Here is a 57,671-nt window from a genome sequence, read left to right as displayed (position 1 = left end):
CATGGGCAGCCAGCACGTCAGCGCCTACCAGTCCTTCGCCTGGTTCTACGCGGTCAACAGCGGCCAGATCTCCATCCGCAACGGGATGAAGGGCCCCAGCGGGGTGGTGGTCAGTGACCAGGCGGGCGGGCTGGACGCCCTGGCCCAGGCGCGCAGGCAGATCCGCAAGGGCACCCCGCTCATCCTCTCCGGCAGCATCGATGCCCCGATCTGCCCGTGGGGGTGGGTGGCGCAGCTCGCGGGCGGCAGGCTCAGCACCGTCGAGGACCCGGAGCGCGCGTTCGTGCCGTTCGACCCCGACGCCGCCGGGCACGTGCCCGGTGAGGGCGGGGCGATCCTGGTGATGGAGGACGCCGAGCGGGCCGTCGAGCGCGGCGCCCGCGCCTACGGCGAGCTGGCGGGCTACGGGGCCACCTTCGACCCCGCGCCCGGCTCCGGCCGGGAACCGGGGCTGCGCCGCGCGGCGGAGCTGGCCATGGCCGACGCGGGGGTGGCCGCCGACGAGGTGGACGTGGTGTTCGCCGACGCGGCCGGGGTCCCCGAGCTGGACCGGGTGGAGGCGGAGGTCATCACCGGCCTGTTCGGACCGCGCGGGGTGCCGGTCACCGCGCCCAAGACCATGATCGGCAGGCTCTGCTCCGGGGCGGCCCCGCTCGACGTGGCCACCGCGCTGCTGGCCATCGAGGAGGGCCTGATCCCGCCCACCACCAACACCTCGCCCGACCCGGGGCTGGGGCTCGACCTGGTGCTGCACCAGCCCCGGCCCGCGTCGGTGCGCACCGCCCTGGTGCTGGCCAGGGGCCACGGCGGGTTCAACTCGGCCGTGGTCGTGCGCGGCACCGACTGACGCGTCCCGCACCGAACCGCGCGGTGGCACCGCCACGCGCAGGCAAGTCCACACCGGACGAACACACACCTTTCGACACCCGAGGAGCACAGCCATGCCCGAGCAGAGGTTCACCGTGGACGACCTGACCCGCATCCTCACCGAAGGGGCGGGAGCGGACGAGACCGTCGACCTCAGCGGCGACATCCTCGACACCGACTTCGAGGAGCTGGGCTACGAGTCGCTGGCGCTGCTGGAGACCTGCGGCCTGATCGAGCGGGAGTACGGCATCACCCTCGACGACGACACCGTCACCGAGCACCGCACGCCGCGCGCCATGGTCGAGGCGGTCAACGCCCGGCTGTCGGCCACCGTCTGACGACGACCGCGAGACACGAGCAGGAGGACGGGGACATGACGCAGGACAAGCCGGTCGCGCTGGTCACCGGCGCCACCAGTGGCATCGGGCTGGCCGTCGCGCGGCTGCTGGGCAGCACCGGGCACGCGGTCTTCATCGGCGCCCGCAGCGCCGACTCGGTGGCGGCCACCGCCGCCGAGCTGCGCGCCGAGGGGTTCGAGGTGGACGGGACCACGGTGGACGTCCGCTCCGGCGCGGAGGTCAAGGCCTTCGTCCGGGCCGCTGTCGACCGCTACGGACCGGTCGGCGTGCTGGTCAACAACGCGGGCCGCAGCGGGGGCGGGGTCACCGCCGAGATCGCCGACGAGCTGTGGGAGGACGTGATCGAGACCAACCTCGGCAGCGTCTTCCGGATGACCAGGGAGGTGCTGACCGCGGGCGGGATGCGGCAGAGGGAGCGCGGCCGCATCATCAACATCGCCTCCACCGCGGGCAAGCAGGGCGTGGTGCTGGGCGCGCCGTACTCGGCGTCCAAGCACGGCGTCGTCGGCTTCACCAAGGCGCTGGGCAACGAGCTGGCGCCCACCGGGATCACCGTCAACGCCGTGTGCCCCGGGTACGTGGAGACCCCGATGGCGGCCAGGGTGCGCTCCGGCTACGCCGAGGCCTACGGCACCAGCGAGGACGCCATCCTCAAGAAGTTCCAGGCCAAGATCCCGCTGGGCCGCTACTCCACCCCCGAGGAGGTGGCGGGCCTGGTCGGCTACCTGGTGTCGGGCACCGCCGCCTCCATCACCGCGCAGGCGATGAACGTCTGCGGCGGCCTGGGCAACTTCTGACCGACCCGACGACAGGAGGGCACCGCATGTCCACCCAGACCGAGCCGCCCGGCCTCACCGAGGTCGAGCACGAGATCACCGTCGCCGCCCCCGCCGAGGAGGTCTACCGGCTGCTGGCCGACGTGGAGAACTGGCCGAGGCTGTTCCCGCCGACGATCTTCGTCGAGCGCGAGGACCTGGGCTCGCAGGCCGAGCTCATCCGGATCTGGGCCACCGCCAACGGCGAGCCCAAGCACTGGACCTCGCGGCGGGCCCTGGACCGGGCGGGCCTGCGCATCGAGTTCCGCCAGCAGGTCTCCACCCCGCCGGTGGCGCAGATGGGCGGCACCTGGATCGTCGAGGAGCACCCCGAGGGCGCCAGGGTCCGGCTGCGCCACGATTACCGCGCGGTCGACGACGACCCGGCGGGCCTGGCCTGGATCGACGAGGCAGTCGACCGCAACTCGCGCACCGAGCTGGCAGCGTTGAAGTCCACCGTGGAGTCGCTGTACGCGGCCAGGGAGTGGACGTTCTCGTTCGAGGACAGCGTCGAGGTGCGCGGTTCGGCCCGCGACGTCTACGACTTCATCGACCGGGCCGACCTGTGGGCGCAGCGGCTGCCGCACGTGGCCGAGGTGCGGTTGCGGGAACCCGCTCCGGGCTTGCAGAACCTGCGGATGGACACCCGCGCCAAGGACGGGTCGACGCACACCACCGAGTCCTACCGGGTGTGCCTGCCGCACCACCGGATCGCCTACAAGCAGGTGACCCTGCCCGCGCTGATGGACCTGCACACGGGGGTGTGGACGTTCACCGAGCGCGACGGGACCACCACCGCCACCTCCCAGCACACCGTGGTGCTGCGCACGGAGAACATCGCGGCGGTGCTCGGCCCGGACGCCACCGTGGAACAGGCGAAGGAGTACGTGACCACGGCGCTGAGCACCAACAGCCTGGCCACCCTCGGCCACGCCAAGGCCCACGCCGAGCAGTCGCGGGGGTGAGCGCCGTGACGACGACCGGGAGGACCGACACGCAGGTGGTCGTCGTCGGCGCGGGTCCGGTCGGGCTGCTGCTGGCCGGTGAGCTGCGCCTGGGCGGGGCCGAGGTGGTCGTGCTGGAGCGGCTGCCCGAGCCGACCACCGAGTCCCGCGCCTCCACGCTGCACGCCAGGACCATGGACGTGCTCGACAGCCGGGGGCTGGTGGCGGCGCTGGGGAACCCGCCGAACGAGCCGAGGGGCCACTTCGGCGGGATTCCGCTCGACCTCACCCTGCCCGGCGCGCACCCCGGCCAGTGGAAGGTGCCGCAGACCACCACCGAGCGGGTGCTGCGGGACTGGGCGGTCGGCCTCGGCGCCGACCTGCGCCGGGGGCACGCGGTGCGCGGGCTGTCGGTCGGCGCCGACCACGTGGAGGTCACCGCCGACGGCCCGCGCGGACCGGTCCGGCTGCGGGCGCTGTGCGTGGTCGGCTGCGACGGGCAGGACAGCACCGTGCGCGAGCTGGCCGGCATCCCCTTCCCCGGCACCGGGGCGGCGCGGGAGCTGGTGCGCGCGGACGTCGCGGGCATCGACATCCCCAACCGGCGGTTCCAGCGGCTGGAGAAGGGGTTCGCCGTCGCCGCCCGGCGCGGCGACGGCGTCACCCGGGTCATGGCGCACGAGTTCGGCCGCGCGCCCGGCCCCGACCGGGGCGAGCCGACCTTCGCCGAGGTGGTCGACACCTGGCGGCGGGTCACCGGCGAGGACATCGGGCACGGCGAACCGCTGTGGCTCAACCGGTTCGACGACACCAACCGCCAGGCCGCGCGCTACCGCGACGGCCGGGTGCTGCTCGCGGGCGACGCCGCCCACCGGCAGCTCCCGGTGGGCGGGCAGGCGCTCAACCTGGGGCTGCAGGACGCGGTGAACCTGGGCTGGAAGCTGGCCGCCCAGGTCCGCGGCCTCGCCGGGCCCGGGCTGCTCGACAGCTACCACGCCGAGCGGCACGCGGTGGGCGCGCGCACCCTGGCCGACATCGCCGCGCAGGCGCTGCTGCTGTTCGGCGGCCCCGAGGTCGAACCGGTGCGCGACGTCGTCGCCGAGCTGATGGCGTACCCGGGAACGCGCGAGCACCTGGCCGGTGCGATCAGCGGCCTCGGCACCCGCTACGACGTCGGCCCCGGCGAGCACCCGCTGCTCGGCGCCCCGGTGCCGCCGCTGCGGCTCGCGGTCGCCGGTCAGCCCGGTGAGCGCCCGGTCGCCGAACTGCTGCGCGGCGGGCGGGGCCTGCTGCTGGTCACCGACACCGGGGCCGCCGAGCGGCTGCGCGCCGCCGCGGACCCCTGGGCCGACCGGGTCACCACCGCGGTCGGGTCCACTCGGGACGCCCTGGCCCCGGCACTGCTGGTGCGCCCGGACGGGCACGTGGTGTGGGCGGGCGAGGGCGACCCGGTGCCCGCGCTCGACCGCTGGTTCGGCGTGCCCACCGCGCGGCGCGGCGGACCCGGGACCGAATGGCCCGGCACCACGGGTCCGAGCACCCACCCGAGCACCACCCACCCCAGCACCACCCGCAACGGTCGCGCGACCCCCGACGGCGCGCGCCACACCGACGACAGGGAGCGGCAGACGATGGGCAGGTTCACCGGCAAGACGGCACTGGTCACCGGCTCCAGCCGGGGCATGGGGCGGGCGACCGCCCTGCGGCTGGCCAGGGAGGGCGCGCTGGTCGCCGTCCACTACACCAGCGACGACGTGGCCGCCAAGGACACCGTGGAGACCGTGGAGCGCGAGGGCGGCCGGGCCTTCGCGGTGCGGGCGGAGCTGGGCGTGCCCGGCGACGTGCACGAGCTGTTCCTCGGCGTCGAACGCGGGCTCAAGGAGCGCACCGGGGCCGCCGTGCTCGACATCCTGGTCAACAACGCGGGCACCATGGGCGGGGTGGAGCCGGAGGCCACCACCCCCGACCAGTTCGACCGGATCTTCGCCGTCAACGCCAAGGCGCCGTTCTTCACCATCCAGCGCGCGCTGCGGATCATGCCCGACGGCGGCCGGATCGTGAACATCTCCTCCGGCCTGACCAGGGTCGCCAATCCGCAGGAGATCGCCTACGCGATGAGCAAGGGCGCGGTCGAGCAACTGGCCAGGCACTTCGCCAAGCACCTGGGCCCGCGCGGCATCACGGTGAACTCGGTGGCCCCGGGCATCACCCGCAACGGCAACCCGGTGTTCGACATGCCGCAGGTGGTCGAGCAGATGGCGCGACTGTCGGCGCTGGGTCGGGTCGGCGAACCGGAGGACGTCGCCGACGTGGTGGCGTTCCTGGTGTCCGAGGAGGCCCGCTGGATCACCGGGGCCTTCGTCGACGCCTCCGGCGGCAGCCTGCTCGGCTGACCGGCCACACCGACCAGGGGAGGGGACACCGTGACCGCACCGGACCGGACCGGCAGGCGACCGGGTGCGCCGCCCGCGGCGGGCTGGGGGCTGCTGCTCGTGCTGGCGGCCAACATGCTCATCGACGCGGTCGAGGTCTCGGCGCTGGTGGTGGCCGCGCCCACGGCCGCGGCGGGGGTGGGCCTGGCCCCCGCCGCGGCGCACTGGCCGGTCACCGGCTTCGCCCTCGGCTTCGGCGGCCTGCTGCTGGCCGGTGGGCGGGCGGTGGCGCTGCTGGGCAGGCGCCGGGTCTACCTGGGCGCCCTGGTCGTGTTCGCCGCCGCCTCGGTGGTGGCCGGGCTGGCGGGCGACCCGGTGACCCTGGTCGCGGCCAGGGTGGTCAAGGGGGCCTGCGCCGCGCTCACCGCCCCCACCGGCCTGGCCATCATCGGAGCGGCCTTCCCCGCCGGACCCGCCCGCGACCGGGCGGTCTCGGTGTACGCGCTCTGCGGCGGCGCGGGCTTCGCCACCGGGCTGCTGCTCTCCGGCGCTCTGTCCACCGTGGACTGGCGGTGGGCGCTCGCCGCCCCGGCCCCGGTGGTGCTGGTGCTGGCCGCCGCGGGCGCCCGGCTGATCCCGGCGGACGAACCCTCCCACGGCCGGTTCGACCCGCCGGGGGCGCTGCTGCTCGCCGGTGCGCTGACCGCGCTCGCGGTGGGCGCCGGATCAGCGGCTCCCGCGCCCTGGCTCCTCGCCGCGGCGGTGCTCGCCGCCGGGTTCGCCGTCGTCGAGCACCGCGCGTCCTCCCCGCTCGTCCCGCCCGCCGTGCTGCGCGACCGCGCCCTGGCCGGGTCGGCGGTGACCGCGGCGGCGATGAACGGCGTCAACGTCGGCCTCCTGCTGCTGCTGTCGCTGCGCTGGCAGGGCGCGGGCTGGTCGCCGCTGACCACCGCACTGGCCCTGCTGCCCGCCAGCCTGCCGCTCGCGGTCGCCGCGCCGTTCTCCGGCGACCTGGTCCGCCGCGTCGGCGCCCGGCGGCTGATCGCGGCGGGCGCGCTCGCACCCGCGGCGGGCTGCGCCCTGCTGCTGCGCCCCGGCGCGCTGTCGGACTACCCGCTCGGCGTGCTGCCCGCGCTGCTGCTGGTGGCGGCGGGCTTCGTGCTCGCCTTCGCCGCCCTCAACGCCACCGCCCTGTCCGGGGCCGGGGCCGTCGAGCGGGCCGCGACCGGCGGCGCCTACCAGACCGCCGTGCAGGCCGGGGCGGTCGCCGTCCCCGCCCTGGTCGTCTCCACCGGGGGCGCCGCGGTCGCCGTGCTCACCGCCGTCGCCGCGGTGGGAGCCGCCGCCGGTCTGGCGGGCCTGCCCTCCCGGGGCCACGAGTCCCCGCACCCGACTTCCCAGTGAAGGAGCACACCGTGTTGCACCAGATCGAGGAGTTGACCGCGCTCAAGGCCGAGGTCCGTCGCGGTCCGAGTGAGCGCGCCACCGCCGCCCAGCACGCCAAGGGCAAGCTCACCGCCAGGGAACGGATCGACCTGCTGCTCGACGAGGGCTCGTTCACCGAGGTCGAACCGCTGCGCAGGCACCGCGCGGTCGGGTTCGGCATGGAGGACCGGCGACCGCACACCGACGGGGTGATCACCGGGTGGGGCGAGGTCGAGGGGCGCACCGTGTTCGTCTACGCCCACGACTTCCGCGTCTTCGGCGGCGCGCTCGGCGAGGCGCACGCGCAGAAGATCCACAAGGTGATGGACCTGGCCGAGGCCGCGGGCGCCCCGCTGGTCTCGCTCAACGACGGGGCGGGCGCGCGCATCCAGGAGGGCGTGCAGGCGCTCGCGGGCTACGGCGGCATCTTCCAGCGCAACACCCGCGCCTCCGGGGTCATCCCGCAGATCAGCGTCATGCTCGGCCCGTGCGCGGGCGGGGCGGCCTACTCGCCCGCGCTGACCGACTTCGTCTTCATGGTGCGCGGCACCTCGCAGATGTTCATCACCGGCCCGGACGTGGTCCGCGCGGTCACCGGCGAGGAGATCACCCAGGACGGCCTCGGCGGGGCCGACGTGCACGCCACCGGCTCCGGGGTGGCGCACTTCACCTACGACGACGAGCGCGAGTGCCTCGCCGACGTGCGCCACCTGCTGTCCATGCTGCCCGCCAACAACCGCGAGCTGCCCCCGGTGCTGCGCGGCGACGACCCGCCCGACCGCCCCACCGACGTGCTCGCCGAGATCGTGCCCGCCGACCAGGGCCGCGCCTACGACGTGCGCCGGGTCATCGAGGAGGTCGTCGACGACGGCGACTTCCTGGAGGTGCACCCCGGCTGGGCGGGCAACCTGGTGTGCGCGCTGGCCCGCCTCGACGGCGGCCTGGTCGGCGTGGTCGCCAACAACCCGGCCGTGCTCGCGGGCGCGCTGGACATCGAGGCCTCGGAGAAGGGCGCGCGGTTCGTGCAGTGGTGCGACGCGTTCAACGTCCCGCTGGTCACCCTGGTCGACGTGCCCGGCTTCCTGCCCGGGGTGTCCCAGGAGCACAGCGGCATCATCCGCCGGGGCGCGAAGCTGCTCTACGCCTACTGCAACGCCACCGTCCCGCGCGTCTCGCTGGTGCTGCGCAAGGCCTACGGCGGCGCCTACATCGTGATGGACTCCCGGTCCATCGGCGCCGACCTGGCGCTGGCCTGGCCGGGCAACGAGATCGCGGTGATGGGCGCGGAGGGCGCGGCCAACGTGGTGTTCCGCCGCGAGATCGCCGAGGCAGACGACCCGGCCGCGGTGCGCGCCCAGCGGATCAAGGAGTACCGGGCCGAGCTGATGCACCCCTACCACGCCGCCGAGCGCGGCCTGGTCGACGACGTCATCGCCCCCGGGGAGACCCGCTCGGTGCTGGTCCGCGCGCTGGCCATGCTGCGCGCCAAGCACGCCGCCCTGCCCGAGCGCAAGCACGGCAACCCGCCCCAGTGACGACCAGCGGGCAGTGACCCCCGGCCCGCAGCGATCCGGCACCACCACCCCCGCACCAGGAGAGGCAGAACCGTGTCCGACCAGCCCACCGTCCTGATCACCGCCGCCACCGGCAACGTCGGCCCGCACGCCGCGGCCGAGCTGCTGGCCAGGGGCGCGCGGGTGCGCGCGCTCGTGCTGCCCGACGACCCGAACGCCGGGCGGCTGCCCGCCGGGGTGGAGGTGTTCCACGGCGACCTCGGGGACCCCGACAGCGTCGACGCCGCGCTCGACGGCGCCGACGGGGTGTTCCTGATGTGGCCGTTCTTCACCCTGGACACCACCACCGCCCCGGCCGTGGTGGCCAAGATCACCTCGGTGCCCCGGCGGGTGGCGCTGGTGTCCTCCGTCGGTGTCCACATCGGACTCGAACCGGTGGACAACAACTGCCACGCCTACCTGGAGTCGCTGCTGGAGCCCACCGGCGCGGAGTGGACCTTCCTGCGCACCACCGGGTTCTTCGCCAACGCGGTGGGCTTCGCCGGGCAGGTGCGCGGCGGGGACGTGGTCCGGTTCCCCTACGGCGCGGCCACCCGCACCTCCGTGCACGAGCGCGACCTGGCCGCGGTGGGGGCCGAGGCGCTGGTCACCGGCGGTCTCGGCGGGCGCGCGCTGCTGGTGTCGGGCCCCGAGGAGCTGTCGCAGGCCCGCCAGGTGGAGATCATCGGCGAGGTCCTCGGCAGGCCCATCGGCTGGGTCGACGTCGAGCACGACGACGCCCGCCGTGCCATGGTCGACACGGGGTGGCCGCCCTCCTACGCCGACGGCGCGCTGGACTACTTCGCCGCGCTGACCAAGGAACCGGAGGTCGGCTCCGACGTCGTGGCCGAGGTCACCGGCCGCCCCGCCGCCACCTTCCGGGAGTGGGTCCACGAGCGCGTGGACGCCTTCCGCTGACCGCCGAGGAGGACTCCGCACCGATGGCACCGCACAGCTCAGGCGAGCACACCACCTTCGGCATCCTGCGCACCGACGGCAGGGCCACCGCCGACCGACTGGCCCGCACCTGGACCGAGGAGGTCGGCGCGCACCTGCGGCACGCGCCCGGCTTCCGCTCCGCCACCCTGCACCTCGCCGACGACGGCACCACCCTGGTCGACCAGGGGGAGTGGGCGGGCGAGGAGGAGTACACCCGGTCCTTCCTGGACAACCCCGACTGCGAGCGGCTGCGCGGCATCGGGGACTGGCCCGGGGTCGACGTCGGCACCGTGTTCGCCGGGCGCGCCGAACCCGGCATCGAGGGCCCCGCCGCGGGGGCCGACCCCGAGGTGGTGGTCGTGGCGATCCGCCACCTCGCCGAGGGGGCGGCGGACCGGGTGCTCGACCTGCTGCGGGAGAGCGCCGGGTGGAAGAAGTCATTCCCCGGCTTCATCTCGGCCACGCCGTTCCTCAGCCGGGATGGCACACTGTTCGTGAACCACCCGAAGTGGGACAGCGACACCGCCTACGCCGCCTGGATGCGCGATCCGCGGATCGCCGAGGGGCAGGAGGAACTAGCCCTCCTGGAAACCGCGCCACCGGAATACCTGCGCTGCACCGTGATCGCGGAGATCACCGCGAGCCCGATCGGCTAGCGGCGCGTCGGACGCGGTCGCGCCCCCGGGCGGCACCGATCCCGAAAGGTCCGACGACATGCCAGAGACGACGACGGTGCCGGTCGACTTCACCCTCGACCTCACCTGCGTCCACTCCTACCTCGGCTTCACCAGGTTCGAGCGGGCGGCGGCCACCCTGCGCGAGCGCGGGGTGGCCGTGCAGGTGCGGTTCCACCCGTTCCAGGTCAGCCCGGACGCCCCGGTGGAGGGCGAGCCGCTGCGCGACGTGCACGAGCGGTTCTTCGGCAGCCGCTGGAAGGTCGCCGAGGCCACCGGTTCCATGGCCGAGGTGGGCGCCAAGGACGGGCTGGAGTTCAACTTCGACCGGGCCGTGCACGTCAACACCTTCCGCGCCCACCGCCTCGCCGCCGCGGCGGCGGAGCAGGGCGCGGGCGAGGCCGCCGTGGAGCGGCTGTTCCGCGCCTACCTCACCGACGGCGCCAACATCGGCGACCCGGACGTGCTCGCCGCGATCGCCGCCGAGGTCGGCGTCACCCCGCCGGTGGGCGGCGACGACGACCTGCGCGCGGAGTTGGCGCGGGTCCGCGCCGGGGGCGTGCACGCCGTGCCGCAGGTCCGCGTCGCGGGCGGGCCGCCGATGGTCGGCGCGCAGACCGAGCAGGACTACGCCGAAGCACTGGAGCAGCAGGTCACCGCCCGGCGGTGACCCGAGCCGGACGGGAGACACCGTGGCGCACACCGGTATCCGACCCACCACCGGGGAGGTCGAGCTGGACGCGGGCGGTGTCCCCGTCTCGGCGCTGCTGGCCGAGCCCGCGGACCGCCCGCCGCGCGGGGTGGTGCTCGCCCTGCACGGCGGCGGGATGCGGGCCGGGTACTTCGCGGGCGTCGGCGACGGGGCCGACGCCCTGACGACCCTGGGCCCCGCCCTGGGCTGGACGGTGCTGGCCGTGGACCGCCCCGGCTACGGGCGCTCCGCGGAGGTGTTCCCGGCGGGCCTGGGCCTCGACGGGCAGGCCGCCGTCCTCCGCCGCGCCCTCGCCGACTTCGCCGCCCGCCACGACACCGGCGGCGGGGTCGGCGTCGTGGCCCACTCCTACGGCGGCAAGCTCGCCCTGGTGCTGGCCGCCGACGGCCTCGACCTGACCGACCTGAACCTGATCGGCCTGGACATCTCCGGCTGCGGGCACCGCTACGCCGTGGAGCCGGAGGTCGGGGCCACCGAGCGCGGCGGCGGCTGGCGGCTCAACTGGGGCCTGCTGGGCCTGTACCCGCCGGACACCCTGCGCCGCAGCGCCGCCCTGGTCGCGCCGTTCCCGGCCGAGGAGTGGGCCGAGGCGCACCGCTGGCCGGAGCGCTTCGGTGAGGTGGCGGCCCGGGTGCGGGTGCCGGTCCGGCTGACCTTCGCCGAGCACGAGCACTGGTGGCGCCACGACGACAGCTCCCTGGCCGACCTGGCCGCCCGGTTGGGTTCGACCAGGGTGGTGGTGGACCGGTTGGCCGGGGCGGGGCACAACGCGGGCCTGGGGTGGGCGGCGCGCGCCTACCACCTGCGGGCGCTGGCGTTCCTGGAGGAGTGCCTGGTGGGCACTCAGGCCCGGTAGAGGCGCAGGAAGGTGCGCACGCCCGAGCGGACCAGGTGGTCGAGGTCGGCGGCGGGCAGCGGGATGGCGTGGTGGAACGACTGCTCCAGCGCCTCGGTGTTGACCAGCAGCACGAAGTGGCGCACGGTCTCGTCGAGGTCGTCGGTGACCAGCAGGCCCCGGTCGACCAGGTCGCCGATGGACTTGGTCAGGCCCGCGGTGACCGGGCGCGGACCCGCCTCCAGCCAGCCCCGCAGGACCGCCTCCGGCAGCCTGGCCGCCTCGGCGATGATCACCCGGACGAGGGCGAAGTGGTCCTCGAAGTCCGGCAGCGGCACCGCCCAGGCGCGGCCGAAGGCGGTCAGGTCCTCCTCCAGGTCGGTGATGTCGCGCAGCCCGTGCTCGATCAGGTCCAGGTGCGCGGTGGCCACGGCCACGGCGCTCTCCTGGATCGTGAGCAGGAACAGCTCCTCCTTGTCCCGGTAGTGGTTGTAGATCGTGCGCTTGGAGACGCCCGCCTCGGCGGCGATGGCGTCGACGCTGGCCCGGGTGTAGCCCTCCCTGGCGAACACCGCGCGCGCCGCCGCGGCGATGGCCTTGCGCTTCTCGGGCAGGCCCCCGCGCTGTCTCGACGTGCCGGACGGCTCCGTTGACATGGTTGTTCCCTTCGACTTGCACTCACCGGTTTACCTTTTGCACTACCCCGTGTAGTGTACCTACTGGGCGGGGGAGAGCGGGCCCGGCGGCGGAGCCGCGGGCCGTCCCACCCGATCGCCTGGTGCGCAAGCACCCATCTTCCCCTGTCGAGAGGACGCATGATGTTCGGGAACCTGACCGTGACGGTCATCGACTGCGAAGACGTCGCGGCGATGACGGAGTTCTACCGGGACCGCCTGGGCCTGAAGGTGATGGACCAGGGCGAGAACCACACCGTGTTCGACACCGGGAACGGCGGCGAGCTGGTCGTGGAGTCGAACGGCTACAAGGCGCCGCTGAGCGTGGCCTTCACCGACGTCGACATCCCGGCCGCGCACACCGCCCTGGCCGACCTGGCGCCCACGGAACTGGCCGCGCACAAGGGCGGCGAGCGCTTCGAGGTCCTCGACCCCGAGGGCAACCGGATCATCTTCGTCAACGCCTGAGCCGCGTCCCGCCGCCCCGCGCGGGGCGGGCCACCCCCTCCCGCCCCGCGCGGCCCCGCTGGGCGAAGCCACCGGCGCAAAGCAACCAGCGCAAAGGAAACCACCGTGTCCGACACCTTCGCGGCGCGCCACGCGGGAACCCCGCGGGCGAACCTGTCGCGCTACGTCACCTACCTGCTGGGATGCCTCGTCTTCTCGGCGGGGGCGACCCTGTTCATCCACTCCGAACTCGGCGTCGACCCGCTCGACGTGCTCTCCCTCGGCCTGCTGGAGCACCTGCCCATCACCGTCGGCATCGCGCAGGCCTCGGTCGCGGTGGTGTGCATCGCGATCTGGGCGCTGTGGAACCGGCGCAGGCCGGTGCTCGCGCCGTTCGTCACCTTCTTCCTGTGCGGCAGCCTCATCGACCTGCTGCGCCTGCTCGACCTGTCCGCGCTGCCCGGCGTGGTGTCGCTGGCCCTGGGCGTGCTGCTGTGCGCCTACGGCTCGTCGCTGATCATCATGAGCGGCACCGGCATCCGGGCGATGGACCTCATCGTGATCAGCATGACCCAGCGCTGGCGGTGGCCGTTCTGGGCGGCCAAGGTCTCGGTCGAGGCCGTGCTGCTCACCGCGGGCTGGCTGCTCGGCGGCCCGGTCGGCATCGGCACCCTGGCCTTCCTGCTGTTCGTCGACGGGCTGATCCAGCCGTTCATGGCCGCCAACGGCAAGGTCCTGCACATCCCCAACCGCGGCATCGAGGCGCCCGCGGCCCGCGTCCCGGCGACCACGGGGGTGGCCGCGTGAGCGCCACCACGACCGACACCGCGGGCGGGGACACCCGGCCAGGCACCGGCGCGGGCGCCCTGTGGGTGCTGCTGCTGGCCTCCACGCTGACCGTCATGGCGGGCTCGATCATCACCCCGGTGCTGGAGGTGATCCGGGGCGACCTGGGCGTCACCGGCACCGCGGCCGGGCTCATCATCACCGCCCACGGGCTGGCCATCGCGCTGTCGAGCCCGGTCATCGGCTGGATGATCGACCGCTGGGGCGTGCGCGTCCCGCTCGGCGCGGGCCTGGTCCTCTACGGCCTGGCAGGCGGGCTGGGGCTGGTCCTCGACAGCTACCCCGCGCTGATCGCCAGCCGGTTCGTCTTCGGCATCGGCGCCGCCGCGGTGTTCAGCGGCACGACCGTGGCCATGTTCGTGCTCTACCGCCAGGGCGACGAGCGCGACCGGGTCATGGGCTTGCGGGGCACCGCGACCAGCCTCGGCGGGGTCGTCTGGCCGCTGGTCGGCGGCGTGCTGGGCGGGCTGTCCTGGCACGGCCCGTTCGGCATCTACCTGCTCGGCGTCCCCCTCGGCATCGCCACCCTGCTGCTCCTGCCGCGCACCGGTGGCGTGGACGCCACCCCCGGCCGCCCGCGCAAGGGCATGTTCCGCCTGGTCCGGGACTACCCGGCCCTGCTGGGCTACTACGGGTTGCAGGCCCTCGGCGCGATCCTCATGTACGCCCTGGTCGTGTTCCTGCCGCAGCGGCTGGGCCAGCTCGGGGTGGAGCGCCCGATCCTGGTCTCGCTCTACACCGTCGTCATGGCCGCCACGATGAGCCTGGTCGGGGTGTTCTACGCCCGCATCCGCCGCGGCAGCACCTACCAGCGGCTCCTGGTCGTCGCGCTGAGCTGCTGGGCGGCCTGCTTCGTCCTGCTCGCCGTGGTCTCCCAGCCGATCGTGCTGCTGCTGGCCCCCGTGCTGCTGGGCCTCGGGCAGGGCATCGCGCTGCCCGCGCTGACGGTCCTGGTGGGGGAAGGCGCGCCCGCCGACCTGCGCGGGCAGGCCACGTCGCTGTCGGGCACCACCACGTTCCTGGGCCAGTTCCTGTCCCCGCTGCTGCTGGGCCCGCTGATCGGGGCCACCTCGATCCCGATCGGCTTCGCGATCTCCGCGGGCCTGGCCGCCGTGGCCCTGCTGGCGCTGCTGTCGTTCCCGCTGTCGGTGGACCGGGTCGGCGCCCCCGGCGCGGGGAAGACCTGACGCGATTTGACACAGGTCTGCACGTCGGAGTCTTGAATACCCGGTCGGGATCGAACAGGTTGGAGGTGGGAAACCCGGTGGCACAACGGTTCCACGAGCACGTCGCAGATCCGTCCACTCCGGAGCGACCCACCCGTTCCCCCGACCACGGCAAGGAGAGGCACATGGACGCCGCAGTGATCGTCGCGGGCGCAGGCCCGGCGGGCCTGGTGCTGGCCGCCGAGCTCCGGCTCGCAGGCGCCGACGTCATCGTCCTGGAGAAGTTGCGGGCCAGGACGGGCGAATCCCGCGGGCTCGGCTTCACCGCCCGCACCATGGAGGTGTTCGACCAGCGCGGGCTGCTGCCCCGCTTCGGCGACATCACCCTCAGCGACCAGGGCCACTTCGGCGGCCTGCCGGTGGACTTCGGCGTGCTCGACGGCGCCCACCAGGCCGCCAAGACCGTCCCGCAGTCGGTCACCGAGGCGGTGCTGGAGCAGTGGGCGGTGGAACTGGGCGTGGACCTGCGCCGCGGCCACGCGCTCACCACCGTCACCGACCACGGCGACCACGTGGAGGTCCGCGTCGACGGCGGTGCGGGGGAGGAGGTGCTCACCTGCTCGTGGCTCGTCGGCTGCGACGGCGGGCGCAGCCTGGTCCGCAAGGCCGCCGGGTTCGACTTCCCCGGCACCGCGGCCACCCTGGAGATGTTCCTGGCCGACGTGCGCGGCCTCGACCTGGCCCCGCGCATGATCGGCGAGACCTTCCCCGGCGGCATGGTCATGGTCGGCCCGCTCGGCGACGGGATCACCCGGCTCATCCTGTGCGAGCGCGGTGTCCCGCCGAGGAAGCGCACCGCCCCGCCGGAGTTCGCCGAGATCGCCGCGGGGTGGGAGCGGGTCACCGGTGAGGACATCGGGCACGCCGAACCGGTGTGGCTCAGCTCGTTCGGCGACGCCACCCGCCAGGTCACCGAGTACCGCAGGGGCCGGGTCCTGCTGGCGGGCGACGCCGCCCACATCCACCTGCCCGCGGGCGGGCAGGGCATGAACACCAGCATCCAGGACGCGGTGAACCTCGGCTGGAAGCTGGGCGCGGTGGTCACCGGCCGCGCCCCCGCCGCGCTGCTGGACACCTACCACGACGAGCGCCACCCGGTCGGGCAGCGGCTGCTGATGAACACCAGGGCCCAGGGCCTGCTGTTCCTCAGCGGCGCGGAGGTGCAGCCGCTGCGCGACGTGCTCACCGAGCTGATCGCCTACGACGACGTCGCCAGGCACCTGGCGGGCATGGTCAGCGGCCTGGAGATCCGCTACCGCCTCGACCCCGGGTCGCACCCGCTGCTCGGCCTGCGGGTGCCGCCGCTGGAACTGGTCGGCGAGCACCGCAAGACCACGGTCGCCGAACTGCTGCACCCGGCCAGGGGGCTGCTGCTCGACCTGACCGACAACGCGGTCCTGCGCTCGCGGGCGGCCGGGTGGACCGACCGGGTCGACGTGGTCACCGCCGAACCGCACGCGCTCGCCGCCGACAGCCCGCTCGCGGGCACCTCGGCCCTGCTGGTCCGCCCCGACGGGCACGTGGCCTGGGCCGCCCCCGGCAGCCACGCCGACCTGCCCATGGCGCTCACCCGCTGGTTCGGGCCGAGCCGGTGAGCGCGCCGACGACCCCGACCGGCGCCCCGCTGCTGCGGGTCGTGCGCGGTCACCCCGACCCCGAGGAGCTGGCGGCGCTCACCGCCGTCCTGGTCGCCGCCGCGGCGGCGACCACCCCCGAACCCCCGCCGCCCGCACCCGCCCCGCGCTGGGCCCGACCGGGCCGGGCCACCGGCTTCCGCGGTCCCCGGTCGTGGCGGACCGGCCCGGCGGGCGACCACCCGCCGGGCTGAACCCGGCGGGGTGGCCACCGCCGGGGCCGGTCCCACCGGCCGCCCCCGGCGCGCACCACCACCAGAAGAAGAACCCGCCAACCCGAAGCAGAGGAAAAGGGCACATCATGTCGAACACCCCCCTGAAGCTGGCCGTGATCATCGGCAGCGTCCGGACCGGCCGCTTCGGCCCCACCGTGGCGTCCTGGTTCGCCGCGCAGGCCGCCGCCCACGGCGGCGTCGAGGTCGACGTCATCGACCTGGCCGACTACCCGCTGCCGGTGCAGTTGCCCGCCTTCGGCCAGCCCGCCGAGCCCGAGGTCGAGGCGATCCGCACCGCCCTGGGCAAGCGGATCGACGAGGCCGAGGCCTACGCGGTGGTCACCCCCGAGTACAACCACACCTTCCCGGCGTCGCTGAAGAACGCCATCGACTGGTTCCTCAACGAGTGGAAGGGCAAGCCGGTCGGCCTGATCTCCTACGGCGGCATGGGCGGCGGCCTGCGCGCGGCCGGGCACCTGCGCCAGGTGTTCGCCGAGGTGCACGCCACCACCGTGCGCAACATGATCAGCTTCCACAACGCCTGGGGCGACTTCGACGGCGACGGCACCGCGGTCAGCCCCGCGGGCAGCGACCAGGCCGCCAAGGACCTCATCGACCAGATCGTCTGGTGGGGCGAGGCGCTGCGCGAGGCGCGGACGAAGAACCCGTACCCGTTCTGACCGGGAGGCACGAGCGATGTCCACAGCGCACACCCCCCCGGCGGAGCAGACCGGAACCGAACTGCTGACGAGCATGTGGGAGCGCAACTACCTCCCGCTCACCGGGGAGATCATCTCCGGTTTCTCCCTGGCCGACGACGCGCGCTGCCTCGACCTGGGCGCGGGCGGCGGCGGCATGTCCCACTGGCTGGCCGAGCGCGTCCCGCGCGGGTCGGTCACCGCCCTCGACACCGACGTGTCGCAGATCGACCCCACCCGCTCGCCCAACCTGACCGTCGTGCGCGGCGACCTCACCGAGGCCGACTTCGCACCGGGCTCGTTCGACCTGGTGCTGGCCAGGGCGGTGCTGGCGTCGGTGCCCGACCCGGACGCCGCGGTCGCCGCCGCGGCCCGCTGGCTGGCCCCGGGCGGCACGCTGCTGGTCGAGGACTTCTACTTCCTGCCCGCCGAGGACGCCCCGTCGGAGGCCGCCAGGTCGGTCGTGCGGGCGTACCTGGAGGGGTTCCGGACCGGCGGGGTCGACGTGCGGTGGGCGCGTCGGCTGCCCGCCACCCTGGCCAGGGTCGGGTTGGCTGACATCGGTGCCCGGGTCACGCCGCTCGGCCCTGGCCAGTCCCCGCAGGAGAGCGAACTCATCGCCACCCGCCTGCGGTTGCAGGGCAGGCCGCTGGTCGACAGCGGCCTGGCCACCGAAGACGACATCGCCGAGTTCACCGCCGGTCTCGACCGACCGGAGGACCGCGACGTCACCACACTGCTGTTCTCGACATGGGGGAAGAGGAGAGGATGAAGACCACGAACACGACGGTCCGGCTGCTGGTCGGCCTGACCGCCACGGCCGCGGCGGCCCTGGGCGCCGCGCCCGCCACCGCCGCACCCGCGGCGTCCGCACCCGCCGCGGCGCACACCGCGCCCGCCGGGGCGGCATCCGCCGCGTCCGCTGCGGCGCCCGCCGTGCCTGTTGGGACGGCGTCCGCCGCGTCCGCTGGGCCTAGTGGGACGGCGTCCGCTGGGCCTGGTGGGGCGGCGTCCGCCGCGTCCGCTGGGGCGGGCACCGCGGTGGACGGCACCCGGGGCCGCACCGTGCCCGTCACCGCGGTCCCGGGCGACCTGCTCGTGCAGCCGTCGGTGGGCGCGGGGGCGGTCACGTTCCAGGTGTCCACCACCGACAGCAAGTCCGGCTGGGTCGGCCTGGTCAAGCTGCACCAGGGGGTCACCTGGGAGTCGTTCCGCGACACCTACCGCAAACTGGCCTCCACCGACCCCGCCGCCATCCTCGACGGCAGCACCCGGGTCCAGGCCGACGCGACCCTGCTCGGCGGGGTGCAGACCAAGGTGGGCCAACCCGGCACGTTCGTCCAGGTGCTCGCCCCGGGCCAGTACACCCTGTTCGACCACATGGACTTCCGCTACGGCGTGGCCCAGCCCCGGCACGAGGTCCTGACGGTCTCGGGAACCCCGTCCGGCACCACCCCCACCGCCTCGGGCACCCTGACCGCCAAGGACGTCCCCGGCGAAGGCCCCCGCTTCGTCGTCACCGGCACCCCGACGGCGGGGCAGCCGCTGCGGTTCGTCAACGCCATGCCCGGCCAGGCCAACGAGGCCATCCTGTTCCCCCTGCTCCCGGACGTCACCGACGCCGACCTCGCCGCCTGGGTCGCCAAGTTCACCGACCACGGCGTCTGGCCCACCGACCCGCCCCCGTTCGCCGAGCCGGAACCCGCGGGCCTGCTCCCCATCTCCCCGGGCCAATCGGTCACCGCCACACCCCCACTGCACCCGGGCCGCTACATCGCCATCTGCTGGATGAAGGACGCCGACGACGCGATCATGCTGCTGAAGAAGGGCATGTACGAGGTCTTCGAGGTCCACTGACCACCACCGCCCCACACCGAGGCCCCGCCCCCGTCCCGGGAGCGGGGCCTCGGCCGTCGTGGCTCGCCCCGGCCACCGTGGAGCGCGCTTGTCGGGCAGGGCTTCCGCCTGCCTTCGGTGTGGCGGATCGTCGGAGCAGGCAGGAAAGCTTCATCACGCGTCCGCCAGTTCGTCCGCGTCGTCCCGAATCGTCCTCAGTGGACCTGGGTGGAGGAACAGGGCGCCGCTGCAGATGATGGCGGCGGCCACGACCAGACCGGGCAGGGTGCCGAACAGGGTGCCGACCAGACCGCCGGTGACGCCACCCGCGGTTCCCGTGCCCCACACCACCGACAGGGCGGTGCCGTTGACCCTGCCCAGCACTTCCGGCGGGGTGATCTGCTGTACCAGGCTGAGCACGTGGATGTTGAGCACCGAATCGGCGAACCCGACGAGGAACTGGCTCACGATCAGCATCACCAGTGCCAGGTCGCGTCCGCCCGCGGGCAGCAGCAGGAACGCCAGACCGGTCACCAGCACAGCCGCGACCAGGGTTCGGCCCAGGGTGAGCTTGCGGGCGATCGCCCCGGCGGTCACCGCGCCCAGGATCGACCCCACCGTGCCCACGGCGAACGCGACACCGACGACGCCGGGACTCAACCCGCCGTGGTTGTAGGCGAACACCAGGACGAGCGTGCCTGCCATGGCCACGCCCAGGTTGGTCACCGCGATCGCGAGCACAAGACCGCGCAGCCGGAGGTCGGACATCAGCACCGCCAGGCCCGCGCGGGCCTCCCGCAGGGGCGACGGCCGCTCAGCGGTCCTGTCCACCGGCGGTTCCCGGTGTTCCACCAACAGCAGCGACACCAAGGACGCCAGGAACGACAGCGCGTCGGCCAGGATCGCCAAGGCGTTGCCGAGGAACTGCATCAGCCCACCGGCCGCGGCCGCGCCACCCACCTCGGAGACTGCCCGGGACGTCTGCAGCCGTTCGTTGCCCGCGACGATCCTCCCCTCGCCTGCCAGGACCGGCAGGTAGGACTGGGCGGCAACCTCGAAGAAGACTGTCAGCACGCCCACGACGCCCGCCACGACGTACAACTGGGCCATGGTGAGGCTGTCGAACAGGAACGCCACGGGCACCGATGCCATCGCCAGCAGCCTGCCGATGTCGGCCACGATCATCGTCGTGCGGCGGGACGCGCGGTCGACCCACACGCCTGCCACGGACCCCAACAGCACGAACGGGATGAACCGCAGTGCGGCGAGCACCCCGACGTCCCACGCCGTCCCGCTGAGGCTGAGCAGGGCGACGGTCGGCAGCGCGATCCGGGAGACCTTGTCCCCGAACGCGCTGATGGTCTGGCCGACCCACAGTTTGGTGAAGTCACCAGGATGGGCGAACCGAGCGGACATGTGCCTCCAATCGCAGGAAGGGAAGATCGGGTCAGATTAGGGGCGGGTGGCCGACAGGGCGGTGTCGGCTTTTGTCACCGAGAGGAGAGAAATGACCGGCAAGCGCCTGGTCGGTTCCGGCGGGGTGGCGGGCATGGCGCAACTGCACCAAGCCATCCCGCTGGTCGAACGACAACACGCCATCATCGAGTTGCTGCGGGTTCGTGCCCCCCGCCCGGTGTCGGGCGTGCTCCTGGCCCAGGAAACCAGGGTGAGCGTGCGCACAGTCGAACGGGACGTCGCCCGCCTGCGCGAGGCGGGCGTGCCCATCGCCATCCACCGAGGACCTGGCGGCGGGTACCGCATCGATGCCCGGTCTGAGCTGGCCCCGGTGGTGTTCACGCCGGGGGAGGCGTCCGCGCTGGTCGCCTCCCTGGTCGCCGTCGGCCCGTACGTCTCCGCCGCCGCCCGGACTGCGCTGGCCAAGGTCCTCGCCGCCCTCACCGAGGACTGAGCGCCGCCGCTGGGCGTGATCGGTGAGTCGCGGCGTGCGCACCTCGTTCGTCGTGCGAGTCGAGTGCCGGGGCGGGGGTTCCACGATCGCGTCCAGCGGTCTCGATCAGGCCGTCGGCGCCATCGCGATTCGGCGGGCGTTGTCCGTGCACCCGCGCGAGGCGTTGCACCCCTCAGAGTGGGTCGCGCACCGGCTCGGTTGATCCGGCGCCGGGGCGCTCGGTGGGGAATCCTGGAGGGGATGATCTTCGCCGAAGCGACCGTGGGGGTTGACCGTGGACGACGGGGACAGATTGCGGCAGGCGTTGTGGTCCGCCCGCGGCCTGATGTTCATCCAGGGCCTGCTGGCGACCGCGACCGCCGTCGTCGAAGTGGTCGAAGCGGTCGGGCACGCGCGCGACGGCTCGGCGGAGACCTCGGGTTCGTGGTTCTCCGTCGGGGGCAGCGTGGTCGTCGCCGCGGGGCTGGTGGTTTCGGCGGTGCTGCTGTTCCGCCGCGCGTGGGCGCGGGTGCTCGCGCTCGTCATTGAGGCCGTCGGCGTGGTGCTCGCGGTGGTGACCCTCGTCGGGGGTGACGTCCTGTCGGGCTTGAGTCGACTCGCGTTGGCCGCCCTGGTCATCCTCGGGATCGTCCAGTACGAGCTGGGGAGCAGGCGCGGCACCGCGTCCCCGCCCGGGGAGCCGCGACCCGGGCGGGGGTGAGCTCAGCGCGACGGCTGGGCGGTGGGCCGTTCGCGGAGCAGCAGTTCGACCACGACCAGGTTGGGGACCCAGGCCAGGAACGGCACGATCCGGTACGCGGAGGGGAAGTCGCCGGTCAGCGGCACCAGCGCGACCAGCCAGAGCCGCAGGGTCACCGCGGCGTAGGTGAGTGCGAACGCCCGCAGCATCCACCGCCGGTGCGTGGTGACCGCGCCGCGGCGGATCGCCCGCAACCCCAGGGCGGCGAAGGTCAGCCACAGCAGGGCCAGCAGCCCGAACCCGGCCGTGCCGACCGGGCCCGCGAGGTTGTGGGGCGCGAGTACGAGCCCGGTGAGGGCGCCGACCGCGATGGCCACCAGCACCGCCCGCCCGGCCGACCGGTGCAGGCGCGGGGTGCGGGCCCGGATTCGGGTGGAGAGCTGGATCGGTGAGAGCAGCAGCGCGAGCCCACCACCGGTCATGTGGGCGTAGAGGCACAACCGCAGCCACGCGGGCCGGTCGGCGTAGTTGGCGGCGAGTTCGTTGTCGGCCGCGGCGAGGTCGCCCAGCGACTGCGCGGTGTAGGGCAGCAGGGCGAACACCGCGATCGCCACGGCCGTCAACGCGAGCCACCACACCCCCGCCAACCGCCACGGGGTCGGGCCTGTCGTCGTTGCCATTCGCGGCTTCCTCTCCTCGGTGCCGCAACGGTAGGAGTTCGGCGGCCCCGGCTCGCCCCTCGTGCTGGGGCAGTTGCCTCCCTCCTGCGAGGGAGGCCGCGGCCGGTGTGCCGAGTGCACAATGGACCGTGCGGAAATCCCAGCTCTGGCAGACCCTCGGGTTCGTGGTCGCCGCCGCCGTGGCGAGCGTGCTCACCTCCGCCGGGCCGCCCTACCGGGCCACCGACGCGTTCGGGGTGGGTCTCGCGGTCCTGGCCGCCGGGTGCCTCCTGCGGCGGCAGGCCGCGCCGATCCCCGTCCTGGTGGCGACGGCGCTGGTGGTGGTGGCCAACGCGGCGGCCGGGTACCCGCCGACGGTGGTGCCGTGGGCGACGTGGGTGGCGCTGTTCACCTGCTTCTCGGTGTGCACCCGGCGGTACCGGGCGGTGGCGGTGGTCGTCACCCTGGCCGCCGTGGCGGGCCACTTCGCGTTCGACCGGGGGGCGGTCCAGGTGGAGGCGGTGTTCGGGGTGACCATGACCTTCCTGATCGCCGTGGTCGCGGGCGACGCCGTGCGCAGCCGCGGTGCCGCCGCCGCTGCCGAGCAGGCCCGGCAGCGCGCGGAGGAGCGCACCGAGCTGGCCCGCGAGCTGCACGACTCCCTGGGCCACGCGGTGAACGTGGTGGTCATGCAGGCCGGGGTCGCGCGCCGGGTCTTCGACGAGAACCCCCGGTTCGCCCGGGAGGCGTTGGGGCACATCGAAACCGTCGGCCGGGACGCGCTCGGCGAGCTGGACCGCCTGGTCCGGGTCGTGCGGACCGAGCAGCCACCGCCGGAACTGGCAGCGCTGGCCGAGCACGTCCGGGCCGCGGGCCGGGAGCTGCGGCTGCGGGCGGAGCAGGTGGAACTGGGTGCGGGGACCGCCCACGCGCTGCACCGGATCGCGCAGGAGGCGATCACCAACGCGTTGCGGCACACCGATTCCGGCCGGATCGACGTCCGCCTGCGGCAGGTCGGCGAAACCGCCGTGCTGGAGGTGGTCAACGAGGGCGGCCACCTCCCCGGGGGTAGACCCGGCCGTGACCGGGCCGAGCTCGGGGGCGGGCCAGACCGGGGTGAGGCCGTGTCCGGGGGCGGGCCGGACCGGGGTGAGGCCGTGCCCAGGGTCTGGCCGGACCGCGGCGAGGCCGTGCTCGGGGGCGGGCTGGACCGGGGTGGGGCCGTGTCCGGGGGCAGGCCCGGTCACGGCCTGGCCAATATGCGCGAGCGCGCCCGACTGGCGGGCGGTGAACTGGAGGCGGGCCCGTTCGAGGGCGGCTTCCGGGTGCGGGCCACCCTCCCGACCGGGGCCCACCGGTGATCCGGGTCCTGCTCGCCGACGACGACGCCCTGGTGCGCAAGGGTTTGCGCGCCCTGCTCGACGCCGAGGAGGGCATCACCGTCGTCGGCGAGGCCGCCAACGGCCAGGAGGTGATCCGCGCGGCCGCCACCCACCACCCCGACGTCGTGGTGATGGACGTGCGGATGCCGGTCCGCGACGGCGTCTCCGCCACCCGGGAACTGCGCACCACCCACCCGCGCCCCCGCGTCCTGGTCCTCACCACGTTCGACCTCGACGAGGTGGTCGACGACGCGATCGCCGCGGGCGCCGACGGCTTCCTGCTCAAGCGCGCCACCCCCGAGGAACTCGTCGCGGGCATCCGCGCGGTCGCCGCGGGCGACGCGGTGGTGGCCCCCGCGGTCACCCGCAGGCTGTTCGACGCCCACACCGCCCGCACCGGCCCCGACCCCCGGCGAACCGCCCCCCTCACCGACCGCGAGGCCGACGTGCTCCGCGCGATGGCCACCGGCCAGTCCAACACCGAAATCGCCCGATCCCTGCACCTGTCAGTGGAAACGGTCAAGTCCCACGTCAAGCACATCCTCGCCAAGCTGGACGCCCGCGATCGCACCCAAGCCGTCGTGTGGGCGTACCGAACGGGCTTCGCCTACCGGGCAGGCGGCTCGTGACCCCACCAAGCGGAACTGCGTCCGACGATCAGCACCTCCATCACCTAAAAACTCCACCGATCAGCACATCCAGACCAGGATGAAAAGGGCTCGCCATCCGGGTATTCGAAGGGAGTGGCAGTAGGACAGTCCGTCAGCGGAGTGCCGGTACTCCAGGGCGGCGGTGTTCAGGACCACGCCTTCGGCCTTCGTCTCCTCCCCGCGACGAGACAGAACTGCTCGTTCTCAACCGTGATCGACGCGTCGGAAGTGGAAACAGCATCGGGTGATGTGACGATCTCGGGGCAGGTTTCTCGAAAACTCGACAGGTCGACAATGGGTTGGTAACCCACCGACCCGGTCGTGGGAATGTGATCGGGGCGGTATCGGTCATGTCGCGATTCCGCCATTTGGCGCTTGGCAGACCTCCGTCGCAACCTGCACGATTTGGACGTTTGCACTCGACTGCGCGGGCCTCAACGGACGTGCGCGGTTTCTGGGGAGCTCTGCCGATGGCGCACAAGCGCTCTATTCGCCATGCCCGAAAGTTGGTGGCCCTGGGTGTTTCCGGGGTCTTGACGGCTTCGCTCGCGGTGGCCCTGACCCTGCCGACGGGCGCTCCGGCGCCTGCGGCGCCACAACGGGTGACAGCCGCACCCGACGAGTCGAGCGCCCTGATGCTCGCCCAAACCCAAGGCACCCCCGTCGAGGTCACCGGTCTGCGCACGGGCGACACCGAGGTCTTCGCCCAGCCCAACGGGTCCTTCGAGATGACCCAGACCGCCCTGCCCACCCGGGTCCGGCAGGCGGGCCGCTGGGTTCCGATCGACACCACCCTGACCAAGGCGGGCGCGGCTCTGCGCAGCACCGCCACCGAGGCGGAACTGCGGTTCTCGACGGGCGGTGCCGACCCGGTGGCCCGCATGTCGGCAGGTGGGGCCAGCCTCACCCTGACCTGGCCCACCGCCCTGCCCGAACCCTCGGTCGCGGGCGACACCGCCACCTACCCCGAGGTCCTGCCCGGCGTCGACCTGCGGGTCCGCGCTCAGCGTTCCGGCTTCAGCCACGATCTCGTGGTCAAGACCCCCGAGGCCGCTGCCAACCCGGCCCTGCGCCGCATCACCTACGGCATCACCGCCGAGGGCGTCTCCCTGGCTCAGCAGGACGGCAACCTCACGGCCACCGACCCGGGCGGTCGCGTCCTCTTCCACGCCCCCGCGCCGTCCATGTGGGACACGCCGGTCAGCGACGACGACGAGCCTGTCGAGCGCGCAGTGGGCCTGGAGCTCGGTGAGCACACCCTCACCCTGGTCCCGGACACCGCTCTGCTGTCCGACCCGACCGCCCGTTTTCCGCTGGTCATCGACCCGGCCTACAGCTATACCGGGCACGGGGTGACGCAGGCGGCGTGGGCGTTGGCCCGCGCGTCCTGGCCCACCCAGGCCAACGTCAACATCGGCCCCCGAGACAACGACGAGCGCACCAAGGGCGTGGCCCGGGCGGGCAAGTCCCCGGACGGCATCCTCGACCGCTCCTACTTCCACTTCAACGCGGCACCGCTCAAGGGCGCCCAGATCGCCTCGGCGACCTTCCAGGTCTACCAGACCTGGAAGTACTCCCACAGCTGCAACCCCAACGACGCGGCGGTGGGCGAGGTCAGCCTCTACCACACCACCGACGTGCAGTGGAACACCAGTTGGAACAACCAGCCGAACTGGGGTGCGAAGCAGGCGGGAATCCGCTCGGTGCCCAAGCTCGGCTACTGCGACCCGAGTTGGATCGGCATGTCGTTCCACGGCGCGGCGCAGTTCGTGGCCGACAACCAGTCGAACACCATCGGCCTGGGGTTGATCGGTTCGGATGAGTCCGGTTCGAACAGTTGGCGCCGGTTCTTCGTGCAGGACAACATCATCCCGAAGATCGAGGTCACCTACAACCGGCGCCCCGACGTGCCCACCGGTGCCCGGCTGGAGCCCAGCCCGACGGTCTGCGGCCACTGCGCGGGCACGGCCTACCTCAACAGCGCCAGCGTCGACATGGTGGCCGAGGTGACCGACCCGGACGGCGGCCAGGTCACCGCCCACTACGAGGTCTACACGCCGGGCGGCCGGGTCGAGCGGGTCACCCACGCCCCCGGGCGCTTCGCCTACCGGGACAACCTGAACGCCTACGCCGACGGCACCACCGTGCTGTGGAACGTCAGGGGCGACGACGGCGCGCTCCAGAGCACGCACCTGACCGGACCCACCTTCAAGGTCGACCGGACACCACCGACGGCGCCGCAGGTCTCCAGCGTGCTCTACCCCGCCGACAACGCCTGGCACGGTGGCACGGGGGTGGCGGGCGAGTTCACCTTCACCACCCCGGCGACGGCGACCGCGGGCACCGACCGCTCCGACGTCGACCGGTACGTGTGGGGCTTCACGGACCCACCGACGAATTACGTTTCCCCTTCCACCCTCAGCGGGCAGTTCACCGCCACCATCGCTCCGCCCCGTGACGGGCCCGTCGACCTGTACGTGCAGGCCGTCGACCGGGCGGGCACCCGTTCGGCCAAGACCGTGCACCACTTCTACTCCCGCCCCGGCAACGGCCCGGCATCGCTGTGGTCGCTCGACGGCAACACCAACGACAGCGCCCACGTGGGCGGTCGCAACGCCACCACCCACGGTGGCGTCATCTACGGCACCGGCGCGATCGGCGCGGCCGCCGTGCTCGACGGCGCGGGCGGGCACCTGCGCGCCCCCAACACCGTCCGCACCACCATCGGCTACACCGCCGCGGCGTGGGTCAAACTCGACCGCACCGACACCACGCAGGCGGTGGTCAGCCAGGACAGCGCGACCGGCACGGGCTTCGCCCTGCGCGCCAAGGGCGGCAAGTGGGTGTTCTCCGCCCCGCGCACCACCGCTGCCAACGCGCCCCTGGACGAGGTCGTCTCCGTCGAGAACGCCACCGCGGGCACCTGGACCCACGTGGTCGGGGTGTACGAGCCCGGCACGGGCAACGGCGTGCTCCACATCTTCGTCAACGGCCTGCTCTCGGCCACGGCGGCGCGCACCACGGCCCCGGTGGACTCCACCGGTGAGGTGCGCTTCGGCCAGGCCCGGTGGAACGGGGTGGACCCCGCCGACGTCCTCGACGGCGCGGTGGACGAGGTCCGCCTCTACGACCGCGCGCTCAACCCGACCTCCGTGCGTTCCCTGGTGACGCAGGACAACGTGCAAGCCGCGTACTGGAAACTGGACGAGGGCACCGAGCCCGAGGCCGTGGGGAGCAGCAGCCGCAACTCCGTCGACGGCGGTGCGGCGCTGGTTCTCAAAGGTGACGCCCACTTCGACCCCGAGGGGGCGCTCTCCGGCTCGGTACGGGTCAACGGCAACGGAACGGCGGGCACCGACGGGCCGGTCCTGGCGACCGACCAGAGCTTCACCGCCAGCGCCTGGGTCAAGCCCACCGAGCTGCTCGCCACGGGGACCACTCGCACAGTGCTGTCCCAGGACGGCAGCACCAACAGCGGGTTCACCCTGGGCGCACGCAACATCACCGGCCAGCCCGAGTGGTACTTCCGGCTCACCTCCGCGGACAGCGCCACCCGCCCGGCCGACGCGGTCGCCGCGGTCGCCGACCCGGCCGACCCGGCAGACCCGGCCGACCCGGAGCCCGGGTGGAAGCACCTGACCGCGGTCTACGACAAGCCCGCGCAGCAGGTCCGGCTCTACGTGGCGGGCCTGCTCGTCGACACCGAGCCCGCCACCGCCTCTTTCGCCGCGACCAGCGCGTTCGTGCTTGGCCGCGCGAAGTGGGGCGGCGCGCACGCGGAGCAGTGGAAGGGCGGGGTGGACGAGGTCCGGTTGTACAACCGCGTCCTCGGCGCCGAGGAGATCATCGGCCTGGTGGGCCAGGACTCGGTTGCCGCGGCCACCTGGCCGCTGGACGGCAACGCCAAGAACACCGGCACCCCGGACCGCCACGGCACCGCGTTCGGCAACCCCGGTTGGGCCGCCGGACAGGTGTCCGACCCGGACCCGGCCGACCTCGCGGTCTTCCTCGACGGCACCGACGACCACGTCCGCGCCGACGCGGTCATCGACACCTCAGCCACCTTCTCCATGTCGACCTGGGTCAAGCTCAACACCCGGACTCCCGGCTGGGGCTCGGTGCTCAGCCAGAACGGCGCCGCCGCCGCGTCGGTCAACCTCGGGTACACCGGGTCGGCCACCAACCGGTGGGCGGTGTCGATGAGCGGACCCGCCGACGTGGCCAACCCGACGAGCACCGTCACGGTGACCTCGGCGCAGAGCGCCCAGGACGGGGTGTGGACCCACCTGGTCGTCGTCTACGAGGCCATAAGCGACCAGCTCAAGCTCTACGTCAACGGCCAGCTCTCAGCCAGTGGCACCTTCGGCGCGGCCTGGAAGGCCACCGGCGACTTCGAGATCGGCCGCGCACGCACCCCGAGCGGCTGGGGCCAGTACGCGGCGGTGACGGTGGACGACGTCAAGCTCTACAGCCGCCCGCTGTTCGACGGTGAGATCCGCAAGATGTCCGGCCGCGACCTGACCCTGCAGCACAACCTGACCTTCGACGACGCCCCCGGCTCCCCGGTGGCGGCGGACTCGGTGGGCGGGCGCAGCGGCACCCCCTCCGGTGGGGCGTCCTTCGGCCCCGGCCGCACCGGTGGCGCGGTGGCGCTCGACGGCGTCGACGACGCGGTCACCACCGACGCGGTCGACGTGGACACCGACGGCAGCTTCACCGTCGCCGCCTGGGTCCGCTTGAACAAGATCCCCGACCCCGACGCCAACGGGGCCCCGGTCGACGCCACCGCCGTGAGCATGGGCGGCGGCACCAAGGGCAAGTTCCGCCTCGGCCTCGAGGTCGACGACGACAACAACCCCGAGGGCAAGTGGGTCTTCGAGCTGCCGGAGTCCTCCGGCGCCGTCACGCAGGCGTCGTTGGCCTTCCGCGGCGACGACGACATCGACAGCTGGGTGCACCTGGTCGGCGTGTACGACGCGCCCTCCAAGCGGCTCTGGATCTACCGCAACAAGGTGCGCGGCACCGACGGCCAGCTCATCACCGCGTGGGCGGGCACCGGCGGCCTGCGGGTCGGTCGGGGCCAGGGCGGCGATTTCTGGCCGGGCCGCGTCGACGACGTCCGGGTGTACGCGGGCGCCCTCGACGCCGAGCGGATCACATCGCTGCACGAGTCCTACCCCGAGCAGGTGACCCCGGCGACCCTGCCGTCGGCCGAGCACCAGTGGACGATGAACGAGGGGTCCGGGACCAACCTGGCCGACACCGGCACGGCCGCGGTCGGCCCCGCTGCCAGGCCCGCGACCGTGACCGCGGGCCAGGCGTGGATCGGCGGGCGCACCGGCGGCGGCCTGTGGCTCAACGGGACCTCCGGGGCAGCGCAGACCGGCGCTCCCGTCCTCGACACCGCGGCGGGCTTCACCGTTTCGGCGTGGGCCTACGCCGAGAACCCCGGCAGCACCGACCGCACCGTCGTCGGGCAGGACGGGAACCGGGTCAGCGCCTTCTCGCTGCAATACCAGGCGAGCTCGGGCAAGTGGGCGGTCGTGGTCCCCAAGGCCGACCAGGACAACCCCGAGCAGTTCGTGCTGACCTCGGCGCACGCCGCGGCGCTGTCGGAGTGGACCCACCTGGTCCTGACCCGCGAGGCCGGTTCGGGCGAGCTGCGGCTCTACGTCAACGGCGTGCTCTCGGCGAGCCAGCAGAACGTGCCGGTGCTGGCCTCGTCCGGACCGCTGAGCATCGGCCGGGCCCGGCGCAACGGGGTCGCCGCGGAGTACTTCGCCCGCGGCCTCGACGACCTGCGCACCTACTCCCGGGCGCTGACCGACGGTGAGGTCCGGGCGGTGCACGACGACGTGTACAGCAACGTCATCGGGCGCTACCGGTTCGACGGGGGGACCACCCAGGACGCGTCGTGGCGGGCCAACCACGCGGTCGTGTCCGGTGGGGCGCTGACCTACACCGCGGGAGTCAGCGGCCAGGCCGCCGTCTTCCCCGGTGCGGCCGCGGCGGTCACCCCGTTCCCCGGGGTGTCGATGCGCGACAGCTTCACCGTCGGCGGCTGGGCGCGGTTGTCCAGCCGGGCCACCACCCAGACCGTGCTGGCCCAGGACGGCAGCCGCGGCAGCGGGGTCGTGCTGCAGTACCGGCACGACCTGGACCGGTGGGTCTTCGGCGGGGCCACCGCGGACGAGGACGGGGCACCACTGGTCGCGGCGACCGCGCCCGCCCAGCCCGCCCTCGACGAGTGGACCCACCTGGTCGGCGTCTACGACTACCCCGATCAGCAACTGCGCATCTACGTCAACGGCACCCTGGCCGCCACCCGCGACAACGTCGTGCTCTGGCGCGCCGCGGGCGGGTTGACCATCGGGCGGGCCAAGGCCCAGGGCAGCGGCACCGCGTTCTTCGCGGGTGCGCTGGACGAGGTGCGGGTCGAGCAGGGCGCCATGTCCGACGCCGACATCGCCAAGCGCGGTGCCGACCACCCGGCTCCCCGGGCGGGCCAGCTCGGCGGTTACGTCAACTCTGCGGGTGACCGGCTCACCGCCTCGACCGACCAGCCGGTGCCCACGGGTTACCGGTTCGAACGGTCGCTGGGCGCGCTGGTCCACTCCACCGACGACAACACCGCGCCGCTGTACTCGTGCAGGCAGGGGACGGACTCGTTCACCTCGCTGGCCGCGGACTGCGGCGGTGCCACGGTGGTGGCCCAGCCGGGCCGGGTGTTCACCGTCGCGCCGACCAACATCCCCACCACCGCCCTGCGCGCCTGCCAGCGCACCGGTGACCGCTTCGCCTCGCTCGACGCGGCGTGCGAGGGGGGAACGGTCCTGTCGGTGCTGGGGCACGTGCCGACGTACGCGGTCCTGGCGCGCGCCCTCAACTGGGAGACCTCGCAGCACGAGGACTCCTCGGGCGGCTTCGGCAAGGGGTTCCGGATCGAGGGGTCCCTCGGCGTCCTGTTGATGGTGGCGGGCACGGGCACCCAGCCGGTGTACTCCTGCGCCGACGGCCTCGACCAGTTCCTGTCGACCAGCGCCACCTGCGACGGCAAGACCGCACTGGGCGTCGCGGGCCACACCTGGACCGCCGCGCCGACCGAGCCGCACCGGGTGCTCAACCGCTGCCGGACCGAGGGCGGGGAGCTGTTCACCTCCACCTCGCCGACCTGCGAGGGCACCACGTTCGTCGCCGCACTCGGCTACGTGCTGGTCTCGGTCCCGGTCGCCATCCCCGCCTTCTGAGCCAACTCCCTCCCACACTGGAGTCCCGTTGAGTTCCACAGGACCCGGCGCCAAGTGGCGCCGCGGAGCGATCAGATCGCTCATCGTGCTGGTGACAGCGGCGCTGATCCCCGTCGTCACCGTCCCCACCCGGGCCGCGGCGACCGGGGGGCCGTCGTACTCGCCCGCCGACCTGGCCTCCGTCCCCGCCACCCAGCAGGGGGTGGGGCCCGGAACGACCGGCGACGAGGTCGGCCCCAACGCCCTGCACGGCAACCAGTCGGGCGGCACCTCGCTGCCCGGCACCGGCAACTACACCACCACCGCCCCGCAGCGGTCGGCGTCCTGGAACGTCACCGCGCAGACCGGTGACTTCTCCTGGAACTACCCGCTGCGGCTGCCGCCCGCCCCCGGCGGGCAGCAGCCCGAACTCGCGCTGTCCTACAACTCCAGCGCGGTCGACGGCCTGACCAGCACCACCAACAACCAGGCGTCGTGGATCGGCGACGGGTGGAGCCTGTGGCCGGGCTACATCGAGCGCTCCTACGGCTCGTGCCCGGACGACATCGACGGCACCGACCCGGATGAGCCGCGCGACCAGTGCTGGCGCACCGACAACGCCACCCTGTCCTTCAGCGGGGGCGGCGGGCCGCTGGTCATGGACGCCGATCAGCGGTGGCGGACCAGGGCCGACGACGGGTCGCGCATCGAGCGCCTCGGCAACCCCGACGGCGGCTACGCCGACGACGAGAGCTGGAAGGTCACCACCACCGACGGCACGCAGTACTTCTTCGGCAGCAGGCCCGCGTCGAAGTCGGTGTGGACGGTCCCGGTCTTCGGCGACGACGCCCTCGAACCCTGCCACGGGAGCACCTTCGCCACCTCGTCGTGCACCCAGCCCTACCGGTGGAACCTGGACAAGGTCGTCGACCGGTTCGGCAACGCGATGCTCTACGAGTACGAAACCGAGAAGAACTTCTACGGCATCAACAACAACAGCTCGGCCGCGGAGTACGTGCGCGGCGGCTGGTTGAAGAACGTGGACTACGGGCTGCGCGAGGGGGACCCGGCCGTGCAGGCCACCGCCCGGGTCGGCTTCACCGTCGCCGACCGCTGCGTCGACGGCTCGACCTGCGCGTTCACCTCGCCGAACAACTACCCGGACGTGCCGCTCAACCTCAAGTGCGACGGCACCACGTGCCCGGACCGGCTCTCGCCGACGTTCTGGACCGCCAAGAAGCTCACCAAGATCACCGCGGAGGTGCGCACCCCCGGCACCTCCACCTTCGACCCGGTCGACTCCTGGACCCTGCGGCACGAGCTGCCGGACGCGGGCGACAACGAGAAGCCCGCGCTGTGGCTGCGCGGCATCACGCACACCGGGCACCTGGCCGCCGCGGCGGACACCACGCTGCCGGAGACGGTGTTCGACGGCGTCCGCCTGCCCAACCGCGTGCAGTCCGGGGACGGGTTCGCCGCACTGGCCCGGTTCCGGATGAACGCGATCACCTCCGAGTCCGGCGGCACCACCTCGATCGCCTACCACCCACCGGATTGCACGCCGACGTCACTGCCCGCCAACCCCGAGACCAACACCCTGCGCTGCTTCCCGGTCAAGTGGTCCCCGCCCGGGTCGCCCCTGCGGACCGACCACTTCCACAAGTACGTCGTGTCGCAGGTGTCGCAGTACGACCGGGTGGCGGGCTCGCTGGCCACGGAGAGCTCCTACGAGTACCACGAGGGCGCCGCCTGGCACTACGACGAGTCGGAGCTGACCAAGCCCGAGGACAAGACCTGGAACGTCTTCCGCGGCTACGGCCGGGTCGTGCTGCGCCAGGGCTCCGGCCAGGACGGTCCACGCACCCGGATCGAGCAGCGCTACTACCGCGGCATGCACGGCGACAAGCTGCCCACGGGCACCAAGGTCGTCAACGTCACCGACTCCGAGGGCGGCAGCGCGCCGGACGAGAACTGGCTCAGCGGCAGGCTCCGCGAGACGGTCACCCACGACGGCGACACCGGCCCGGCCGTGTCCAAGAGCATCAGCGAACCGACCTGGCAGGGCCCCACGGCCACCCGCGGCGACCTCAAGTCCTACATCGTCCGCGAGGGCGCGGTCCGCCAGTTGACCGCGCTGACCGCGGGCGGCTGGCGGACCACCCGCAAGCAGTACACCTACGACGACCGCGGCTTGGTCACCACCATCGACGACCAGGGCGACACCACCACCGCGGCCGACGACCGCTGCAGCCGCACGACCTACGCCCGCAACACCGCGGCCTGGCTGCTGTCGTTCGCCGTGCGGGAGGAGGTCGTCGCCAAGTCCTGTGCGGCGACCCCGGTGTTCCCCGCCGACGCCGTCAGCGACACGCTCACCTATTACGACAACCAAGCCGAGGGGGTCGCACCCACGAGGGGGACGGCAACCAGGGTCGAGGTGCTCTCCGAGCGGCCTGCGAGCGGCCCGGTCCGCGCCCTGGCCACCACCGTCGTCTACGACACCACCGGGCGGCGCCTGGAAGTCGCCGACGCGCTCGGCAACACCACCAAGACCGCGTTCACCCCGGCGGTGGGCGGTCCGGTCACCCAGACGACGGCCACCGACGCCAAGGGCTTCACCACCACGTCCCTGCTGGAGCCGGGCACCGGACAGCCCCGCAAGGTGACCGACCCCAACAACCGGGTCACCGAGTCCGAGTTCGACTCCCTGGGCAGGCTCACCGCCGTGTGGCTGGCCAACCGCAACCGGGCCGCCACGCCGTCGGAGTCGCCGAACGCCAGCTTCACCTACCTCACGCGCAACGACGGCCCCAACGCCGTCACCAGTTCGTGGCTGGGTCCCAACGGGGTCCACACCAGCTCCACCGACCTCTACGACGGCCTGCTGCGCAAGCGGCAGAGCCAGAGCCCGGCACCGGGCGGCACCGGCAGGCTGCTGTCGGACTACCAGTACGACTCGCACGGCCGGGCCTACAAGGGCTCGATGCCCTACTACAACGACGGCGCGGTCGACAACAACATCTGGCTGGCCGCCGACGGGCAGGTCCCGGGCCAGGTCCGCCGGGAGTACGACGGCGCGGGCAGGCAGATCGCCGAGATCTTCTCCGGCCACAACGTGGAGAAGTGGCGCACGACCACCGCCTACACCGGTGACACCGTCAGCACCACCCCGCCGGAGGGTGGCACGGCCACCACCGCGGTGCAGGACGCCCGCGGCCGGATGGTCGAGCAGCGCCAGCACACCGCGTCGGCCACCCCGACGGGCCCCTACCAGTCCACCACCTACACCTACGACGCGTCCGACCAGATCACCCAGGTCAAGGACCCGCAGAACAACACCTGGTCCTACACCTACGACCTGCGCGGGCGCGTGGTCTCCAGCACCACCCCGGACCAGGGCACGACCACGTCCACCTACGACGAGGCCAGCCGCCCGGTCACCACCACCGACAGCCGGGGTCAGACCCTGGCGACGACCTACGACGTGCTGGGCAGGCGCACCGCGCTGCACAAGGATTCGCCGACCGGCGCCAAGCTCGCCGAGTGGACCTACGACACGGTCACCAGGGGCAAGGGGCAGCCCGCCTCGGCCACCCGGTACGTCGGCGCCAACGCCTACACGGCCAAGGTGTTCTCCTACAACGCCCGCTACCAGCCGCTGCGCACCGACGTGGTGATCCCGGCCGCCGAGGGCGCCCTGGCGGGCACCTACACCGACCTGGCGACCTACAACGTCGACGGCAGCGTCGCCGCCGTGCAGTACCCGGCGGTGGCGAACCTGGCGCAGGAGATGTTCAGCACCTCCTACACCGACGACGGCCGGGCCAAGCGGTCGTGGGGCGGCTCCGGCGGCACCACCGAGTACGTGGCCGACACCGAGTTCACCCGCTACGGCGAGGTGCAGCACCTCCAACTCGGCCAGGGCGGCAAGCGGGCCTGGCTCACCTACGTCTACGAGGACAACACCCGCAGGCTCAGCCGCACCATCGTCGACGCCGAGGTCCCCCAGCCGATGGTGGCCGACCTGAACTACACCTACGACGACGTCGGCAACATCCTCTCGATCGCCGACACCCCGGTCGGCAAGCCCGCCGACGTCCAGTGCTTCACCTACGACCGGTTGCGCCGGATGACCGAGGCGTGGACCCCGTCGGGCACCTGCGCCGCCGCCCCGTCCACCGCCGGTCTCAGTGGCCCCGCCCCGTACTGGAACAGCTACGCCTACGACGAAGTGGGCAACCGCACCGCCGAGGTCGAGCACGCCGCCGCGGGCGACACCACCCGCACCTACGCCTACGAGCCCACCGGCCACGGCCTGGCCTCGGTCACCACGGTCAAGCCGGGCGGCACCACCGCCCTCGACCAGTACTCCTACGACGCGGCGGGCAACGCCGTCACCCGCAACCTGGCGAGCGCCGGGCAGGTCCTGGAGTGGGACGCCGAGGGCAACCTCGCCAAGGTCACCGAGGGCACCAAGATCACCTCGTTCCTGTACGACGCCGACGGCAACCGGCTGATCCGCCGCGAACCCGGCGCGGTGACGCTCTACCTGGGCAGCCAGGAGGTCCGCCTCGACACCACCACCGGCACCAAGACGGCGACCCGCTACTACTCCCACGGCGACCAGGTCGTGGCCATGCGCCAGGGCGGCGGCGTCACCTGGCTGGCCTCGGACCACCAGGGCACCAACCAGATCGCCATCAACGCCACCACCCTGTCGGTCACCCAGCGCAGGCAGAAGCCCTTCGGTGAGACCCGAGGCGCCCCGGTCACCTTCCCCGGCGAGAAGGGCTTCGTCGGCGGCACCCAGGACAGCTCCATCAACCTGGTGTCCCTCGGCGCCCGCCACTACGACCCCACCCTCGGCCGCTTCATCTCCGTGGACCCCTTCTTCGACGCGGGCGACCCCCAGGAGATGCACGGCTACACCTACGCCAAGAACAACCCCACCACCTACAGCGACCCCTCCGGCATGCGGGCCGACGGCTGCGGCTGGTGGTGCTCGATCTGGCAGGCCATCCAGCAAGCCATCCAGCAGGTCATCCAGATCCTCGAAGACCACATCAACAACCAGGCCAACGCCCGCGACGAACGGCGCAGGCAGGCCGCGGAGGAACGCCAAACCGAAGACGAGGCGATCCAACGCAGCGGCATGACGAGGGAGGACTACGAGAAGAAAAAGCAACTGGCCACGAGCAACAAATCGTGGATGGACGTGGCCCTGGAGAGCGCCCCAGAAATCCTCGGCGACCTCATCGGCTACAACGACGTCCGCGACTGCTTCGGTGACGTGGACATCCTCGCCTGCGCCAGCCTCATCCCGTGGGGCAAGATCCTCAAGGCCGCGGAGATCCTCGACAAGATCCGCTCCGTATGGAAGCGCGCGGACAACGTCATGGCCAGCATCGACGCGGCCCGCGAGGACATGCGCCGCGTCAACAACCTGAAGGACGAGATCCGCGCGAGCAAGCCCCCGGGTTGCAAGAACAGCTTCACCCCGGACACGCCGGTGCTCTTGGCGGACGGGTCACGTGAACCACTGGGCGACATCAGGGTCGGCGACGAGGTCCTCGCGACCGACCCGGTGTCCGGTCGAACAGCGGCGGGCACGGTCGTCGCGACCATCGTCGGCACGGGCGTCAAGGACCTCATCGACATCACGGTCACCACCAGCGGTGCCGACTCCACCCTGACGGCCACCGATGACCACCCGTTCTGGCTCCCGGAGCGGCAGGACTGGCTCCCCGCTGCCGCGCTGCGCACGGGTGACTGGCTGCTGACACCGACGGGCGACCGGGTCCGCATCACCGGACTGACCCCGCGCACGACCTCGACCACCGTCCACAACCTCTCGGTCGAGGGCATCCACACCTATTACGCCTTCGCGGGCGAGGCCCCTGTCCTGGTGCACAACTGCCCGGACAAGAATCCGATGGAGACACCGGACCCGGCCTCTTTGAAGAAGCTGAACGAAAACCAGTTGAAGAAGATGGTGGGGGATGTCCATGCGTTCAAGCACGGCATCTTCGGCGGGAAGGCCCCGGTCGGCCACTACGATGTGTTCGTGGACACCTCCAGCGGGTACCTCTTCATGCAGCAAAAATCGAAGGGTGGGCCGATCATCCCGACCTACCACCACAAGGATTGGGGCCCTGAGTGACACGGCAGGAACCCCCGCCGCGGCGGGTCGAGTTCAACGCGTCCGGCCCTGCGGACGTCCCGGGTCTCACCCCCAGGTTGGAAGCGCTCGGCTTCCGCCGGTCGGACCTCACCCCACGGTCGACCTGGCTGGACCAGAACGTCCGGGTGGCGTTCGAGTTCAGCGTGTCTGGGAACTCCGCGACCGATGTGTCCGCGCTGCTGATCGAGGCTTGCGATCGAGTGGCACGGGCCGAAGCGGAACTGCTCGAGCTCGTGGGCGCGGGATTCGGCATCTTGTTCAGCGTGGTGCTGGAAGTGACGGGGGAGGATGAGGTCAATTCCAGCTTCGTCCTGGAAGCGGCCCACCTGGCACTGCTGAGCCGCATCGGCGCCAACCTGGAGACAGCGCTGTACGTCCTCTGAACGACGGCCGGGTCTGGCCGGGCGATCGGGAGTGATCGCTCGGCCAAACCTGCCTGAGCCGCCCGGCCACCCCGGGCCGCCCATTCAGCTCGTGGCAACCGCGCAACGCTCAGGGGCGTCTCCTGCAGGGCGTCGTCGATCAGGGGGCGGCGGTGGTCATATCGCTGTGGGCTTCGGGGACTCGCGGGAGGAGCGGGGTGAGGGCGAACCATCGACTCCCGGTCAGCCCTGGCGGGACGCCTTGAGCATCTCCGGCCGGTCCACGACCTTGATGCGCTCGCGGCCGTGGGGTGCGCCGAGGGCCCGTTCGTAGGCGTCGAGGTTCTTCCAGCCCTGCCAGGTGGTGAACTCGATCCCGCGTTCGCGCAGGAACGCCACCACCGCGCCGGGTTCGGGTTGCGGCGCCGGGCGCAGCGTCGGGGCGTCGGCCAGGAGGGAGGTCACGGTCTCCGAGGAGCAGCCCTTGGTGTGGCCGATGAGGCCGATCGGGCCGCGCTTGATCCAGCCGGACACGTAGGCGCCGGGCACCAGGTCGTCGTCCAGGTCCAGGACTCGGCCCCTGCTGTGCGGGACGGTGTCGGAGACGTGGTCGAACGGGAGGTCCGCCAGGTGGGTGGAGCGGTAGCCCACCGCCCGGTACACCGCCTGCACGTCCCAGTCGTGGAAGGTGCCGGTGCCGCGCACGGTGCCGTCGCCGGTCAGTTCGGTGCGTTCGGTGCGCAGGCCGGTGACGTGGCCGTCGGTGCCCAGGATGGCGGTCGGGGCGTGGAAGAAGTGCAGGTGCAGGCGGCGCGGGCGGGTGCCGACGTCGCGGATGGCCCACTCCTGCAACGTCTTGACCACCATGTCGACCTGCTTGGAGGCCCGGATGGCGGCGAGGGAACCCTCGTCGAACTCGATGTCCTCCGGGTCGACGACGACCTCCACCGTCGGGGAGTGGTCCAGTTCCCGCAGTTCCAGCGGGGTGAACTTGGCCTGGGCGGGGCCGCGCCTGCCGAACACGTGCACGTCGGTCACGGCGCTGGCGGCCAGCCCGGCGTGGACGTTGTCCGGGATCTCGGTGCTCAGCATCTCCTCGGCGGACTTGGCCAGGACGCGGGCCACGTCGATGGCCACGTTGCCCGCGCCCAGGACGGCGACCGAGCGGGCGGTCAGCGGCCAGGTGCGCGCGACGTCGGGGTGCCCGTCGTACCAGGAGACGAAGTCGGCCGCCCCGTGGCTGCCCACCAGGTCGACGCCGGGGACGTCGAGGGGCCGGTCGTCCACGGCGCCGGTGGCGAAGACGACGGCGTCGTAGAACTGGCGCAGCTCCTCGAGCTTGAGGTCGGTGCCGTAGTCGACGTTGCCGAACAGGCGCACGCCCGGCTTCTCCAGCACCCGGTGCAGTGCGTCCACGATGCCCTTGATCCGCGGGTGGTCGGGGGCGACGCCGTAGCGGATGAGGCCGAAGGGCGCGGGCATCCGCTCGAAGATGTCCACCCCGACGTCGGCCCCGGACTTGATGAGCGCGTCAACGGTGTAGATGCCGGCGGGACCCGCGCCGACCACGGCGACTCGCAGGGGACGGCTCAACGGACTCTCCCAGGGTTGTCGAGGATGATTCACTTATCTTAAGGTAAGGCTAGCCTTAGAAAATTGTGATCCTGACTACTCTCGGTACTCGGCGCGGTCGAGCCCGCGATCGCACGGCCCACCGCGGTGGGCGCTGGTCTCCTGGTCGAAGGTGGGGATCACGAGGGCGCCTCCGATGCCCCCGGGGTCGACTGGAGGTGGCCTCGCCCCACCTTTGTCCTCAGCAGACCAGGTGAACCTCCGCCCGGTTGTGGGTCGATCTCCCCGAACCGCGCACGTCCCCCGCGACGCGCCGCTACGATCGCCGCGCACCGCGTCGAATGTCCACTTCGAGCTGCCCGCGATCCGGAAGGGGGCACTGTGCCTCTGGGCCACATCGAGCTGGCCGGTCTGAACGTTCCCGACGACCCGCAGACGAGAGCCCGCTTCGCCGAGCTCACCCGTCCGGGTGGCGTTGAGCTGCGGCCCGCGGAAACCTACGAAGCCAGCGACCCGGCCGGGCTGATCACCGTCACGGTGGACAGGGCGCAGATGGTGACGAACGTCCACATCCGCCCGCGCTGGTACGAGCGGCTGCGGCCGGAGGCGTTCCCGGCCGCGCTCTACAACACGTACATCACCGCCGTCCAGCGCGCGTTCGCCGTGGAGTTCGCCCACCGGCCCCAGAGCCCGGGGGGCCCGCCGGGACCGCCCGCGCCGGAGGAGTCCTCTGTGCACCTCGCCGAACTGCCCATCGAGGAGTTCATCGCGAGGACCAGGTCCCGGCTCGACGCCATCGACGCCGAGTACGACGCGATCCGGCGCCGGGAGCAGGCACCGCCGGTCGCCACGACCGAGGTCCGGAGTCCACTCGGGTACCTCACGATGCACGTGCGCGACGGCGGCCCGATCGCGATCCACGGCAACCCGCAGGCGCTCGACAACCCGTCCGGCACCGCGCTCGCCGAGGACGTCGCGCACCTGTTCGCCCGCGCGGGCTTCGGCGTCGAACCGGACGCGCGACCACGTCCGGCCGCGCGGCCGCGCACCGGCGGCGACGTGGCGGACGACGACTACTTCGACGGCTTCAAGGTGCTGGGCAAGAGGGGCGAGAATGGCTGACTACAAGGTCGTCACATCGGAGTTGCGCAAAGAGGCCAAGCTCTGGCAGGAGAAGGCGGACAAGGCGGAGCCGATCGTGCAGGCGGTGGCGGCGACCTACCTGACGGCGCCCGCCTTCTTCGTCGGCGACCTCATGACCCTCGCCGCGGGGGTCGTCAACGCCGAACTCGAGGCCGGTCAGTACGAGGACTTCCGCGCTTTCATCGAGAACGTCCTCCGGGGAGCGGTCACCGAGTTCAACCAGATCGACGTGGCACTGCGCAGGATCGCGGACGAGTACGACCGCACGGAAAGCGTCAACGAGATCGATCTCGCGAAGTTCTACAGCGTGTAGGAGTTGAAGACCCGATGTCCGGTTCCGGTGAGATGCTCAACCTGTTCGAGCGGGGGTTCCAGGGGCTCGAGGACAAGGCCCGGGAGTGCGGCGACAAGTTCAACGCCGGTGTGCACCACATCAACGACTGGCGCTTCGTGCTCGGTCCGGCGATGCTCGCCATCCGCCCCGCCCTCGACACCATCCGCGACGGCCTGGAGAAGTTGTTCCGGCTGATCAGGACCGCTGTGGAACACCACATGCCCGTCGTGTCGCTGATCGTGCAGTCCTTCAACTGGATCGAGGACGTCCAGGCCCCGGTGAACGGGCTGACCCACCAGAAGACCGCGACGTTCCTGGCCAACTACTGGGAGGGTCCCGCGGCCAGTGCGTACGCGGAGCGGGTCACGGCGCAGAACGACGCGATCAGCGCCGTCTCGACGAAGGCGGACGGCGTCAGCAAGTGGCTGATGGACATCGCCAAGTACAACATCGAGTACATGACCGAGCTGGCCAAGATGGCGACGGGCTTCATCGGCGCGCTGGTCACCGCCGCGATCGAGGGAGCGACCGTCGTCGGCATCCCGTTCGCGGTCAAGGACCTCGCGGGCGCCATCGGCACCCTGGTGACCCAGTCGCTGGACAACCTGGTGGGCATCGCGAAGAGGTTCGCGGAGGCGCTCAGCAAGGTGCGGGACATCATGAGCATGATGACCGACGGCAAGCTCCCCGAACGCGGGTGGCCGCAGGCGGTCAGCGGCTGAGGCCGCACCCATCACGAGACAGGGACCATGAGCAGAAACCCCTTGAACGCGTGGCGACCGGTCGTCGGTGTGGTGGCCGCGGCGGTGGCGCTCGTCAGCGGCTGCGGTGTCGAGCCGATCCAGCCGCCCGCGTTCAGCCCGACCACGACCACGACCACGACCACGCCACCTCCGACGCCGGTCAAGTACTCCCCAGCGGGTTGGAAGGGGTGCCCGGAGATCGAGCGGGAACTCGGTGGGGACCTGCCGCCCCCGCGGCCGGAAGACGAGCAGGAGGGCCCCGGCTGGTCCCTGCGGATCTGCCCCTTCCAGTCGGATGCCGCGCTCGTCGTCCTCAGCGTCCAGTACTGGGAGACGACGGAGGACGTCACCGGCGTCCACCCCGGATCGGAACGGGCCGAGGAGGACTTCCTCGGACGCGGGCAGGCGCGCGAGGAGGACAGCGGCTCCGACCTCGGCTCGGCTGCCCGTTGGAAGCGGGACGACACCACGGGCTGCACCCTGGAGGTCCTCGACGAGAACGCGGTGGTGAGCGTGGCGGGCAGCAACCCGGAGGACCCCGCCGAGGGGAAGACCGAGCAGTGCCGGGGACCCGTGCGCGAACTGGCGAAGCGGTTCTACGCCGCCGTGCAGCCGCAGTGACCCGCCAGGCGTGGGCCTGAGCACTCCCGTGCACGTCGTCGATCTGCTCAAGCGGAACGCGGTCGGCACGGCCGGCTCCGCCGACTTCCGGGCCGGGCTGCCCGGCGGAGGTTCCGCCCTCGCCCGACACCACCACTCCCGCAGCGGCGCCGTGACCCGCTGACGGGTGTCCGCGCGGGCGCTGCGGGGGCGGCGTGCCCGCTGCGGGGCCGCTGTGGCGATACTGCCCGGCATGGCGCTCACCCCCCGCAGGCTCAACCGCAGCACGCTGGCCCGGCAGATGCTGCTGACCCGGGAATCCCTCGACCCGGCCGAGGCCGTGCGCAGGCTCGTCGGCCTCCAGTCGCAGCAGCCGGGGTCGCCCTACCTGGCCCTGTGGAACCGGCTGGAAGGGGTCACCGCCGAGCAGGTCGACGCGGCCTACCGCGACTTCGACCTGGTCAAGTGCACCCTGCTGCGCGGCACCCTGCACACGGTCCACCGCGCCGACCACCCGCCGTTGCGCGCCGCCGTGCAGCCAACGCTGCGCGCCCACCTGGGCGATGACCGCTTCGCCGCGGAGCCGGACGAGGCCGGGCCGCTGGCGGCAGCGCTGGCAGGCCGGGCCGCCGAGCCCGCGACGAAGGCGGAGCTGGAGTCCTGGCTCACCGAGCAGGGGTGGCCGGGCACGTGGTGGGGCATGCGCTTCTACGCGCCGCTCTGGCACGCGCCGACCGGGGCGGCGTGGTCGTTCGGCGACCGGCCGAGCTTCGTCGCCGCACCCGCCCCGGACCTGTCGGAAGAGGCGGTCGCGGCGGGGCTGGCCGAGCTGGTCCGCCGGTACCTGGCCGCCTACGGGCCCGCCACGGTGGCCGACATGGCCCAATTCGCCGGGGTGCGGCGCGGGCGGGTGCGGGCGGTGCTGGGGTCGCTCGACCTGGTCGAGCACCCGGCGCAGACGGGCCCACCGCTGCTGGACGTGCCCGACGCGCCGCTGCCGGACGAGGACGTGCCCGCCCCGCCGCGACTGCTGCCCATGTGGGACAACGTCCTGCTGGCCCACCACGACCGCACGCGCCTCATCCCCGCCGAGCACCGCGGGCACCTCACCAGGGTCAACGGCGACTTCCTCCCCGCGCTGCTGGTGGACGGCAGGGTCGCGGGCGTGTGGCGCCCGGCGGACCCCGGGGTGGAGGTGACGGCGTTCGAGGCGCTGCCGGGACCGGTGTGGGAGCAGTTGGAGGACGAAGCCGTGTCGCTGACGGGGTTCCTGGGCGACCGGCCGAGTCCGATCCACACCAGACACCTCGCCTGGTGGAAGTCCCTGCCCGGGGGTGAGACGCGCGTGCTGGGCGGGTGATCGGTTCCGGTCGCGCCGCTGTCAGGTCGTGCCCGGCCTTTTGTTGGTGTGCCCGGGTGGATGTGCTCAGCCGTCTCCTGCAAAGCCCGGTTGTTTGTTGGTGGTGCCCGGCTGGGTGGATGTGTTTGGCCGGGGCCCCTATGGCGATCATGTGCTCCAGTGCGTCAGGTGGGGCTGAAAAGATGCCCCACCGCCCAGGCAGGCTGTCACATGATCGCCACCCCCGGCCAAACACATCCACCCACCCGGGCAGTTGCTTGGTCGGGCCGGCGGTTCTCGGGGTGGTCGGCCTGCGTTCAGGACCTCCACCCACCCGGGCAGTTGGCTCGCCGGGCCGGCGGTTCTCGGGGTGGCTGGTTGTTGTTGCTGCGCCGGTGGGGTTCTTGGTGGCGGACTGGTGGTTGGCGGGGTGGTCGCGCGGTCTGGGGGGCAGGTCTTAGGGTGCTGGGGTGATCACCGAAGAAGAACGCGCCGCCCGTTCCGCCCGCGCCCGCGACGCCGCTGTGGCCGCCGCGACCGATCTGGGGCTTGACGCCTCGGGGGCGGTGGTCGTCTACGACGTGTTCTCGGTCGTGGTCGACCTGGCTCCGTCGCCGGTGGTGGCCCGGGTGCCGGTTGTGACCCCGCGTGGCACCGACTCCGCGGGGTTCCAGCGCACCGAGCTCGCCGTCTCGCGGTGGCTGGCCGGGCGCGGGGAGCCGACCGTGGTCCCCAGTGGACTCGTTCCGGCCGAACCGGTCTTGCGCGATGGGTTCGCGATGACCTTCTGGGAGAAGGTCGACGGCGTCCTCCCGCCGGACTACGAGGTGGTCAAGCGCATGCCCGCCGTTGCGCGCCTGCACTCGGTCCTCGCCGAGTACCCCGGTGAGGTCGGGTTCTTCCCGGGGATGCAGGGTTACGTGGACCTGGCCTTCGACGACCTCGCGGGGCGCGCGGACCTGTTGCCCGCTGCGGACCTGGCCCGGGCTCGCGCCGAGTGGGCGGCGCTGTCGCCTGCCATCGCCTCGCCCGAGGCGTTCGCCGGGGTGTTCCCGGGGGTCCCGGTGCAGGTCGTGCACGGCGACGCCCCGTACTTCAACCTCATCGCGACCGCCGACTCCGTGCTGTACTCCGACTTCGAGCACGTCGGCCTCGCTCCCGTGGAGTGGGACCTCGCGCACACCGGCGCCGAGGCGATCGCCGCCTACGACGCCGCGGCCGTCGACCTGGGGCTGCGGCCGGTGGACCCCGGCGCGCTGCGCGCGGCGGAACGCCTGCGCGACCTGCAAGCGGTCGCCTGCCTGGCGCTGGCGCCGCAACTGCCGCTGCTGGTCGACGGACTGGCCTCGACGGTGGAAACCTGGCGCGGTACCGAACCCTGGGCGTAGGACCGAGCCGGTTGGTGCGGTCGAGGGAACACGACCGACCGGGGCGACGGGTTCGGGGCGGGCGGCAGCACGGCGCGGACACCGCCGCGGTGTCCGAAGAGGACGCGGGGTGGCGGGCCCGCGGTGGTGGCACCGAGGTCCGCGGGCCTGTGCGGGGTCGCCCGTATGGGCCCTGTCGCGGGTGCGGGGACGGGGGGCATCCTTGGTGTCCGGCGCGCGTGCCCGTGCCGGGCTCCCGAGCACCGCCTGGATGGAGACCGATGATGATCACATCGTTCCGCACCGCCGCGGCCGTCCTGCCGGCAGCCGCCTGCACCTCGGCACTGCTCGTGCTGGGCTCGAGCACCCCGGCCTCGGCGGGCGTGCTCGACGTGACCTGCGCCCCGCCCAGCAGCGAGGTCGTCAGCTTCTCCCCGCCGCTGACCATGACCCCGCAAACCGTCACCGTCAGCACCACGACGCAGTACGGGCCGTGCGTGTCGCTGAGCAACCCGGCCCTGACCTCCGGCGCCCGCACCAACAGCAGCTCCGCCCCCGGTCAGACCTGCCTCGAACTGCTGACCAACGGGCCCACCACCTTCACGGTCACCTGGAACACCGGCCAGACCTCCACCATCTCCGCGAACCGCACCTCCACCGTCGTCGGAGCCGCCCTGGTGACCACCCACACCGGCACGGTCACCGCGGGCCTGTTCGCCGGGAGCACCGCCGTGCAGGTCCTCACCGGCGCGGCCGCCGACGTGCTGCCGTGCACCCTGGGTCTGGGAACGGTCGCGAGCATCTACTCCGCCGTCACCCTGGAGATCACCTCGGTCTGAGGTCCGTGGGGTCCGCCCGCGACCTCGACGATCGCGGCCGCCGTCGGTTTCCCCGCTCCCGCGGTTCAGACGGGTTGGTGGGAGGTCCACTCCACGGGGTGCAGCGCGTGGTCGCCCTTGAGGCCCTTCAGCTCGGTGTGCCGGGGCTCCGCGAGGCGGAAGCGGCCCGGGTCCGGGAGGCCGTCGAGGGTGTCGGCGCTGACGAGGACTTCCTCGCTGCCCGCCTGGGCCGCCACCCGGGCGGCGGTGGCGACGGTGCGGCCGAAGTAGTCGCCGTCGCGGGTGATGGCGGGGCCGCGGTGGATGCCGATGCGGATGGTGATGGGGGTGGCGCGCAGGGCCTTGTGCTTGCGCTGGGCCAGGGCGTGCTGGATGGCGATGGCGGCGGAGATGGCCGGTTCGGGGGTGCTGAAGGCGACCATGAAACCATCGCCGAGGGACTTGACGACGTGGCCCCCTCGGGTGCTGACCTGCGTGCGGACCAGGTGGTCGTGGGCTTGCAGGAGGCGGACCCAGGCCTTGTCGCCGAGTTCGTCGTTGAGGGTGGTGGAGTCGATGATGTCGGTGAACACGAACGTGATGGTGCCGTCGGGGGCGGTGACGCGGGCCAGTTCCCCGCGGTGTTCCTCGGCCCAGCGGGTCAGGTCGTCGAGGGAGCTCAGGAGCAGGCCGCCGACGCCGTGGCGGCGCAGGCGGGCCGCGGTGGTGTTGGCGATCCGGACGGCGCGGTGGGTCGCCCCCAGCAGACCCTCGGCGCGCGGCCCGGCCCCCAGGCGCGGCCGCGACTCCGAACGCGAGCGGGTGGAGGCCAACAGCCTGGCGTAGCGGCGCCTCGACCGCCCCAGGAGGATGGAGAGCACCAACACCGCGACCAGGGCACCGACGGCGACCACGGACACTGCCACCAACCAGACGGTCACGACGCGGTCTCTCCTTCACGGCGGGCGGACCCGGGCACCAGCATGCTACCCATCGGTAACCCACCGGGCGGCCGGTGTCACCGTGATCTCACCGGTCCCGGGCACCTGAACCACCTCGCCGCGTGCGGGACCGCCGCTTCGCCTGGTTGCGACGTGGGTGGTTCGACTGTGCGCGAGGTGGCAGATGCGGTGGCCACCACCATCGACCACAGCGGGATCGACCGATGAACGACGCTTTGCGGCAGCTCGCCGACCTGACGGGTCGGCAGGGCACGGCCGGGGCAAAGCCCCGAGGGCGCCCCGCTGTCGGCCCAGCTCGACGTGCGGGTCGTCGGCGCGGACGGCGTCTTCGACTCCGGGTTCCCGACCTTCGTCGTCCACCAGGTGACCGGCCGGGGGTGGCGGCCGGTGTACCTGGGCGGGCTGGACCGCTGGGCCGCGCGTCAGCGGTCCGCGTGGTCGCTCGGGTTCGGGACCCCGGTGGTCGGGGCGTGCGGTGCCCGGGTCGGTCCGCGGTTGAGGTAGGTGGCCAGGCCGCCGAGTTCCTCGCTGGCGATGAACGCCGACCGCACGTTGAGGAGGGCTTCCTCGGCGTGGACCTGGCAGCCCCACGCCGCGTCGCCCCAGGAGTCGGCGACCTTGAGTTCTGCCGGGGCGGTGCACCCGTCGGCGGCGCCCAGCGCGCACTGCTCGGGGTGCGGCACGGCGGCCTGCGCGGCGGCGGCGGTGCGCATCCGGTCCGCCAGTTCGGCGGCGGCGGTGGCGCGCTGCTCGGCCTCGGCGCGCAGTTTCTGCTCCGTGCGCACCGCCTTGGCCAGCTCGTCGCGGGCCGCTTCGGCGCGGGTTTCGGCGTCGCGCCGCGCCTGCTCGTCGTGGTGGCGCTCGATGGCCAGGGCCGCGGTGCCCGCGAAGACCCTGGCGAGGGCGAAGTCGAAGTCCCGCGGGACCCGCGGGATGCGGTGGTACATGGCGAAGGTGCCCAGCAGGCTCCCGTCGCGGGCCAGGATCGGTGTGGACCAGCAGGCGGCCAGGCCCGCCCGGTCGGCCAGGTCCCGGAAGTCGTCCCAGAACGGGTCGGTGGCGATGTCGGTGACGATGACCGCTTCCCGCCGGTGGGCGGCCGTGCCGCACGAGCCGACGCCCTCGCCGGTGGCGATCCCGTCGATGGCCTCGTTGTAGAAGTCGGGCAGGCTGGGCGCGGCCCCGTGGCGCAGGTGCAGGCCGTCGGGATCGGCGAGCAGGACGGAGACGAGCACCTCCTGCGCCGCGAGGTCCTCGATGCAGCGGGCCATCCCGTCGAGGACCTCGCCCAGGGGCGCCTGCCGGGCGATCTGCTCCAGCAGGGCGCGGTGCTCGGCCATCAACTGGTGGGCGTGCTTGACCTGGGTGGTCTCGACGCCGATCACCCGAATCCCGGTGACAGCGCCCCCGGCGTCGCGCCGCGGCTCGTAGGTGAAGTCGAAGAACGCCTCCCGCGCGTCCGGGCCCGTCCCGAGCACCACCCGGACGTCGCGGCCGGTGTGCGGCTCACCGGTGCGGTGGACCTGGTCGAGCAGGGCGATGAAGCCCTGACCGACCAGCTCGGGCATCAACTCGGCGAGCGGCACACCGGTGCGCTCCCGCTGCCCACCGATCGTGGCGAAGAACGCCGGGTTCGCCGCCTCCACCACGTGCGTCGGCCCCGCCAGCGAGGCGAACACGGCGATGGACTGCCCGAACAGCGCCCGCAGGTCCTCCTCCGCGGCCTGCCCGGCAACCGCAGGACCCGTGGACAGGGGGTGCCCGCTCGATGCCGCCGTCATGGTGTGTTCCGTTCCTCGTCTGTGGGGTGCCACCGTAATACCAGGGACGCGTCCGGGCCGCACGGGCTCGCGGGCTGAGACGCACGCCGCTGTGGTCGAAGGCCCCGGCCCCGGACGGCGGAGAGCGAGCCGCCCGTCGAGGAAACCCTTCCTCGGCGGGCGGTTCGCCTGTCGTCAGCCGGGGCCCGGCCTCACCTCAGGTGCCGGGCGAAGAACCGGTTCCCGTCGTCGCCCTCGAACCGCGGGACGCCGGTGTGCCCGCCCGTGTTGGCGTGCAGCGTCTTCTCCGCGGAACCGAAGGCGTCGAACAGGTCCAGGGCCATCTGCCGGTCGTTCCCCTCGTCGTCCCACTGCAACAGGACCAGCAGCGGGATGGTGACCCGCCGGGCCTCTTCGACGATGGCGCGCGGCACGTAGCTCCCGGCGAACAGGAGGGCGGCCGAGATCCGCGGCTCCACCACCGCCAACCGGACGCCGATGGAGATCACCCCGCCCGAGAACCCGACCGGGCCACCGATCCCGGGCAGCGGCAGGAGTGCGTCCAGGGCGGCCCGCCACTCCGGGACCGCCTCGTCGACCAGTGGGAGGACCAGCCGGTCGACGACCTCGTCGGGGACCGGCTCACCCGCCCGCACCGCCCGGCGCAGGTCGGCCCGGGCTTCCTCCGCGGCGGCGGAACGGGGTCGGTCGCCGCTGCCGGGGAGTTCGATGGTGGCCGCGGCGAAGCCCTCCGCCGCGGCGTGCCGGGCCCGGTCCAGCAGCCGGGGGTACATCCCGGCCAGCCCGCCGGGGTGGCCGAGCAGGACCAGCGGGGCCGGTGCGGGCGCGGGTTCGGGCGTCCACAGGATGCCGGGGACCTCGCCGAGGGTGAACCCGCGTTCGAGGACACCGTCGTCGAAGCGCTGTTCGGAAGTGAATCGCATGGTCGTGCCTTTCGGGAGAGCTCGTGAACGGCGCTCCCGGACGACCTACCGCCCGACCGTGACCCGCGAGGGGAGCACCCATGTCGATACGTTCACGGGTACCACCTCCTCGGTCTCTCGCACGGCCGACGGCAAGGTAGCAGTGCCCGCCGCGGTCCACCACGAGGTTTTCGCATGACCTCCGCGACCGCCCGGGTGAATCGAAAAAAGATCCGGGAGGCGGTGTCGGATCGGCGTGGTGGCGTTCGTAGCAGGGGTGAGGCCGCCCGCGGGGGTGGCCCGGACGAGGGGAACCGCGACCATGAGGCTGACGACCATGACCCAGGTCACCATCGACGGCGTGATGCAGGGCAACGGGCACGCGCCGGAGGAGGACCGCGAGAACGGGTTCGAGCGCGGCGGGTGGGCCCGGACCTCGCCCTCGACCCGGTCGAGTCGCGGGTCGACTCGAAGGGCGTGGCGATCCAGGTCCACCGGCCCGCCGGGCGCCCGCGGTACGCGACGGTCTGAAGTCCCCCGCTTTCCCGACGACACAGGAGATGATCCTCAGATGCGGTACCTGGTTTCCGTCATCGACGACAAGGTCAACCCCGGCAGCACGGACCGGCAGCCCGCCATCAGCGCGTTCAACGAACGGCTGATCGCCGACGGCCACTGGGTCTTCGCGGGCGGACTCGCCGACACCGACGCCGCCACGGTCGTCGACAACCGGGGTGAGCAGGTCGTGTTCAGCGACGGGCCCTTCGTGGAGTCGAAGGAGTACCTCGCGGGCCTCTGGGTGTGGGAGGCCCCCGACCTGGACGTGGCGCTGCGGCTCGCCACCGAGGCGTCGGAGGTCTGCGACCGCAAGATCGAGGTGCGGCCGTTCCGGTGAGCGATGTCGACGAGGCGGTCACCCGGGCCCACCAGGAGGGGTGGGCCCGGGTGGTCGCCGCCCTGACCAGGCGCTTCGGTGACCTCGACATCGCCGAGGAGTCGGCGGCCGAGGCGTTCGCGACCGCCGTCGAGCGGTGGCGGGCCGACGGCGTGCCCCCCAACCCCGGCGCGTGGCTGACCACCACCGCCAACCGCAAGGCCATCGACCGCATCCGGCGCGAGAACAAGCGCGACGACAAGCACGAGGAGGCCCGGCTGGTGCACGACGACGACCCGCCCGAGCCCCCCGGCGCCATCGACGACGACCGGCTCCGGCTGATCTTCACCTGCTGCCACCCGGCGCTCGCGCCGCAGACCGGGGTGGCGCTGACGCTGCGCATGGTCGGCGGCCTGACCGTGCCCGAGATCGCCCGCGCCTTCCTGGTGGCCGAGACCGCCGTGGGGCAGCGGATCACCCGCGCGAAGACCAAGATCAAGGCGGCGCGCATCCCCTACCGCGTACCGTCCGCCGAGGACCTGCCTGCCCGCGTCACCGGTGTGCTCACCGTCCTGTTCCTTGTCTTCAACGAGGGCTACCTGGCCACCGGCCCCGACACCGACCCGGTGCGCCACGACCTGACCGCCGAGGCGATCCGGCTCACCCGCCTGATCCGCGCCCTCCTGCCGGAGGACGGCGAGGTGGCCGGGCTGCTGGCGCTGATGCTCCTCACCGAGGCCCGCCGCCCCGCCCGGGTCTCGGCGGACGGCGAACTGGTCGCCCTGCACGAACAGGACCGCGGGGCCTGGGACCCCGCCCTGATCGCCGAGGGCCACCGGCTGGTGCGCGAACGCCTCGCCGCTGCCGCCGCCGGGGTGGCCCCGGGCCGCTACCAGGTCCTGGCCGCGATCAACGCCGTGCACACCTCCGCCCGCGACGCCCGCGACACCGACTGGTCCCAGGTCCTCGCCCTCTACGACCGGCTCGTCCGCCTCGACCCCTCCCCGATCGTCGCCCTCAACCGGGCCATCGCGGTCGCCGAACTCGACGGCCCGGAAGTGGCCCTGGCGACCGTCGACCGCCTCGAGGACGATCTGGCCCGCTACCACGCCTACCACGCCACCCGCGCCGACCTGCTGCGCAGACTGGGCCGCAGCGAGCAGTCGCGCGCGGCCTACGACACGGCGATCGAACTGGCGGGCAACACCGCTGAAACCGCCTACCTGACCCGCCGCCGCGACCAACTGGGGTGGAGCCCTCCCGGCGCGGCAACCGAAACACGGCCTAGTCCTCCCGTGGAGGGACGTTGAGCACCTCCAGGTAGAGCTTGCGGACGATCGCCTCCTGCGTCGCGCCCGTCGAGACGTAGTGGTCGAGTCCGGGGGTGCCGTTGACCTCGATCACCGCGCACGTGCCCTCGTCGGAGGCGATGTCCGAACAGGCCAGGTCGACACCGCAGAACCTCAGGTTGAACAGGCCCGCCACCGTGACCGCCAGGGTGACCCACCGCTCGGCGACGATTCCGGTCACGTCGTCGGCGGTGCCCCCCGCCGACAGGTTGGAGATGTCGAGCAGGCGGACCCGTTCGCCGGTTTCCGGCACCGAGCGCAGCGTGCGCCCGTCCCGGCGCAGTCGCGCCCCGATGCGGGCGTCGCCCGCCCTGAGCACCGTGTCGCGGAGCCCCAGGCTGTACGACTCCTGCAACCGGGACATCAACTCGGCCACCGTGGACGTGCCGTCCCCGACGACCGCCAAGGGGTTGCGCCGGTACGCGGAGATGAGCTTCCCGTCGAGCACGACCAGGCGGTAGTCCGGCAGGTCGATGGCCTCCTCGACGAGGGCCACCCGGACCCGCTCCTCCTCGAACGCGGCGAACACCCCGGCGAGTTCCGCCTCGTCGGACACCCGCCACACGTTGATGCCCTTCGAGCCGTCGACGGGCTTCACGTACACCGGGAACCCCGTGTTGTCCCGCACGTACTCGGCGGCGGCGTCGACGGTGCGCAGCGCGTGGTGGCCGTTCGACTCCATCCGGGGGCGGATGCGCCGGGCCCACCAGGGGAGCAGGAACGACTCGCCCCTGGCGCAGGGAACACCGGAACGGCGCAGGAAGAACTTGGTGTGGGCCTTGTCCTTCACCACCTCCTGCGCGGCACCCGAATTCAACCCGACGTCATTCCCGCGAGTCGTGCGGTACGTGCCGTTCGCGTAGTGGATTCTGGTGACGTACCCGTACTCCGGCTCGATCTCGACATCCACGACGTTGGACAACGCGCCCTCCGCGAACAGCCCCGCGACCATCCGGGTGACATACGGGTAATGCGGCGCACCATCGATGACCATGTCGCGACACGTTACCCCGCAACGGATTCAACCCCGGGATGGCCTGGAGGTCGTCCGGGTGGCCCCGCCCCATTCGGTCTCAGCTCGGACTGACTTCCCGCGCTCGAGAGGCGGGGGACCGCACTGCTGGTCCACTGTGGATTGAACGTGGGAAGGTCCGGCACCAGGCCGGGGTGGCTCAGCGCGCGGGCCAACAGCCCCCACGCGACCTGCCCGGCTGCCCCCCGCCCCGGCGGCCGTGCCCCAGGTCGGGGACGGTGCTGGATGGGGGCGGAGGGGCGGGAGGAGGTGCCTCAGCGCGTGCTCGCCAGCCGGGTGACCGGGGTGGTGTCGCGGTCGACGAGGAAGTCGGGTCTGGTGGGGGAGCGCGGTGCGTTGGTGACCGAGTTGTAGGTGATCAGCAGCAGTGCCCGGCCCCGGTCGGACCGGTTCTCCGCTGAGGAGTGCACCAGGTTCGGGTGGAACGCGAAGAGCGTCCCCGCCGGTCCGGTCAGCTCGACGGTGCCGTGCGCCTCGGCCAGGTGCCGGGCCACCGCGCCGTCCACCCGGTGCGGCAGGTCGGCCGAGACGTGGCTGCGCCAGTCCGCTTCCCCGGCACCCACCCGCTCCGGGACGTCGAGCAGGTGGGTGCCGGGGATCACCGTCAGCGGGCCGTTGGTCGAGTCCACGTCGTCGAGCAGGAGGGCGATCGTCAGCGCCCTGGGTTCGGGCATCCCGTCCTCGGTGCGCCAGAACGGGTAGTCGCGGTGCCAGGGCCAGGCGGCCCCGAGGCGGGGCTGCTTCAGGTTCACCTTGAACTGGTAGACGTACGCGGGCGTTCCCAGCAGCGCCTCCGCGGCGTCGACCAGGGCGGGGTGGCGGACCAGCCGGGCGCACCCGTCGTCGTGGCGGTGGCAGCCGTGGACCGCCCGCACCACCGACGACCCCGCTTCGTGGACGACCTCCGGCCGGTCCTGCGCGCTGATCCGCTCGATGGCCGCGCGCAGCTCCGCCACCCGGTCCGGCCCCAGCCGGGCGGGCAGCCCGCTCCACCCGTGCGCGGCGTAGTCGGCGACCAGCGAACCGGTCGCCGCCTGCTCGACCGGCATCAGGCCGGGTCCCCGCCGTCGCGGGCGTGGCCCTCCATCGCCTCGATGAGGCTCTTGGGGCGCATGTCCGTCCAGTTGCGCTCCACGTACTCCAGGCACTCGGCCCGCCCGGCCGGTCCGTGGGCGGTGGTCCAGCCCGCGGGCACCTCGACGAACTCCGGCCACAGCGAGTGCTGGCCCTCGTCGTTGACCAGCACCAGGTAGGTGCCGTCCTCGTCCTCGAAGGGGTTGGTCATCGTGGTTCCTCTCCACTCGTGGGTCTACCGCTGGGTGCCGCGCGGGTGCGCGGCGTCGTGCCGCCGGGTGGTGTCGAGCCTTGCGGCCAGCACCCGGCCGATCTCGGCGGCCGGGCCCGGCCGCATCATCTCGGCGTGCCTGCACCCGATGAGGTGCGGTCGCACCGCGCCGTCGACGTGGGGCAGCCACCGCCGGGCCAGCGAACCGGGGTCCGACTTGCCCACGGTGGCGGTGAACAGCAGCAGGTCGCCGCGGAACCGGCCCAGGTCGGCGGTGTGCACGACCCGGACGTTGTTGTCCATGACCCGCAGGAAGCCGGGCAGCTCGGACTCGACGAAGGCGCCGATCGCGCTGCCCCGCTCGCGCAGCAGCGCGGCCACGGCCTCCGGGGTCGGTTCGCCGTCGCCGAGGTCGCGCGGGTCGCAGCCCGCCACCTCCAGCAGCAGCTCCAGCGCGACGCCCCGGCCCACCGGCTCGACGTCCGGTCCCGCCTGCGCGGCCCCGGCGGTGGCCAGCGTGGTCGGGTAGGTGTCGAGCACCGCCAGCAGCGCCACCTCCTCCCCGGCCGCCTGCAACCGGGTGGCCACGGCGTGCGCCACCGGGCCGCCGAAGGACCAGCCGAGCAGGTGGTAGGGGCCGTGCGGCTGCACCGACCGGATCTCCCCGAGGTAGTCCTCGGCGACCTCCGCCACGGTCGAGGGCAGCGCGTCCGGCTCGGTGTACGCCCTGGCCTGCAACCCGTAGACCGGGTGCTCGGCCGGGATGTGCGGCAGCAGGGCCGCGAACGGCCAGCCCAGGCCGCCACCGGGGGACACGCAGAACACCGGGGGCGCGTCCCCGCCGCGGCGCAGCGGCAGCAGCACGGCCAGCGCGTCGTGCTCGCCGACGCCGGTGTCGAGCAGCGTGGCCAGCCCGGCGACGGTGGGTGCCTCGAACAGCGCGCGCAGGGTCAGCTCCGCGCCGAACGCGGCCCGCACCCGCGCCACCACCCTGGGGACCAGCAGCGAGTGCCCGCCCAGCTCGAAGAAGCTGTCGTCGATGCCGACCGAGGGCAGGCCGAGCACGTCGGCGAAGATCCCGCACAGCACCTCCTCGTGCGGGGTGCGCGCCCGCCGGGCACCGGGCCCGCCGGGCAGCGGGGCGGGCAGCGCGGCCCGGTCCACCTTGCCGTTGCGGGTCAGCGGCAGCGCGTCGAGGACGACGAACGCCGCGGGCACCATGTGGCCGGGCAGGGCGGCGGCGACCCGCCCGCGGACCAGTTCCCGGTCGACCTCGTGCCCGGCGGCGGGCACGAGGTAGGCCACCAGCCCGGTGGTGCTCCCGTCGGCGCGGGCCACCACGGCGGCCTGGGCGACACCGGGCTGGGCGGCGAGCACCGCCTGGACCTCGCCCGGTTCCACCCGGAACCCGCGGACCTTGACCTGCTGGTCGGCCCGGCCCAGGAACTCCAGCTCGCCCGCGCCGGTCCAGCGCACCAGGTCGCCGGTGCGGTACATGCGCTCCCCGGTCCCGGCGAACGGGTCGGGCAGGAACCGCTCGGCGGTCAGCCCCGGCCGCCGGTGGTAGCCGCGGGCCACCCCGGCGCCCGCCGCGTACAGCTCGCCGGGCACCCCGGCTGGCACCGGTGCCAGCCGGGCGTCGAGCACGTAGAGCCGGGTGTTCCACAGTGGACCGCTGATCGGGGCGGTGCCCGGCCACCCGGCCGGGTCGGCGGGCAGGGTGTGGGTGGTGACCGCGTGCGTCTCGGCCGGGCCGTACACGTTGTGCAGCCTGCGGCCGGGCAGCGCCGCGTGGAACGCGCGCAGGCCGCCGCCGAGCGCCAGGGCCTCGCCGCCCTGGAGCACGTCGGTGAGCGACGGGAGCGCGGTGCCCAGGTCCCCGGCGGCCTCGACCAGCGCCTCGACCGCCGGGTTGGGGGCGAACAGCTCGTTCACCCCGTACCGGTCGATCCAGCGCGCGAGCGCCGTGGCGTCCCGGCGCACCCGCTCCGGCGGGATCACCAGGGTCTTGCCCGCCACCAGGGTGGACAGGACCTCCTGCACCGCGAAGTCGAAGGCGAGCGCGGTGAACTGGGCGGTGCGCGTGCCGGGCCCGCCGGGCAGCGCCGACCGGTGCCAGGACAGCAGGTTGACCAATCCCCGCACCGGCATCACGACGGCCTTCGGGCGCCCGGTGGACCCCGAGGTGTGCACCACGTAGGCCGGGTTCTGCGGCCGCACCGCGGTGGTGCGGTCCGCGTCGGTGATCGCGGTGGCCGGGGTCGCGGCGACCGCCGCCAGGGTGGCCGGGTCGTCCAGGGCCAGCCACGCCACCCCGGCCGCCGCGCCGGGCAGCCGGGCGGTGATCTCGCCGGTGGACAGCACCAGGTGCGGTTCGACGTCGGCGAGCAGGTCCGCGACGCGCTGGGCGGGGTCCTCCGGGTCGAGGGGCAGGTAGGCCGCGCCCGCCTTGAGGACGGCGAGCACCGCCACCACCAGCTCCGGGGAGCGCGGCAGCAGCAGCGCCACCACCCGCTCGGGACCCGCCCCCCGGCCGATGAGCAGCCGGGCCAGCCGGGTGGACCGCTCGTCCAGCTCGGCGTAGCCCAGTCCGGCGGCGCTGTTCCCCGCCGGACCGGTCTCCTCGTCCGCCCACAGCACGGCCGGGCCGTCCGGGGTGCGGGCCACCTGTTCGGCGAACAGTTCCGGCACCGACCGCGCCCGCACCGGGTGGGCGGTGTCGTTGCGGGTGACCAGCAGCTCGTGCCGCTCGTCGGGGGTCAACACCTCCACGGCGGTGACGGGGGTGTCCGGTTCGGCCAGCACCGCGGCCAGCAGCCGGGTGAAGGTGGCCGCCAGCCGCTCGACGGTGCCGCGGTCGAACAGCTCGGTGCTGAACTCCAGTGCGCCGTTGACGCCGTTCGGGGTGCCGTCCTCCGCCCGGCTCTCGGCCATGCTGAACAGCAGGTCGAACCGGGACGTGCCCAGCCCCACCGGCACCTGCTCGGTGCGCAGGCCGGGCAGCTCGACCGCGGCCCGCGCGTTGTTCTGCAACGCCAGCATCACCTGGAACAGCGGGTGGCGGGCCGCCGACCGCTCCGGCCGCAGCACCTCCACCAGTCGCTCGAACGGCACGTCCTGGTTGGCGTAGGCGGCCAGGTCGGCCTCCCGCACCCTGGCCAGCAGCGCCCGGAACGACGGGTCGCCCGAGGTGTCGGTGCGCAGCACCAGCGTGTTGACGAAGAAGCCGACCAGTTCGTCGAGCGCGCTGTCGGTGCGACCGCCGACCGGGGTGCCGATCGGGATGTCGGTGCCCGCGCCCAGCCGGGTGAGCAGCACGGCCAACCCGGCCTGCAGCACCATGAAGACCGTCGCCTGGTTCTGCCTGGCGAAGGCCACCAGCTCCGCGTGCGGGCCCGGGTCGAGCCGGAAGGCGATCCAGTCGCCCCGGTGCCGGGTGGTGGCCGGGCG

The 57,671-nt window shown here is 73.0% G+C and carries 46 protein-coding genes and 1 pseudogene (2 of these 47 running past the window's edge); 36 read left to right on the top strand and 11 right to left on the bottom strand.

The genetic code is table 11. The annotated features are described in order from the left end of the window. The 11 genes from DFQ13_RS20770 to DFQ13_RS20720 all read left to right on the top strand — a co-directional run. Positions 1 to 847, top strand: partial view of a ketosynthase chain-length factor gene (locus DFQ13_RS20770; protein ID WP_052020894.1) — the 3' portion only. It extends 392 nt beyond the left edge of the window; the window shows 847 of its 1,239 coding nt (coding positions 393-1,239); its start codon lies off the left edge, out of view; it ends in the stop codon at positions 845 to 847. A gap of 94 nt (positions 848 to 941) precedes the next feature. Continuing rightward, positions 942 to 1,205 (top strand): acyl carrier protein, encoded by a 264-nt coding sequence (locus DFQ13_RS20765; RefSeq protein ID WP_035280230.1) that lies wholly within the window; start codon positions 942 to 944, stop codon positions 1,203 to 1,205. 35 nt (positions 1,206 to 1,240) lie between these two features. Then, a complete protein-coding gene (locus DFQ13_RS20760; RefSeq protein ID WP_110080996.1) occupies positions 1,241 to 2,023 on the top strand; it encodes an SDR family NAD(P)-dependent oxidoreductase in 783 nt (260 codons plus the stop codon). A 26-nt stretch (positions 2,024 to 2,049) separates the two neighbouring features. Further along, entirely contained in the window at positions 2,050 to 3,006 is a 957-nt protein-coding gene (locus DFQ13_RS20755; protein WP_110080995.1) for an aromatase/cyclase, read from the top strand. A 5-nt stretch (positions 3,007 to 3,011) separates the two neighbouring features. Continuing rightward, positions 3,012 to 5,378 carry an SDR family oxidoreductase gene (locus DFQ13_RS35160; RefSeq protein ID WP_110081037.1) on the top strand — a complete coding sequence of 789 codons (2,367 nt, stop codon included), beginning with the start codon at positions 3,012 to 3,014 and terminating at the stop codon, positions 5,376 to 5,378. A gap of 30 nt (positions 5,379 to 5,408) precedes the next feature. Continuing rightward, positions 5,409 to 6,761, top strand: coding sequence for an MFS transporter (locus DFQ13_RS20745; RefSeq protein ID WP_110080994.1), 1,353 nt, complete (start codon positions 5,409 to 5,411; stop codon positions 6,759 to 6,761). An 11-nt stretch (positions 6,762 to 6,772) separates the two neighbouring features. Continuing rightward, entirely contained in the window at positions 6,773 to 8,317 is a 1,545-nt protein-coding gene (locus DFQ13_RS20740) for an acyl-CoA carboxylase subunit beta (RefSeq protein ID WP_407643184.1), read from the top strand. A 72-nt stretch (positions 8,318 to 8,389) separates the two neighbouring features. Beyond that, positions 8,390 to 9,253: an NAD(P)H-binding protein gene (locus DFQ13_RS20735; protein WP_035280244.1), complete on the top strand. Its 864-nt coding sequence runs from the start codon at positions 8,390 to 8,392 to the stop codon at positions 9,251 to 9,253. Positions 9,254 to 9,276: 23 nt separating this feature from the next. Next, the gene (locus tag DFQ13_RS20730) at positions 9,277 to 9,930 is read left to right on the top strand and encodes an antibiotic biosynthesis monooxygenase family protein (RefSeq protein ID WP_110080993.1); all 654 of its coding nucleotides are present in this window, start codon (positions 9,277 to 9,279) and stop codon (positions 9,928 to 9,930) included. A 58-nt stretch (positions 9,931 to 9,988) separates the two neighbouring features. Beyond that, on the top strand, positions 9,989 to 10,618 hold the full coding sequence (locus DFQ13_RS20725) for a DsbA family oxidoreductase (protein WP_035280252.1): 630 nt from the start codon (positions 9,989 to 9,991) through the stop codon (positions 10,616 to 10,618). Positions 10,619 to 10,640: 22 nt separating this feature from the next. Beyond that, the gene (locus DFQ13_RS20720) at positions 10,641 to 11,516 is read left to right on the top strand and encodes an alpha/beta hydrolase (protein WP_110080992.1); all 876 of its coding nucleotides are present in this window, start codon (positions 10,641 to 10,643) and stop codon (positions 11,514 to 11,516) included. On the opposite strand, the gene DFQ13_RS20715 is transcribed toward DFQ13_RS20720, so the two are convergent. Next, positions 11,504 to 12,151 carry a TetR/AcrR family transcriptional regulator gene (locus DFQ13_RS20715; protein WP_035280254.1) on the bottom strand — a complete coding sequence of 216 codons (648 nt, stop codon included), beginning with the start codon at positions 12,149 to 12,151 and terminating at the stop codon, positions 11,504 to 11,506. The two genes, DFQ13_RS20720 and DFQ13_RS20715, sit on opposite strands and share 13 nt — an antisense overlap. A 162-nt stretch (positions 12,152 to 12,313) precedes the next feature. Between DFQ13_RS20715 and DFQ13_RS20710 the strand changes: the two genes are divergently transcribed. From DFQ13_RS20710 to DFQ13_RS20675, 8 genes are all read left to right on the top strand, one after another. After that, complete coding sequence (locus tag DFQ13_RS20710; RefSeq protein WP_146241307.1) at positions 12,314 to 12,637, top strand: VOC family protein; 324 nt, start codon at positions 12,314 to 12,316, stop codon at positions 12,635 to 12,637. Positions 12,638 to 12,742: 105 nt separating this feature from the next. Continuing rightward, a complete protein-coding gene (locus tag DFQ13_RS35155; RefSeq protein ID WP_035280259.1) occupies positions 12,743 to 13,423 on the top strand; it encodes a YczE/YyaS/YitT family protein in 681 nt (226 codons plus the stop codon). Then, on the top strand, positions 13,420 to 14,649 hold the full coding sequence (locus DFQ13_RS34485; protein ID WP_233438501.1) for an MFS transporter: 1,230 nt from the start codon (positions 13,420 to 13,422) through the stop codon (positions 14,647 to 14,649). The genes DFQ13_RS35155 and DFQ13_RS34485 overlap by 4 nt, the downstream gene beginning before the upstream one ends. Before the next feature lie 164 nt (positions 14,650 to 14,813). Continuing rightward, the gene (locus DFQ13_RS20695; protein WP_035280261.1) at positions 14,814 to 16,283 is read left to right on the top strand and encodes an FAD-dependent monooxygenase; all 1,470 of its coding nucleotides are present in this window, start codon (positions 14,814 to 14,816) and stop codon (positions 16,281 to 16,283) included. Then, complete coding sequence (locus DFQ13_RS33995; protein ID WP_181400081.1) at positions 16,280 to 16,516, top strand: acyl-CoA carboxylase epsilon subunit; 237 nt, start codon at positions 16,280 to 16,282, stop codon at positions 16,514 to 16,516. The genes DFQ13_RS20695 and DFQ13_RS33995 overlap by 4 nt, the downstream gene beginning before the upstream one ends. 107 nt (positions 16,517 to 16,623) lie before the next feature. Then, positions 16,624 to 17,217: an NADPH-dependent FMN reductase gene (locus DFQ13_RS20685; RefSeq protein ID WP_110080990.1), complete on the top strand. Its 594-nt coding sequence runs from the start codon at positions 16,624 to 16,626 to the stop codon at positions 17,215 to 17,217. Between the two features lie 16 nt (positions 17,218 to 17,233). Then, entirely contained in the window at positions 17,234 to 18,007 is a 774-nt protein-coding gene (locus tag DFQ13_RS20680; protein WP_052020898.1) for a class I SAM-dependent methyltransferase, read from the top strand. Continuing rightward, positions 18,004 to 19,092, top strand: coding sequence for a hypothetical protein (locus DFQ13_RS20675; protein ID WP_110080989.1), 1,089 nt, complete (start codon positions 18,004 to 18,006; stop codon positions 19,090 to 19,092). The genes DFQ13_RS20680 and DFQ13_RS20675 overlap by 4 nt, the downstream gene beginning before the upstream one ends. 153 nt (positions 19,093 to 19,245) lie before the next feature. Here the strand turns inward: DFQ13_RS20675 and DFQ13_RS20670 are convergent, their stop codons facing one another. Continuing rightward, the gene (locus tag DFQ13_RS20670) at positions 19,246 to 20,487 is read right to left on the bottom strand and encodes an MFS transporter (RefSeq protein WP_110080988.1); all 1,242 of its coding nucleotides are present in this window, start codon (positions 20,485 to 20,487) and stop codon (positions 19,246 to 19,248) included. A gap of 91 nt (positions 20,488 to 20,578) precedes the next feature. Here DFQ13_RS20670 and DFQ13_RS20665 point away from each other — a divergent pair, with 91 nt between their 5' ends. Both DFQ13_RS20665 and DFQ13_RS20660 read left to right on the top strand, forming a co-directional pair. Continuing rightward, positions 20,579 to 20,980: a helix-turn-helix transcriptional regulator gene (locus DFQ13_RS20665; RefSeq protein ID WP_110080987.1), complete on the top strand. Its 402-nt coding sequence runs from the start codon at positions 20,579 to 20,581 to the stop codon at positions 20,978 to 20,980. 274 nt (positions 20,981 to 21,254) lie between these two features. Continuing rightward, entirely contained in the window at positions 21,255 to 21,680 is a 426-nt protein-coding gene (locus DFQ13_RS20660) for a hypothetical protein (protein ID WP_110080986.1), read from the top strand. Positions 21,681 to 21,682: 2 nt separating this feature from the next. On the opposite strand, the gene DFQ13_RS20655 is transcribed toward DFQ13_RS20660, so the two are convergent. Beyond that, positions 21,683 to 22,339 (bottom strand): DUF2306 domain-containing protein, encoded by a 657-nt coding sequence (locus DFQ13_RS20655; RefSeq protein ID WP_110080985.1) that lies wholly within the window; start codon positions 22,337 to 22,339, stop codon positions 21,683 to 21,685. A 128-nt stretch (positions 22,340 to 22,467) separates the two neighbouring features. On the opposite strand from DFQ13_RS20655, the gene DFQ13_RS33210 reads away from it, so the two are divergent. The 5 genes from DFQ13_RS33210 (at position 22,468) to DFQ13_RS20630 (ending at position 38,140) form a co-directional block, all read left to right on the top strand. Beyond that, positions 22,468 to 23,679, top strand: a complete 1,212-nt coding sequence (locus DFQ13_RS33210; RefSeq protein ID WP_146241306.1) for a sensor histidine kinase — start codon at positions 22,468 to 22,470, stop codon at positions 23,677 to 23,679. Continuing rightward, positions 23,676 to 24,329 carry a response regulator transcription factor gene (locus DFQ13_RS20645; protein WP_110080984.1) on the top strand — a complete coding sequence of 218 codons (654 nt, stop codon included), beginning with the start codon at positions 23,676 to 23,678 and terminating at the stop codon, positions 24,327 to 24,329. Before DFQ13_RS33210 ends, DFQ13_RS20645 begins: the two co-directional genes overlap by 4 nt. A gap of 623 nt (positions 24,330 to 24,952) precedes the next feature. Beyond that, positions 24,953 to 31,597 carry a LamG-like jellyroll fold domain-containing protein gene (locus tag DFQ13_RS20640; protein WP_181400080.1) on the top strand — a complete coding sequence of 2,215 codons (6,645 nt, stop codon included), beginning with the start codon at positions 24,953 to 24,955 and terminating at the stop codon, positions 31,595 to 31,597. Positions 31,598 to 31,682: 85 nt separating this feature from the next. Continuing rightward, complete coding sequence (locus tag DFQ13_RS20635) at positions 31,683 to 37,736, top strand: RHS repeat-associated core domain-containing protein (protein WP_110080982.1); 6,054 nt, start codon at positions 31,683 to 31,685, stop codon at positions 37,734 to 37,736. Continuing rightward, entirely contained in the window at positions 37,733 to 38,140 is a 408-nt protein-coding gene (locus DFQ13_RS20630) for a hypothetical protein (RefSeq protein WP_110080981.1), read from the top strand. Before DFQ13_RS20635 ends, DFQ13_RS20630 begins: the two co-directional genes overlap by 4 nt. 222 nt (positions 38,141 to 38,362) lie before the next feature. On the opposite strand, the gene DFQ13_RS20625 is transcribed toward DFQ13_RS20630, so the two are convergent. After that, positions 38,363 to 39,712: an FAD-dependent oxidoreductase gene (locus DFQ13_RS20625; protein ID WP_110080980.1), complete on the bottom strand. Its 1,350-nt coding sequence runs from the start codon at positions 39,710 to 39,712 to the stop codon at positions 38,363 to 38,365. Positions 39,713 to 40,072: 360 nt separating this feature from the next. On the opposite strand from DFQ13_RS20625, the gene DFQ13_RS20620 reads away from it, so the two are divergent. The 7 genes from DFQ13_RS20620 (at position 40,073) to DFQ13_RS35650 (ending at position 46,056) form a co-directional block, all read left to right on the top strand. Next, positions 40,073 to 40,813, top strand: a complete 741-nt coding sequence (locus tag DFQ13_RS20620; protein ID WP_110080979.1) for a hypothetical protein — start codon at positions 40,073 to 40,075, stop codon at positions 40,811 to 40,813. After that, positions 40,806 to 41,147, top strand: a complete 342-nt coding sequence (locus DFQ13_RS20615) for a hypothetical protein (RefSeq protein WP_035280282.1) — start codon at positions 40,806 to 40,808, stop codon at positions 41,145 to 41,147. Before DFQ13_RS20620 ends, DFQ13_RS20615 begins: the two co-directional genes overlap by 8 nt. Before the next feature lie 14 nt (positions 41,148 to 41,161). Continuing rightward, positions 41,162 to 41,890, top strand: a complete 729-nt coding sequence (locus tag DFQ13_RS20610; protein ID WP_110080978.1) for a hypothetical protein — start codon at positions 41,162 to 41,164, stop codon at positions 41,888 to 41,890. 27 nt (positions 41,891 to 41,917) lie between these two features. Further along, on the top strand, positions 41,918 to 42,532 hold the full coding sequence (locus tag DFQ13_RS20605; protein WP_146241304.1) for a hypothetical protein: 615 nt from the start codon (positions 41,918 to 41,920) through the stop codon (positions 42,530 to 42,532). 232 nt (positions 42,533 to 42,764) lie between these two features. Beyond that, complete coding sequence (locus DFQ13_RS20600; protein WP_110080976.1) at positions 42,765 to 43,871, top strand: winged helix DNA-binding domain-containing protein; 1,107 nt, start codon at positions 42,765 to 42,767, stop codon at positions 43,869 to 43,871. A 449-nt stretch (positions 43,872 to 44,320) separates the two neighbouring features. Further along, the gene (locus DFQ13_RS20595; RefSeq protein ID WP_110080975.1) at positions 44,321 to 45,238 is read left to right on the top strand and encodes an aminoglycoside phosphotransferase; all 918 of its coding nucleotides are present in this window, start codon (positions 44,321 to 44,323) and stop codon (positions 45,236 to 45,238) included. 263 nt (positions 45,239 to 45,501) lie between these two features. Next, positions 45,502 to 46,056: a hypothetical protein gene (locus tag DFQ13_RS35650; protein ID WP_146241303.1), complete on the top strand. Its 555-nt coding sequence runs from the start codon at positions 45,502 to 45,504 to the stop codon at positions 46,054 to 46,056. 65 nt (positions 46,057 to 46,121) lie between these two features. On the opposite strand, the gene DFQ13_RS20585 is transcribed toward DFQ13_RS35650, so the two are convergent. The 3 genes from DFQ13_RS20585 to DFQ13_RS20575 all read right to left on the bottom strand — a co-directional run bounded on the left by DFQ13_RS20585 (position 46,122) and on the right by DFQ13_RS20575 (position 49,701). Beyond that, positions 46,122 to 46,976, bottom strand: a complete 855-nt coding sequence (locus DFQ13_RS20585) for an adenylate/guanylate cyclase domain-containing protein (RefSeq protein WP_035284282.1) — start codon at positions 46,974 to 46,976, stop codon at positions 46,122 to 46,124. Between the two features lie 443 nt (positions 46,977 to 47,419). Further along, on the bottom strand, positions 47,420 to 48,778 hold the full coding sequence (locus DFQ13_RS20580) for a GAF domain-containing protein (RefSeq protein ID WP_084175828.1): 1,359 nt from the start codon (positions 48,776 to 48,778) through the stop codon (positions 47,420 to 47,422). Positions 48,779 to 48,969: 191 nt separating this feature from the next. After that, positions 48,970 to 49,701 (bottom strand): dienelactone hydrolase family protein, encoded by a 732-nt coding sequence (locus DFQ13_RS20575; RefSeq protein ID WP_110080973.1) that lies wholly within the window; start codon positions 49,699 to 49,701, stop codon positions 48,970 to 48,972. 301 nt (positions 49,702 to 50,002) lie between these two features. Between DFQ13_RS20575 and DFQ13_RS35145 the strand changes: the two are divergent. The 3 genes and pseudogenes from DFQ13_RS35145 to DFQ13_RS20555 form a co-directional block, all read left to right on the top strand. After that, positions 50,003 to 50,110: pseudogene (locus DFQ13_RS35145) on the top strand (dihydrofolate reductase family protein); the annotation flags it as partial. A gap of 141 nt (positions 50,111 to 50,251) precedes the next feature. Further along, positions 50,252 to 50,575 carry a YciI family protein gene (locus DFQ13_RS20560; protein WP_110081034.1) on the top strand — a complete coding sequence of 108 codons (324 nt, stop codon included), beginning with the start codon at positions 50,252 to 50,254 and terminating at the stop codon, positions 50,573 to 50,575. Further along, positions 50,572 to 51,864, top strand: a complete 1,293-nt coding sequence (locus DFQ13_RS20555; protein WP_110080971.1) for an RNA polymerase sigma factor — start codon at positions 50,572 to 50,574, stop codon at positions 51,862 to 51,864. Before DFQ13_RS20560 ends, DFQ13_RS20555 begins: the two co-directional genes overlap by 4 nt. Here the strand turns inward: DFQ13_RS20555 and DFQ13_RS20550 are convergent. The 4 genes from DFQ13_RS20550 to DFQ13_RS20535 all read right to left on the bottom strand — a co-directional run. Beyond that, complete coding sequence (locus tag DFQ13_RS20550) at positions 51,839 to 52,897, bottom strand: hypothetical protein (RefSeq protein ID WP_146241302.1); 1,059 nt, start codon at positions 52,895 to 52,897, stop codon at positions 51,839 to 51,841. The two genes, DFQ13_RS20555 and DFQ13_RS20550, sit on opposite strands and share 26 nt — an antisense overlap. 293 nt (positions 52,898 to 53,190) lie before the next feature. Then, a complete protein-coding gene (locus DFQ13_RS20545; protein WP_035284296.1) occupies positions 53,191 to 53,985 on the bottom strand; it encodes a phytanoyl-CoA dioxygenase family protein in 795 nt (264 codons plus the stop codon). Further along, the gene (locus DFQ13_RS20540; RefSeq protein WP_035284298.1) at positions 53,985 to 54,221 is read right to left on the bottom strand and encodes an MbtH family protein; all 237 of its coding nucleotides are present in this window, start codon (positions 54,219 to 54,221) and stop codon (positions 53,985 to 53,987) included. Before DFQ13_RS20540 ends, DFQ13_RS20545 begins: the two co-directional genes overlap by 1 nt. 24 nt (positions 54,222 to 54,245) lie before the next feature. Further along, positions 54,246 to 57,671 carry the 3' end of a non-ribosomal peptide synthetase gene (locus tag DFQ13_RS20535; RefSeq protein WP_181400079.1) on the bottom strand. The gene runs 19,446 nt beyond the window's last position, so only the last 3,426 of its 22,872 coding nucleotides appear in the window; the start codon falls outside the window, past its right edge; it ends in the stop codon at positions 54,246 to 54,248.

Source organism: Actinokineospora spheciospongiae (assembly GCF_003182415.1).
Lineage (GTDB): Bacteria > Actinomycetota > Actinomycetes > Mycobacteriales > Pseudonocardiaceae > Actinokineospora > Actinokineospora spheciospongiae.
The sequence above is the reverse complement of the archived record's forward strand: the minus strand, read 5'-3'. Positions and strand labels throughout refer to the sequence as shown.

Coding starts and splice junctions, on each gene's coding strand:
- DFQ13_RS20765 (WP_035280230.1), top strand. CDS start 942: ATGCCCGAGCAGAGGTTCACCGTGGACGACCTGACCCGCATCCTCACC.
- DFQ13_RS20760 (WP_110080996.1), top strand. CDS start 1,241: ATGACGCAGGACAAGCCGGTCGCGCTGGTCACCGGCGCCACCAGTGGC.
- DFQ13_RS20755 (WP_110080995.1), top strand. CDS start 2,050: ATGTCCACCCAGACCGAGCCGCCCGGCCTCACCGAGGTCGAGCACGAG.
- DFQ13_RS20730 (WP_110080993.1), top strand. CDS start 9,277: ATGGCACCGCACAGCTCAGGCGAGCACACCACCTTCGGCATCCTGCGC.
- DFQ13_RS20725 (WP_035280252.1), top strand. CDS start 9,989: ATGCCAGAGACGACGACGGTGCCGGTCGACTTCACCCTCGACCTCACC.
- DFQ13_RS20715 (WP_035280254.1), bottom strand. CDS start 12,151: ATGTCAACGGAGCCGTCCGGCACGTCGAGACAGCGCGGGGGCCTGCCC.
- DFQ13_RS20710 (WP_146241307.1), top strand. CDS start 12,314: ATGTTCGGGAACCTGACCGTGACGGTCATCGACTGCGAAGACGTCGCG.
- DFQ13_RS20695 (WP_035280261.1), top strand. CDS start 14,814: ATGGACGCCGCAGTGATCGTCGCGGGCGCAGGCCCGGCGGGCCTGGTG.
- DFQ13_RS20685 (WP_110080990.1), top strand. CDS start 16,624: ATGTCGAACACCCCCCTGAAGCTGGCCGTGATCATCGGCAGCGTCCGG.
- DFQ13_RS20680 (WP_052020898.1), top strand. CDS start 17,234: ATGTCCACAGCGCACACCCCCCCGGCGGAGCAGACCGGAACCGAACTG.
- DFQ13_RS20675 (WP_110080989.1), top strand. CDS start 18,004: ATGAAGACCACGAACACGACGGTCCGGCTGCTGGTCGGCCTGACCGCC.
- DFQ13_RS20670 (WP_110080988.1), bottom strand. CDS start 20,487: ATGTCCGCTCGGTTCGCCCATCCTGGTGACTTCACCAAACTGTGGGTC.
- DFQ13_RS20665 (WP_110080987.1), top strand. CDS start 20,579: ATGACCGGCAAGCGCCTGGTCGGTTCCGGCGGGGTGGCGGGCATGGCG.
- DFQ13_RS20655 (WP_110080985.1), bottom strand. CDS start 22,339: ATGGCAACGACGACAGGCCCGACCCCGTGGCGGTTGGCGGGGGTGTGG.
- DFQ13_RS20615 (WP_035280282.1), top strand. CDS start 40,806: ATGGCTGACTACAAGGTCGTCACATCGGAGTTGCGCAAAGAGGCCAAG.
- DFQ13_RS20610 (WP_110080978.1), top strand. CDS start 41,162: ATGTCCGGTTCCGGTGAGATGCTCAACCTGTTCGAGCGGGGGTTCCAG.
- DFQ13_RS20605 (WP_146241304.1), top strand. CDS start 41,918: ATGAGCAGAAACCCCTTGAACGCGTGGCGACCGGTCGTCGGTGTGGTG.
- DFQ13_RS20600 (WP_110080976.1), top strand. CDS start 42,765: ATGGCGCTCACCCCCCGCAGGCTCAACCGCAGCACGCTGGCCCGGCAG.
- DFQ13_RS35650 (WP_146241303.1), top strand. CDS start 45,502: ATGATCACATCGTTCCGCACCGCCGCGGCCGTCCTGCCGGCAGCCGCC.
- DFQ13_RS20580 (WP_084175828.1), bottom strand. CDS start 48,778: ATGACGGCGGCATCGAGCGGGCACCCCCTGTCCACGGGTCCTGCGGTT.
- DFQ13_RS20575 (WP_110080973.1), bottom strand. CDS start 49,701: ATGCGATTCACTTCCGAACAGCGCTTCGACGACGGTGTCCTCGAACGC.
- DFQ13_RS20560 (WP_110081034.1), top strand. CDS start 50,252: ATGCGGTACCTGGTTTCCGTCATCGACGACAAGGTCAACCCCGGCAGC.
- DFQ13_RS20550 (WP_146241302.1), bottom strand. CDS start 52,897: ATGGTCATCGATGGTGCGCCGCATTACCCGTATGTCACCCGGATGGTC.
- DFQ13_RS20545 (WP_035284296.1), bottom strand. CDS start 53,985: ATGCCGGTCGAGCAGGCGGCGACCGGTTCGCTGGTCGCCGACTACGCC.
- DFQ13_RS20540 (WP_035284298.1), bottom strand. CDS start 54,221: ATGACCAACCCCTTCGAGGACGAGGACGGCACCTACCTGGTGCTGGTC.